General features: G+C 73.5%; 34 protein-coding genes (1 of these 34 only partly in view). 6 read left to right on the top strand and 28 right to left on the bottom strand.

Annotated features, from left to right (window positions below; translation table 11 throughout):
* Positions 1-118: 118 nt before the first annotated feature.
* The gene (locus ACWDBE_RS30090) at positions 119-2,230 is read right to left on the bottom strand and encodes a DNA gyrase/topoisomerase IV subunit B (RefSeq protein ID WP_449809580.1); all 2,112 of its coding nucleotides are present in this window, start codon (positions 2,228-2,230) and stop codon (positions 119-121) included.
* 539 nt (positions 2,231-2,769) lie between these two features.
* Between ACWDBE_RS30090 and ACWDBE_RS30085 the strand changes: the two genes are divergently transcribed.
* Positions 2,770-3,000, top strand: a complete 231-nt coding sequence (locus tag ACWDBE_RS30085; protein WP_449791112.1) for a DUF7455 domain-containing protein — start codon at positions 2,770-2,772, stop codon at positions 2,998-3,000.
* Between the two features lie 262 nt (positions 3,001-3,262).
* Here the strand turns inward: ACWDBE_RS30085 and ACWDBE_RS30080 are convergent, their stop codons facing one another.
* The 8 genes from ACWDBE_RS30080 to ACWDBE_RS30045 all read right to left on the bottom strand — a co-directional run bounded on the left by ACWDBE_RS30080 (position 3,263) and on the right by ACWDBE_RS30045 (position 14,079).
* A complete protein-coding gene (locus ACWDBE_RS30080; RefSeq protein WP_449791118.1) occupies positions 3,263-4,063 on the bottom strand; it encodes a S1 family peptidase in 801 nt (266 codons plus the stop codon).
* Between the two features lie 318 nt (positions 4,064-4,381).
* Complete coding sequence (locus tag ACWDBE_RS30075; protein ID WP_449791111.1) at positions 4,382-6,031, bottom strand: RNA polymerase sigma factor; 1,650 nt, start codon at positions 6,029-6,031, stop codon at positions 4,382-4,384.
* A gap of 581 nt (positions 6,032-6,612) precedes the next feature.
* Positions 6,613-7,545, bottom strand: a complete 933-nt coding sequence (locus tag ACWDBE_RS30070) for a FadR/GntR family transcriptional regulator (protein ID WP_449791110.1) — start codon at positions 7,543-7,545, stop codon at positions 6,613-6,615.
* A gap of 165 nt (positions 7,546-7,710) precedes the next feature.
* On the bottom strand, positions 7,711-8,616 hold the full coding sequence (locus ACWDBE_RS30065) for a hypothetical protein (RefSeq protein WP_449791109.1): 906 nt from the start codon (positions 8,614-8,616) through the stop codon (positions 7,711-7,713).
* 3 nt (positions 8,617-8,619) lie between these two features.
* Positions 8,620-10,260, bottom strand: coding sequence for an ATP-binding cassette domain-containing protein (locus ACWDBE_RS30060; protein ID WP_449791108.1), 1,641 nt, complete (start codon positions 10,258-10,260; stop codon positions 8,620-8,622).
* A 315-nt stretch (positions 10,261-10,575) separates the two neighbouring features.
* The gene (locus ACWDBE_RS30055; protein WP_449791107.1) at positions 10,576-10,857 is read right to left on the bottom strand and encodes a hypothetical protein; all 282 of its coding nucleotides are present in this window, start codon (positions 10,855-10,857) and stop codon (positions 10,576-10,578) included.
* A gap of 145 nt (positions 10,858-11,002) precedes the next feature.
* Entirely contained in the window at positions 11,003-11,761 is a 759-nt protein-coding gene (locus ACWDBE_RS30050; protein WP_359912725.1) for an NUDIX hydrolase, read from the bottom strand.
* A 191-nt stretch (positions 11,762-11,952) separates the two neighbouring features.
* On the bottom strand, positions 11,953-14,079 hold the full coding sequence (locus ACWDBE_RS30045) for an amylo-alpha-1,6-glucosidase (RefSeq protein WP_449791117.1): 2,127 nt from the start codon (positions 14,077-14,079) through the stop codon (positions 11,953-11,955).
* Positions 14,080-14,824: 745 nt separating this feature from the next.
* Here ACWDBE_RS30045 and ACWDBE_RS30040 point away from each other — a divergent pair.
* Complete coding sequence (locus ACWDBE_RS30040) at positions 14,825-16,138, top strand: alpha/beta fold hydrolase (protein WP_449791106.1); 1,314 nt, start codon at positions 14,825-14,827, stop codon at positions 16,136-16,138.
* A gap of 34 nt (positions 16,139-16,172) precedes the next feature.
* On the opposite strand, the gene ACWDBE_RS30035 is transcribed toward ACWDBE_RS30040, so the two are convergent.
* The gene (locus ACWDBE_RS30035) at positions 16,173-17,726 is read right to left on the bottom strand and encodes a DUF4192 family protein (protein ID WP_449791105.1); all 1,554 of its coding nucleotides are present in this window, start codon (positions 17,724-17,726) and stop codon (positions 16,173-16,175) included.
* A 228-nt stretch (positions 17,727-17,954) separates the two neighbouring features.
* Between ACWDBE_RS30035 and ACWDBE_RS30030 the strand changes: the two genes are divergently transcribed.
* Together ACWDBE_RS30030 and ACWDBE_RS30025 are read left to right on the top strand one after the other, a co-directional pair.
* On the top strand, positions 17,955-20,150 hold the full coding sequence (locus tag ACWDBE_RS30030) for a RecQ family ATP-dependent DNA helicase (RefSeq protein ID WP_449791104.1): 2,196 nt from the start codon (positions 17,955-17,957) through the stop codon (positions 20,148-20,150).
* A 379-nt stretch (positions 20,151-20,529) separates the two neighbouring features.
* Positions 20,530-21,246, top strand: coding sequence for a hypothetical protein (locus ACWDBE_RS30025; RefSeq protein ID WP_449809579.1), 717 nt, complete (start codon positions 20,530-20,532; stop codon positions 21,244-21,246).
* A gap of 177 nt (positions 21,247-21,423) precedes the next feature.
* Here the strand turns inward: ACWDBE_RS30025 and ACWDBE_RS30020 are convergent, their stop codons facing one another.
* The 3 genes from ACWDBE_RS30020 to ACWDBE_RS30010 form a co-directional block, all read right to left on the bottom strand.
* Positions 21,424-22,077 carry a hypothetical protein gene (locus ACWDBE_RS30020; RefSeq protein ID WP_449791102.1) on the bottom strand — a complete coding sequence of 218 codons (654 nt, stop codon included), beginning with the start codon at positions 22,075-22,077 and terminating at the stop codon, positions 21,424-21,426.
* A 100-nt stretch (positions 22,078-22,177) separates the two neighbouring features.
* Positions 22,178-22,876 (bottom strand): ribonuclease HII, encoded by a 699-nt coding sequence (locus ACWDBE_RS30015; RefSeq protein ID WP_449791101.1) that lies wholly within the window; start codon positions 22,874-22,876, stop codon positions 22,178-22,180.
* 159 nt (positions 22,877-23,035) lie between these two features.
* Positions 23,036-23,587 carry a TetR/AcrR family transcriptional regulator gene (locus ACWDBE_RS30010; RefSeq protein ID WP_449791100.1) on the bottom strand — a complete coding sequence of 184 codons (552 nt, stop codon included), beginning with the start codon at positions 23,585-23,587 and terminating at the stop codon, positions 23,036-23,038.
* 461 nt (positions 23,588-24,048) lie between these two features.
* Here ACWDBE_RS30010 and ACWDBE_RS30005 point away from each other — a divergent pair, with 461 nt between their 5' ends.
* Positions 24,049-25,596, top strand: coding sequence for an MFS transporter (locus ACWDBE_RS30005; RefSeq protein WP_449809578.1), 1,548 nt, complete (start codon positions 24,049-24,051; stop codon positions 25,594-25,596).
* 150 nt (positions 25,597-25,746) lie between these two features.
* Here ACWDBE_RS30005 and ACWDBE_RS30000 read toward each other — a convergent pair whose 3' ends face one another.
* The 13 genes from ACWDBE_RS30000 to nrdR all read right to left on the bottom strand — a co-directional run bounded on the left by ACWDBE_RS30000 (position 25,747) and on the right by nrdR (position 42,232).
* A complete protein-coding gene (locus tag ACWDBE_RS30000; protein ID WP_449809577.1) occupies positions 25,747-27,435 on the bottom strand; it encodes a DUF4153 domain-containing protein in 1,689 nt (562 codons plus the stop codon).
* A gap of 333 nt (positions 27,436-27,768) precedes the next feature.
* A complete protein-coding gene (locus ACWDBE_RS29995; protein ID WP_449809576.1) occupies positions 27,769-28,761 on the bottom strand; it encodes a carbohydrate ABC transporter permease in 993 nt (330 codons plus the stop codon).
* A complete protein-coding gene (locus tag ACWDBE_RS29990) occupies positions 28,758-29,855 on the bottom strand; it encodes a carbohydrate ABC transporter permease (RefSeq protein WP_449809575.1) in 1,098 nt (365 codons plus the stop codon). The genes ACWDBE_RS29995 and ACWDBE_RS29990 overlap by 4 nt, the downstream gene beginning before the upstream one ends.
* 112 nt (positions 29,856-29,967) lie before the next feature.
* Entirely contained in the window at positions 29,968-31,356 is a 1,389-nt protein-coding gene (locus ACWDBE_RS29985; RefSeq protein WP_449809574.1) for an ABC transporter substrate-binding protein, read from the bottom strand.
* Positions 31,357-31,552: 196 nt separating this feature from the next.
* Positions 31,553-32,767, bottom strand: coding sequence for a cytochrome P450 family protein (locus ACWDBE_RS29980; RefSeq protein ID WP_449791094.1), 1,215 nt, complete (start codon positions 32,765-32,767; stop codon positions 31,553-31,555).
* Between the two features lie 35 nt (positions 32,768-32,802).
* Complete coding sequence (locus tag ACWDBE_RS29975) at positions 32,803-34,047, bottom strand: cytochrome P450 (RefSeq protein ID WP_449791093.1); 1,245 nt, start codon at positions 34,045-34,047, stop codon at positions 32,803-32,805.
* Positions 34,044-34,847, bottom strand: a complete 804-nt coding sequence (locus tag ACWDBE_RS29970) for a GTP-binding protein (protein WP_449809573.1) — start codon at positions 34,845-34,847, stop codon at positions 34,044-34,046. Before ACWDBE_RS29970 ends, ACWDBE_RS29975 begins: the two co-directional genes overlap by 4 nt.
* Positions 34,828-35,196, bottom strand: a complete 369-nt coding sequence (locus ACWDBE_RS29965) for a DUF742 domain-containing protein (protein WP_392883665.1) — start codon at positions 35,194-35,196, stop codon at positions 34,828-34,830. Before ACWDBE_RS29965 ends, ACWDBE_RS29970 begins: the two co-directional genes overlap by 20 nt.
* Positions 35,193-35,627 carry a roadblock/LC7 domain-containing protein gene (locus tag ACWDBE_RS29960; protein ID WP_449791090.1) on the bottom strand — a complete coding sequence of 145 codons (435 nt, stop codon included), beginning with the start codon at positions 35,625-35,627 and terminating at the stop codon, positions 35,193-35,195. The genes ACWDBE_RS29965 and ACWDBE_RS29960 overlap by 4 nt, the downstream gene beginning before the upstream one ends.
* Complete coding sequence (locus ACWDBE_RS29955) at positions 35,627-37,387, bottom strand: ATP-binding protein (protein WP_449809572.1); 1,761 nt, start codon at positions 37,385-37,387, stop codon at positions 35,627-35,629. The genes ACWDBE_RS29960 and ACWDBE_RS29955 overlap by 1 nt, the downstream gene beginning before the upstream one ends.
* Before the next feature lie 269 nt (positions 37,388-37,656).
* Positions 37,657-38,451: an SDR family oxidoreductase gene (locus ACWDBE_RS29950; protein ID WP_449809571.1), complete on the bottom strand. Its 795-nt coding sequence runs from the start codon at positions 38,449-38,451 to the stop codon at positions 37,657-37,659.
* A 189-nt stretch (positions 38,452-38,640) separates the two neighbouring features.
* Positions 38,641-41,532: a vitamin B12-dependent ribonucleotide reductase gene (locus ACWDBE_RS29945; protein ID WP_449791087.1), complete on the bottom strand. Its 2,892-nt coding sequence runs from the start codon at positions 41,530-41,532 to the stop codon at positions 38,641-38,643.
* A 199-nt stretch (positions 41,533-41,731) separates the two neighbouring features.
* Positions 41,732-42,232, bottom strand: a complete 501-nt coding sequence (nrdR, locus tag ACWDBE_RS29940) for a transcriptional regulator NrdR (RefSeq protein ID WP_380695744.1) — start codon at positions 42,230-42,232, stop codon at positions 41,732-41,734.
* Between the two features lie 528 nt (positions 42,233-42,760).
* Here nrdR and lexA point away from each other — a divergent pair.
* Positions 42,761-43,456 carry a transcriptional repressor LexA gene (gene lexA / locus ACWDBE_RS29935; RefSeq protein WP_449791116.1) on the top strand — a complete coding sequence of 232 codons (696 nt, stop codon included), beginning with the start codon at positions 42,761-42,763 and terminating at the stop codon, positions 43,454-43,456.
* Positions 43,457-43,582: 126 nt separating this feature from the next.
* On the opposite strand, the gene ACWDBE_RS29930 is transcribed toward lexA, so the two are convergent.
* The gene (locus ACWDBE_RS29930) at positions 43,583-45,706 is read right to left on the bottom strand and encodes an ATP-dependent DNA helicase (RefSeq protein ID WP_392883655.1); all 2,124 of its coding nucleotides are present in this window, start codon (positions 45,704-45,706) and stop codon (positions 43,583-43,585) included.
* Between the two features lie 12 nt (positions 45,707-45,718).
* Positions 45,719-46,079, bottom strand: partial view of an IucA/IucC family protein gene (locus ACWDBE_RS29925; protein ID WP_449791086.1) — the end only. The gene runs 1,463 nt beyond the window's last position; 361 of the gene's 1,824 nt are visible here — the last part of the coding sequence; its start codon lies off the right edge, out of view — the gene reads right to left on this strand; the stop codon is at positions 45,719-45,721.

Below are 46,079 nucleotides of genomic sequence, written 5' to 3'. Positions count from 1 at the left end.
TGCGGGGGGGGGGGGGCCCCCCGGGGGCCCCCGCCCCGGGGCGGCCCCCCCCCGGGGGGGGGCGCCCCGGCCGTTCGGGGCGCGGGGGCGTGCGGGGCGCGGGGGACGCCCGCCCGTGTCAGGCGTCGATGCGCGAGCGGTCCAGGGTGGCCGCCGAGTCCACGATGAACTCCTTGCGCGGGGCGACGTCGTTGCCCATCAGCAGGTCGAAGATCCTCTCGGCCTGCTCCAGGTCGCCCAGGTTGATCCGGCGCAGCGTGCGGTGGCGCGGGTCCATGGTGGTCTCGGCCAGCTGGTCGGCGTCCATCTCGCCCAGACCCTTGTAGCGCTGCACCGGCTCCTTCCAGCGCTGCCCCTTGCGCTGGAACTCCAGCAGCGTGGAGCGCAGTTCGGAGTCGGAGTAGGTGTAGTGGTACTTCTCCTGGCCGCGCTTGGGGTTGGTGAGCTCGATCCGGTGCAGCGGCGGCACGGCGGCGAAGACCCGGCCCTGCTCGACCATCGGCCGCATGTAGCGGTGGAAGAGGGTGAGCAGCAGAGTGCGGATGTGCGAGCCGTCGACGTCGGCGTCGGCCATGAAGATGACCCGGCCGTAGCGGGCCTGGTCGATGTCGAAGGTGCGGCCCGAACCGGCCCCTATCACCTGGATGATCGCGGCGCACTCGGCGTTCTTGAGCATGTCGCTCACCGAGGCCTTCTGGACGTTGAGGATCTTGCCGCGGATCGGCAGCAGCGCCTGGAACTCGGAGTTGCGGGCGAGCTTGGCGGTGCCGAGCGCGGAGTCCCCCTCGACGATGAACAGTTCGCTGCGGTCGACGTCGTCGCTGCGGCAGTCGGCCAGCTTGGCGGGCAGCGAGCTGGTCTCCAGCGCGGTCTTCCGGCGCTGGGCTTCCTTGTGCTGCCGGGCGGCGACCCGGGTGCGGGCGGCCGCGACGACCTTGTCCAGCACGGCCCTGGCCTGGAGCTTCTGGTCCTTCTTGGCCGAGGTGAGGAAGGCCTTGAGCTCCTTGGCGACGACGGCGGCGACGATCCGGTTGGCCGCCGAGGTGCCGAGCACCTCCTTGGTCTGGCCCTCGAACTGCGGCTCGGCGAGCCGGACGGTGACCACCGCGGTGAGGCCCTCGGTGGCGTCGTCCTTGGTGATGTCGTCCTCGGCCACGCGCAGCAGCTTGCTCGCGCGCAGCGCCTCGTTGACCGTCTTGGCCAGCGAGCGCTCGAAACCCGTGACGTGGGTGCCGCCCTTGGGGGTGGCGATGATGTTGACGAAGGAGCGCAGGGTGGTGTCGTAACCGGCGCCCCAGCGCAGCGCGATGTCCACGCCGAGGGTGCGGGTGACCTCGGTGGGGGTCATGTGGCCGAGGTCGTCCAGGACCGGCACGGTCTCCTTGAAGGTGCCCTCGCCGCGCAGCCGCAGCACGTCGCAGACCGGCTTGTCGGGGGCCAGGAACTCGCAGAACTCGGCGATGCCGCCGTCGTAGCGGAAGACCGACTCCTCGATCTGGTCGCTCTCGGTGAGGCGCTCGTCACGCACCACGATGGTCAGCCCGGGGACCAGGAAGGCGGTCTGCCGGGCGCGGCTGTGCAGCGTCTCCAGGGAGAGCTTGGCGTCCTTGAGGAAGATCTGCCGGTCGGCCCAGTAGCGGATCCTGGTGCCGGTGCGGGTCTTGGGCACCTTGCGGGCCTTGGTCAGGCCGTTGCCCGGCTCGAAGGGCGCGTCCGGGCTGGTCTCGGTGAAGATGCCGGGAGTGCCGCGGCGGAAGCTGATCGCGTGGGTGTGCCCGCCGCGGTCGACCTCGACGTCGAGGCGGGCGGAGAGCGCGTTGACGACCGAGGCGCCGACACCGTGCAGACCGCCGGAGGCCGCGTAGGAGCCGCCGCCGAACTTGCCGCCGGCGTGCAGCTTGGTCATCACGACCTCGACGCCGGACAGCCCGGTCTTGGGCTCGACGTCGACCGGAATGCCGCGCCCGTTGTCCCGGACCTCGACCGAGGAGTCGGGGTGCAGCACGACGTCGATGCGGTCGCAGTAGCCGCCGAGCGCCTCGTCGACGGAGTTGTCGATGATCTCCCAGAGGCAGTGCATCAGGCCGCGGCTGTCGGTCGAGCCGATGTACATGCCCGGGCGCTTGCGGACCGCCTCCAGGCCCTCCAGGACGAGCAGGTGCCGCGCGGTGTAGTTGGAACCGTCGTCGCCGGCCAGCAGCGCGGACGGCACGGTCGTTTCGGCACTCACGCGGCACTCTCCTCGGTGAAGTTCTGTCTCATCGGTCACATCCGGACGCATCCGGACCAAACGCCAGTGCAGCACGCCGCACCGACACCCGTCGCCCTGCGTGCCCGATCCCCTGCACCGGGTGCGCAGCACGACGGGCCGGCCCCGCGCAGCTTGTACGCGCTGCGCGAACAAGCACCGCACCCGGGCGCGGGCCCCGGGGGCGCCATCTCCTCCCGGTACCACCGGTCCTGGCGGATCGTGGGGCCCGGTGCAGGCTCCGGAACTGCCGTTATGCAGGCTACCGGGGCCCGGGGCGGGGCTTATGCTCCAACCCGGCAGAGGATTATGCTACGCGGACGCCGCACCCGATCCCGATCGGGCGTTCGAGCGGCGGGCGGATCCCGGGATTTCGGCACGCATGAACCACCGACGCCCGGGGCACGTCCTCATCAACGCAGCAGAATCCTCAGAGAAGAAAAGCCACGAGCGGGAACGTTTTCGGCCTGGTTGGATGTTGACCCTGGTACGACAGCTCGTCGAGCTAGAGAAGAGGCGACGTGACTACTGTTCTGACCCCTGCGAGCCCGCTCACCGCGGCTGACCGCTGCGACCGCTGCGGCGCCCAGGCCTACCTGCGCGTCGTACTCGCCAGCGGCGGAGAGCTGCTCTTCTGCGCCCACCACGGCCGGAAGTTCGAGCCCGAGCTCAAGAAGATCGCCGTGGAGATACAGGACGAGAGTGGCCGTCTGACCACGACCGCTGCCACGGCCGCAGACGAAGAGCGCTGATCCCGGGCGCCAAAACCAGCAGCCGGCGTCGTGCTGTGTCCGGTCGCGCACCGCGCGCGACCGGTGAGCCGGGCGGCCGACCCCTTCGGGGGCCGACCGCCCGGCTCTGCTGTACCCGGCACGCCTTCCCGGGCCCACCGACGGCCCGGCTCGCACGGGCGGTGAAGCCGACGCGGTGTCAGATTCCGGCGCCGGCAGGTGATCGGCCGCTCACCCACGGCGAGGGTCATGGCGCCGGACACGACACCGCGTCCGCGGGCGGTCACAGGACCGCGCGCACCGCGTCCGCGACCGAGGACACCCTGGTGTAGACGCCGGGGTGGGCTGCCTCGGCGCACCCCGTCCCCCAGGACACCAGGCCGACCAGCCGACCGTCGACGATCATCGGGCCGCCGCTGTCGCCCTGGCAGGCGTCCTTTCCGCCCCGCTCCTCGCTCGCGCAGACCATGCCCCGGGCGTCGAACCTTCCGTCCGGCCCTCCCGGGTAGGCCTGCGCGCAGGTGCGGTCCGGCACGATCGGCACGGACACCACACGCAGCGTGGGCGAGTAGTCACCCCGCCCGGTGGTGTCGCCCCAGCCGTACACGTGCGTCGTGGTCCCGGCCGCGTACGGTGCCGTCTCGCCCTGGCCGACCAGTCCGACCACCGGCCGGGCTCCCTGGGACTCGGCGAGGGTGAGCACCGCGACGTCGTTCATGTTGGCGGCGAAGGAGTAGTCGGGATGGATCCAGACCGACCGCACCGCCACCTCGCGGCCGGCCGTGCTCCGCATGTCGTCCCGGCCGACGATCACCTTGAGGCCCGGCCGCTCCACCCGGCCCCTGGACTCGTCGTAGAAGCAGTGCGCGGCCGTCACCACCTTGGTCGGGGTGACCAGCGCGCCCCCGCAGAACTGGCCGGAACGGCCGCCGCCGAACTGCTGGCGACTGGACAGCGCCACGATCCACGGGTGGTCCGCGGTGCTCGCCGCGGTCCCGCCGACCACCCGGCGCTGCGCCTCGGCCGGCGCCGCGGTGCCGACGGCGACCAGCGGGACGGGCACCGCGGCGATCAGCGCCAGCACGGCGGCCCTGCGGCGGCGGCCCGCCCGGACTGCGGCCGGATCGGCCCGGTCGGAGAGGTCCGCCGGGTACGGGGTGGGCGTCGGCAGGTCAGTGCGGTCCGGCTCGGTCGGCACCGTGACTCCAGGGGGCTCGGAAGCAGGCAACCGGCACAGCGTAGGTGACCGGCTACACGGTGCGACCGCTTCCCGCCGCCCCGCCACCCGGACGAGGGACAACCACCACCCGGACGCTGACGCACCCGGCCCGGGCAGCCACGAAGGCCCGGAGCCGTGCGGCTCGGGCCTTCGTGCGGAACGGTGTGGAACGACTGCCGTCGATCAGTCCAGGTAGTCGCGCAGCACCTGGGAGCGCGACGGGTGGCGCAGCTTCGACATGGTCTTCGACTCGATCTGGCGGATGCGCTCACGGGTGACCCCGTACACCTTGCCGATCTCGTCCAGTGTCTTCGGCTGGCCGTCGGTCAGGCCGAAGCGCATCGAGACCACGCCCGCCTCGCGCTCGGACAGGGTGTCCAGCACCGAGTGCAGCTGCTCCTGGAGCAGGGTGAACGAGACCGCGTCGGCCGGGACGACCGCCTCGGAGTCCTCGATCAGGTCACCGAACTCGCTGTCGCCGTCCTCGCCCAGCGGGGTGTGCAGGGAGATCGGCTCGCGACCGTACTTCTGGACCTCGATGACCTTCTCGGGGGTCATGTCGAGTTCCTTGGCCAGCTCCTCCGGAGTGGGCTCGCGGCCCAGGTCCTGGAGCATCTGGCGCTGGACGCGGGCCAGCTTGTTGATGACCTCGACCATGTGCACCGGGATGCGGATGGTGCGGGCCTGGTCGGCCATGGCGCGGGTGATCGCCTGGCGGATCCACCAGGTGGCGTAGGTCGAGAACTTGTAGCCCTTGGTGTAGTCGAACTTCTCGACCGCACGGATCAGACCGAGGTTGCCCTCCTGGATCAGGTCCAGGAAGAGCATGCCGCGACCGGTGTAGCGCTTGGCCAGCGAGACCACCAGGCGGAGGTTGGCCTCCAGCAGGTGGTTCTTGGCCCGGCGGCCGTCCTCGGCGATGATCTCCAGCTCGCGCTTGAGCTTCGGGGCGAGCTTGTCGGCGGCCGAGAGCTTGTCCTCGGCGAACAGGCCGGCCTCGATGCGCTTGGCGAGCTCGACCTCCTGCTCGGCGTTGAGCAGCGGGACCTTGCCGATCTGCTTCAGGTAGTCCTTGACCGGGTCGGCGGTGGCGCCGGCGACGGCGACCTGCTGGGCCGGCGCGTCGTCCTCGTCGTCATCGGAGAGGACGAAGCCCTCCGACTCCTCCTCCGGACCGGTGCCCTCGGCCTCGGCCTTGTCGCCGGGCAGAGCGACGTCCTCGAGCAGCTCCTCCTCGCCGAGCAGCTCCTCGTCGCCCTTGGCACCCTTGCCGGCGGCCGTCTTCTTGGCGGCGGTCTTCTTGGCGGGCGCGGCGGTCTTCTTGGCCGCGGCCTTCTTGGCCGGGGCGGCCTTCTTCGCGGCCGACTTCACCTCGGCGACGACGCCGGTCGTCGCCTCGGCGGTGATCTCGGCGGAGACGGTGGGAGCCGGGGCCGCGGCGGCGGCGACGGCCGGAGCCGCGACGGGGGCGCCGGGGGCGATCCGCACCGGCGGCTTGGTCGGGGCCGACGGGGCGGCCGGGGTCCGGGTGGTGACAGCCTTGGTGGCGGTGCGCTTGGTGGGGCTCTTGGCGGCAACGCTCTTGCGCTTGGCGCCGGCCGGTTCGGCCGCGCTGACCATGAGGTCCACGCCCTCCTCAATCAGCACCTGATTGAGGCTGCGCATGACGTTCTTCCACTTGGTGACCGGGATCTGGTCCGCCTCGAACGCCTGGCGCACGTCGTCACCGGCGATCTGCCCCTGGGCCTTGCCCCGCTCGATGAGCGCCAGCAGAGCCGCGGACTCGGCGATCTCGGGGGGAAGCGAACGGGATGTGCTGGCCGACACGAACAACCTCTCGGACGATGAGTGGACTCGAACCCGTACCGGCCGCCCGAGCGGGCGGGGAAGGAGATCGCGCGCCGGACGCGCGGTGTCGATTCCGACCGACTCGGGTTTGAGGACTGGGTTTGCAGGACGGCAGCAGCGCCGCGGACCAACACAGCATTCTGACATGTTGGAGTATTCCGGAGCTGCTTCCGCTCAGGACACATCGCTGCTACTCGTCAAGTGTTACGCATGGCCTTCGTGTCGCGGGTCACACCATCCGGCGCCCGCGACCGGGGGCCGCTTCCATCATCGCGCACTCGCGGAGCGAACTATTGTCATGAGCAGGACCGAAAATGGGCCCGCCTCTCACCGGCGGCTTTCCCGGGCCCGCCTTTCGACGGGACGCCCCGAAGGGCCCCTCGGCCTCGACCCCGGCCTCGATCCCGGCCCGATCCCGGCTCCGGCACCGGCACCGGCACCGGGCGGCGGACGGGCGGGTGACGGCATGCGGAGGCCCCCCGGCTGCGCCGCGCGGTGCGGTCGGAGGGCCCTGGCGGGAGCGGGCCGCCGCCATCCGGCGCCTCCGCTCGTGGAGAACAGCCCGTTCAGTGCTCCCTGGGCGCGGGGACGGACGGCTCGATCTCGGGATGCACGGTGAGCAGCGCCCTCATCGCGGCCTCGCCCGCGGTGCCGTCGCCGGCGCCCAGCGCGTCCACCAGCCGGGCGTGCAGGCCGACCGAGGACTCGGAGGGCCGCTCGCAGGAGATCGCCGGGCCGCCGGAGACCTGCAGCGCGCAGGCGACGATCCCGGACAGGTGCTCGAGCATCCGGTTTCCGGCCAGCTGGAGGATCAGGCCGTGCAGCTCGGCGTCGGCCCGGGTGTAGGTGGAGAGGTCGGCCTGGGAGGCGGCGTGACCCATGATCTCGACCAGCTCGACCAGGCGCTGCTGGACGTCCTCACGGCCGTGGCCGGCGGCGAGCCGGGCGGCCAGCGGCTCGATCGCCCAGCGGAGCTCGAACAGTTCCCGGCGCTGCTCGTCCCGCTGCGGTCCGAAGGCGCGCCACTCGATGATGTCCGGGTCCAACAGGTTCCAGTCGCCGACCGGGCGGACCCGGGTGCCGACGTTCGGCCGGGCGCTGACCAGGCCCTTGGCCTCCAGCACGCGCAGCGACTCGCGGACGACGGTCCTGGAGACCTCGAAGCGCTGACCGATCTCCTCGGGCACCAGCGGGCGGTCGGCGCCGAGGTCGCCGGAGACGATCATCTGGCCGAGCTGCTGGACCAGCTGGCCGTGCAGACCGCGACCGCGGCTGCTGGTGGTCTTGCGACCGACCCGGGCGATGTCGGACTCGGCGCCCTCCCAGCGGGGCGCCGGCGGAGTCGGCCGGTCGGCGTACGAGAAGCGGTCCAGGTCGCCGGGGCCGTGGATCGGCCCTTCGGCGGAACGGGCGGGGGTCATGGTGGGGTGCGCAAGGGTACTCACGCCTCCTTTGTCGGCGATCGGCAGGCGTGGCTTGAGAATTCTCGTGAAAAGCACACGAAAGGGTGATCGACCGTGACTGGATAATTGACTTCTTATCAGGAAGAAACGCGCATTGCGGTCACTGCTGGTCGATCTTGGAAGACCCGGGCAGGACGGCTTCCGCCGGGCAGCCGCAGGGCCCGGCCGGGTCCTGCACGGGCGGCGCCACGCGGTGGGGCGCTACAGGGCGCGGCGGCGGGCCTGGACCAGCAGGGCGGCGAGCAGCAGGAGCGCCGCGGGGGCCACGACCGCGGCGAGCAGCGCCGGATCGGTCAGCGCCACGCTCCCGGCCACCGCCCCGTGCGCACCGCCGTACACCCAGGCGTAGGCCGACTCGATCCCGGACTGGAACGGCAGCAGCTCGGCCGCCCGGATCGGCCAAGGCCTTCCGGTGTGACGCAGCAGCAGCGCGACGCCGGACTCCAGCAGCGGTGGCAGAGCGCACAGCAGCAGTACCCCGGCCGCGGCGCCGCGGGTCAGCGAGGCGGTCAACAGCCCGGTCCAGCCCGCCGCCACGGTGAGCAGGACGAAGGCCAGCAGCGCGGCGGGCACCCCCTGACCGGCCACCAGTCCGAGCGGGGCGAACACGCCCGGCAGGTCGGACAGCCCGGACAGCCCGGCGCCGTTCAGCGCCTCGGCCACCCGGCCCGACAGCGCGGCCGGGTCCGCCCAGGCCGTCACGGCGACGCCGTCCGGCAGCGCGACGTGCACGACCACCGTGTCGAGCAACAGGGTGGCCAGCGCCAGCAGCGCCGCCACCGGACCGATCACCAGCAGCTTGGCCAGCAGCAGCCGGACCCGACGCGGGTACGACACGTGGGAGGCCGGCAGCCCCGGGTGGCGCACCTCGTGCCCGTACGAGAGCGCGCCCAGCACGCCTGCGCCGAGCGCCGCGAAGGGCAGTGGGACCAGCGGGAGGGCGGCGGTCAGCAGCCGCACCCCGGCCGCGGCCCCCAACGGGCCGTCCGGGGTCCGGCTCGCCAGTACGGCGGCCAGGACGGCGTCGCCGAGCAGCACGGCGGCGAGCAGCACCCAGGTGGAAGGCAGGCCGCGCAGGCGGCGCAGCTCGTAGGCCAGGACATGCACGGTTCACTCGCTCCGGTGGTCGTCGGGGGTGGCGGGGGCCGCGGGGGTGGCGGGCGTCTTGCGGGGCTGGGCGGTGGAGGCCCGGACGGCGGGGGCCGTGGAGTGGGCGGGGGTGACAGGAACGGCGGAAGCCGTGGAGCGGGCGGTGGAGGCCCGGACGGCGGGGGTGCCCGAGGCGGGGCGGCGGAGACGGACGGTGTCGTCGGCGAGCAGGTCCTCGGTGCTCTCCCGACAGCCCAGGGGCCGGACCCGGATGGGCGCCTGGGGCGGGGCCGGGACCGGGTCGTCGCGGAAGAGCCGGTCGACAGCCACGGTGGGGGCGGGTTCGGCAGCGGCGTCGGGCCCGGTCTTCGCGGTCGACTCCGGGCGAGGCCCTGCGGGCTCCGGGCGACGGGCGGCCGAGCCGAGGGCAGGGAACGCGGCGGCAGGGAGGGCGGCGGCGGCCGCGGCGGGCAGGGCGCGAGTGGGCAGCGAGCCGTCCTGCAGGAGGCGGTGCGGGGCGCTGCGCCTCGGGTCGGTGGCGCCTTCGGCCGCGGGGGCGGGGGCGGCAGAGGTGGCAGGGGCGGTGGCCGGCGCGGCTTGGGTGGCGACGGCCGGTGCGACCGGGACCGGGGTCGCCGTGGGCTCGGCCGGGGGCGGCACCGCTTCGGTCGGGGCTGACGCGGCGGCCGGTCCGGCGGTGCGCTCCGCGCCGCTCGGCCCGGCCTCGGGTTCCGGATCGAGGCGGGGACGGCCGGAGCCGCCCGAGCCGGTCGGCAGGACGATCCGCGGCGCCGGCTGCTCGACCACCCGGTCGGCCAGCTCGTGCAGCAGGATCCCGTGACGGTAGGCGAGTTCGCCGATCTCGGTGCGGTCGATGCCGGCCACCGCGAGCCCCACGTTGCCGTCCCGCCGGACCTCCGCGCCCTGGCTGACCAACAGATCGGCCAGCCGCGCCATCTGCGGCCCCCGGACGGCCACTTCGGGGCTGATCCTGGTCCGCCGGAACTCCGCGACCGGCTGGTCGGCGACCAGTCGGCCGCGGTCCAGGGTGACCACCCGGTCGGCGATCTGCGAGGCCTCCTGCGGGGTGCGGGTGGTCACCAGGACGGTGCCGCCGGCGTCGCCGAAGGAGCGCAGGAAGGAGTGGAACCACTCGACGTTGCGCGGCGACAGGCCCTCGGCGGGCTCGTCCAACAGCAGCGCGCCGGGGTCGCCGAGCAGGGCGGCGGCCAGGGCCAGACGGCGGTGCATGCCGGGCGAGAAGGTGCGCAGTCGCTGCCCGGCGACGGTGGCCAGCCGGGTCTGTTCCAGCAGTTCGTCGGCCCGCCGAACCGGGACGCCGACGGCCGCGGCGAGCATCCGCAGGTGGCTGCGCGCCCTGCGGCCCGGGTGCCCGGCCACCGCGGCGTCCCCGGTGCCGGGCAGCAGCACCCCGACCTCGCGCTCCGGGTGGCGCAGCCGCCGGTAGGGACGGCCGTCGAAGAGCGTGACGCCCTGGCCGCGTTCGAGTTCGAGCATCAGCCGCAGCGCGGTGGACTTGCCCGCTCCCTCGGCACCGAGCAGCGCCGTCACCGTGCCGGGCCGGGCGTCGAAGGTCAGATCGAGCACCGCGGGCGGAGCACCCTTGCAATAGACCTTGGTCAGTCCGGTGATCTGGATCATCGCTGGCTGCTCCCATGCCGTCGGCCGACCTGCTCGACGCGGAGCGCCCCTGACGGGCATGCACCCGCTCGGCTCCGCGCCAGCACATTAGGGGGCGGCGGCGGCTATTCCGGGCATTACGGGAACGGCACGGGCCCACCGACTGCCCACCTCACCCGATCAGGGGACAATCCGATCCTGCGATTCACGGGCGGCGGCCGGTTCGTTCCGGAGGACTCCGACACGGAGCTGTCCGCAGTGCTTCGCCGGCTGTGGTGCTTCGACGGCTGTGGCGCCTGAGGCCGGGCGGAACGCCGTACCCGGCGAGGGACGTCCCTATAGCGTGTCGGGCCAGGGCAGGGGCGGGAGCTGCTCGCCGCCGCACACCGCGTGGAACTCGTCGACGGCGGCCTGGCCCTCGACCGTGATCTCACCCAGCCGTTCGCGCTCGGCGGCCAGCCGCTCCTGCACGGCGGCGATCGCCTCGGGCGCCGCGCGCCCGGCCTGCAGCGCGGCCAGTTCCCGTTCCGTGGCGGTGGTGGTCGTGTCGAGGCTCCGGTAGTCCGCCGCCAGCCGCTCGATGAGGATCCGCTGGTTGGCGCAGTCCTCGATGGCCATCGCGGGGCTCCCTGGGCCGGAAGGCCTCCGGCCCGGCGGCCGGAGCGTCCACCGACACTCTGCGCCGTCGTCCCCGGGTTCGCAGCCAGGCCGGGCCATTCGGCTGCCGGGGCCGCGGTGGGCCGGGTTCGGGGCCCGCGGGGGTTCAGGACTCCGGGCGGAGCATGGGCGGGTTGAGGACGGTGGCACCACCGGCGGTGAACAACTGGGCCGGGCGGCCGCCCTGACGGGTCGTCGTACCGCCGGAGGGCAGCAGGAAGCCGGGGGTGCCGGTGACCTTGCGGTGGAAGTTCCGCGGGTCCAGCACCACGCCCCAGACGGCCTCGTAGACCCGGCGCAGCTCGCCGACGGTGAACTCGGTCGGACAGAAGGCGGTGGCGAGGGAGGAGTACTCGATCTTGGAGCGGGCGCGCTCCACGCCGTCGGCGAGGATCAGGCCGTGGTCGAAGGCGAGCGGGACGCCGTCGGCCGGGTTCTCGCCGAGGAGCTCACCGACCGGGGCCCAGCGGGCGCTGCTGGCGTCGCCGCCGGCCCGGGGCGTCGGGAGGTCGGGAGCGAGCACCAGGTAGGCGACGCTGACCACGCGCATCCGGGGGTCGCGCTGCGGGTGGCCGTAGGTGGCGAGCTGCTCCAGGTGGGCGCCGGCCGCGCCGGGGCCGACCGCGTCATGGCCGGGGGCGGTGTGGGCGCGCAGGCCGGTCTCTTCGGCCAGCTCGCGGGAGGCGGCCTCGGCCAGGCCCTCGTCCGGACGAACGAAGCCGCCGGGCAGCGCCCAGTACCCCTGGAACGGCGGCTCGCCTCGTCTGACCAGCAGGGCGCAGAGCGAGTGGTCGCGCACCGTCAGCACCACCAGGTCAACCGTGACAGCGAACGGAGGGAAGGCCGACGGATCGTAACGCGACATGGCGACGATCATAGTCGTCTCTCTGACGATAAGCACAGGCCCGTGCGTGGAACGCGGGGGCCGGTGCCCCACGCCCTGGCCTGCGCGGCCCTGCGCGAGCCGCTCACCGCCACGCGGTGCCGAGAGCGGGCGGGCGCGGCGTCGGTGACCGAGCGTCACCGACGCCGGGGCGTGGTCGGGCGGCGACGGGCTCAGCGGGCGACGAGTTGCAGGTCCGCGGACGCCTCCTCCACCATCGCCACGCCGATCCGGCTCACCCGGACGGAGAAGGGCTCGCCCGCCACCCGCAGACCGGTCAGCTCCAGCTCGCCGAGCGGTGCGGTGCTCGCCGGGCGGACCAGCACCCGGCCACCCGGGACGTCGGGCCGCACCCCGGCGAGGGCGAACACCGCGTGCACGGCACCGGCCGCGGAGACCGCTGCCGGGCGGCAGGCGGCCGGGTGGGGCACCGGCGGGCAGCCGAGGACGCGCTGCTCCCCCGCGTACATCTCCGGCAGCCGCCCCTCGAAGTGGGCGCTCGCGGCGAGCAGGCCCTCCAGGAGGGTGCCGGCCTCGTTCTCGTGACCGGCCTCGGCCAGTCCGGCGACCGCCAGCGCCGTCTCGTGGACCCGCACGGCGCCGCCGCGGTGACCCAGTGGGTTGAAGCGGGGCGACTTGGCGCTCAGGGTGCGCAGGCCCCAGCCGCTGTCCAGCTCCGGCGCGGCCAGGCGCTGGGCAAGCAGCCGGGTCTGCTCGCGGTCCAGCAGGCCGTCGTGCCGACCACCGTCGACGGCGAGCCCGGTGTCCAGCAGGTGCACGAGGGAGGAGGCGACGGCGGGCAGCGGCTGACCGCCCGGGGCCAGGCCGGCCGCGGGGCGGCCGCCGGACAGGTCGTCGATCCAGAACCGCTCGCGGAAGCGCCCGCGCAGCGCGGCGGCCCAGCCGCGCCAGTCCTCGGCGCCCGGCCGGCCGAAGGCCTCCAGCAGCTCGGCCCCGTGCAGGGCGGCGCGGTGGGCCTGCGCCTGGACCTCGGCGCGGGCGGCGACCGGTTGGGCGGATCGCTCCTCCGCCGGGCGGCTCAGGTCGGCGACGAAGCCGTCGACCAGGCCCTCGCGCAGGGCGGCCAGGGCCCGTTCGGCGGCCGGGAGCAGCTCGGCGACCTCCGCCGGGGGCAGGCCCCAACGCCACGCCTCGGCCAGCACGGTGACGAACAGCAGGGTGGCCTCGGTGGCGGTGCAGGTGGGCGGCAGCTCGGGACCACCGTGGCGCAGGGCGCCGGGCAGCAGGCCCTCGGGGCGGCCCGGGGCGGGGGCGAGCTGCTGGCGGCGGGCCAGCGCCCGGAGGGTGCCGGCCGCCAGCCGCGTGCCGAGCGGCAGGGTCAGCCGCGCGGCCCAGAGCGCGTCGGCCGGAGCGAGGCCGAAGCGCCAGGGCGCGCCGGAGGCCGGGTAGAGGTCGGTCGGGCGGTCCGGGTCGGCGAACAGCAGCCCGCCGAGGGCGTCCAGCGAGCGCGAGACCAGTGGGGCGGCCCGGGTGTCGTCGCTGCGGACCTCGGGCTCGGACCAGGGCAGCGGGACGCCGGTGCCGCGGCCGCCCGGCGGGCGCGGGCCGCCGCTGGCGCTCTCCAGCTGGGTGTGCAGCTCGACCGACCAGCGGGCGCCGGGCTGGACCTCCAGGTCCCAGCGGAGCACGCCGGCGCCGGCCAGGACGGCGTGCGGGGAGGGCTTGGCACTGACCACGGCACTGTGGACGGGGCCCGTCCAGCGCAGTCCGGCGGACTGCACCTGCCCCGGCAGGTCGGGCTGGCGGTGCCCGGCGGCGATCTCGGCGACCGGGCCGAGGTCGGTGCCGAGGGCTATCTCCAGCGGCAGCCGGGCGGGCCGCGGACCGGTGTTGCGCACGACGACGGTCTCCACGCCGTCCGCGTGCCGCAGCCGCTCGACGGTGAGCGCAGGGTCCGGGTCGAGGTCGCCGGGGAGGCGGACGGCACCGAGGAAGCGGGCCTGGGCGGTGCTGGTCAGGGCGCCCTGGAGCGGCAGCGGCTCCATGCCGCCCAGCCGCAGCTCCATCCGGGCGAGCGCCCGGACGCCGTTGCGGTAGAAGCCGTGCAGGCCGTGGCCGCGCAGCTGACCGTCGGGGCCGGAGGCAGCCATCGCCGGGGCGTTGACACAGATCACCGCGTGGTGGACGGCGGGCGGCTGCGGGCGCGGCGGGGCCGCGGGGCGGGCCGGACCGGCCGGTGCGCCCGCGGGCCCGGCCGCCGGGGCCTGGTCGGGGCGGCCCACCGGCCTGGGCGGCGCGCCGACCACGCTCTCGGCCGGCATGGCCTGTGGTGGCCTCATGGCGGTCACCGGACTCTCCTCCCCTCGGCGGTCCGGTGGCCGGGTCAGGCCGGTGGGCCGCTAGCGTGCTCGATCACGTGCTGTTGGTGCCGGGCCGACGGGGCCGTCCCGCCGGCGGTGTGCCATGTCTGGCCGTACCCGGTGTCGGGTCGTGCCATGCGGTGCGCGGTACCGGACCGGTACCGGCGCGCCGCTCCTTCGTTCCGGGGCGCGTCACCGGGCCCGGCACGCCGTCAGGTCCATCGTTCCGGACCGCCGGTGACGCCATTCCCCACGGCCCGGACCCGCCGGACCGCCCGGCCCCGCGGCGGCGACCCGTCGTACTGTCGTACGCGGCGGCCGAGGCTGCCGGTGCCCGGGCGGCCGGGCCCGCACCGCCCGGCGATCGGCCCGCTCGGACCGGGTGCAGGCCCCCGGAGTCAACGCCGCGCACGGCCACCAGGTCACGCCCCGCTGCTGCGCCGCTGGTCGGGGCTGCCCTGCCGGGCGGTGTACCGCCTCCGTCGGAACGCCACCGGGCCCTCGCCGCGAGCACGTCACCGTCCGCGGGCCCGGGGCCGGCACCCGTCGTACAGGCCGCCGTCGGGCCTGCTCGGGCCGGGGTCGGCCGTCCGGTCGGACGGACGGGGCGGTCGAACCGTGCTCGACCGCCGCCAGGATACGGTGCGGGGGTCGCGGCCCCCGCACCCGGTGGCCCCGTGAACCGCGACGCCACCGCTGTGACCAGCAGAGACCGAGGAGTTGCATGTCCACCATCAGCCGGCTGCCCGGGATTGTCACGACCGACCACATATTCCAGCTGCCGCTCGACCACGCCGCCCCTCAGGGCGAGCAGATCGAGGTGTACGCCCGTGAGGTGGTGGCGGCGGGCCGCGAGCGGGACGACCTTCCCTGGCTGGTCTTCCTCCAGGGCGGGCCGGGCGGCAAGGCCACGCGCCCGAACGGCCGGGACGCCTGGTTGGACCGCGCCCTGGACGACTACCGGGTGCTCCTGCTGGACCAACGCGGCACCGGGCGGTCCACCCCCGCGACCCGGCAGACCCTCGCCCGGCGCGGCGGCCCGCAGGAGCAGGCTGACTACCTGGCCCACTTCCGCGCGGACTCGATCGTCCGGGACGCCGAGCTGATCCGTGAGCGGCTGCTCGGTGCCGACCGGCGCTGGAGCGTGCTCGGCCAGAGCTTCGGCGGCTTCTGCACCCTCACCTACCTCTCCTTCGCCCCCGAGGGGCTGACCGAGGCCTTCATCACCGGTGGCCTCGCCGGCCTCGGCAGCTCCGCCGACGACGTCTACCGCGCCGCCTACCCGCGGGTGGCTGGCAAGAACGAGGACCACTACGCCCGGTTCCCCCAGGACGTCCAGGCGGTGCGCCGGATCGCGGCCCACCTCGCCGACTCCCCCGCGACCCTGCCGGACGGCGGGCTGCTCACCGTCGAGGCGTTCCAGGCGCTCGGCATGCTGCTCGGCGGCGGCAGCGGCTCCGGCACGCTCCACTACCTGCTGGAGGAGGCCTGGGTGGAGGGCGCCGCCGGGCCCGAGCTCTCCGACACCTTCCTGGCCGGCGCCCAGGCCCAGCTCTCCTTCGCGGGCGGCCCGCTGTACGCGGTGCTGCACGAGTCGATCTACGGCCAGCGGTCGGTGGACCAGGGCGGCACCGCCTGGGCGGCCGAGCGGGTCCGCAAGGAGTTCCCGCGGTTCGACGCCCGGTCCGCGCTGGGGTCCGACGCGCCGGTGCTGTTCACCGGGGAGATGATCTACCCCTGGATGTTCGACACCGACCCGGCGCTGCGCCCGCTGAAGGAGACCGCGGACCTGCTCGCCGCCCGCACGGACTGGCCCGACCTGTACGACCGGGCGCGGCTGGCCGCCAACACCGTGCCGGTCGTGGCGGCGGTGTACCACGACGACATGTACGTGGACACCGCCGACTCTTTGGAGACCGCCCGCGCGGTGCGCGGCCTGCGGACCTGGATCACCAACGAGTGGGAGCACGACGGCCTTCGGGTGAGCGGCGGAAAGGTGCTGGACCGCCTGATCAGGATGGCGCACGGCGAGGCGTAGCGGCCCTCGGGCCGGCGCCGCGGCGCGGAGCGGCTCAGTGCGCACGGTGGCCTCCTCTCGCCGCCCGTCGGACACCCCGGCAGCGGTGGAGGCCGGTGCGGGCCGCGGCCGGCGCGCAGGCCGCGGCCCGGCCGAGTCGCAGGCCCCGGGTGGACCGCTCCCCGCCCGCCCGGGCGTGCCGGGGCGCCGCTGCCCGCCCGGGCGCCGACAGCAGGCCCACCGCCGCCCCGGCTCCGCCGCCCGCCGACTCCGGGCCTTCGGGGCCGGACGGGGCGCCCGGGCCCGGATCGGCCGCCGGCGCCGGCACCGTGGACGAGCCCTTCCGCCGACCGCCCCGCCGGTGCCGCCGACCGCCGGCGGACCGCCCGGTCCGCTCCTCGGGGACACCACCCGACCCCGGGGCAGCGGGCCCGGAGCCCGCTTCGTCACGGCACGGCGCACCCTCGGCGCCGGGAACTCCGCCCGCCGGAGGCCTCGGTCCGTCGGCCGGGGCCTGCGGACCTGGCTCCTCGCGCCGGCGCCGCTGCGCCTCGACGGCGGCCAGCAGGCCCTGGGGCGTCATGCCGTCGTTGAGCGACTCGTACAGCAGATCGGCCAGCAGGTAGCCCGGGGCGAGCCCCAGGACGTGGCCGAGCACGACCCTGGCCGTCGCCGTGTCCCCGGCGACCCAGGACGTCCAGGCCAGCAACGTCAGCGGGGCCACCGCACAGCCCTCGTACGGCGCCACGGCCCGCCGGGCGAGGAAGCGCCAGAGCCGCTCCGCCGGGGCCAGCTCGGCGGGCCGGGCGTACTCGACGCCGCGGTCCCGCACCAGGCGGTCGCGCAGGGCGAGCAGCAGCTGGGCCGTCCGCTCCGCGTCCAGCTCCCGGGCTCCGGCCCGGAACTCGGCGACGGCCTGGTCGAGCAGGGCGATGCGCTGCTCCCTGGCGAGGGCGTCCACGGCCTCGACCCGGGCGAACGCCTCCCGCTGGACATCGCCCTCCGGCGGACCGACCGGGGCCAGCCCGCCGATGATCGCCTTCCGGCTGCCGCGCGGCACCAGCCCGGCGACCGTCGCGGCGGCGGCCGCCGGACCGGGCTCGGGGCTGCGCCGCACCGGATTGCCCGCCGCGTCGCAGCACCCGTCACCGCGGCAGAGGAAGGACCACCAGCGACCGTCCGAGACGCACAGCGACTCCTTGACGGCCACGCCCCGGCGTCCGAAGGCCGCCCGGAGCGCATCCGCCAACGGCCGCAGTCCGTCCACCACCGGCGGAGCGTGCGCGGCGCCGCGATCCTGGCAGAGGTAGAGCAGCACCTGGAGCGGCCGGGCCCCGTGCCGCTCGGAGAGGGCGATCAGCAGGGCGGCCGTCTCCTCCGCCGCGGCCGGCCACTGCTCGGGCGAGCGCGGCAGGTCCGCCCGGATCACCCCGCCCTGGTGCAGGCCGGGGCCGTGGAGCCCCACCGCGACGATGCTGTCGTCGGGGTAGAAGCCCAGGAAGTAGGGAAGCAGCTCGGCCATGTCGGCCGGACCGCGCATGACGACCGGCCGGTGGTCGGAGGCCGGGCCGAGGGACAGAATGACGTGTTCGTTGTTCATCGCGTTCATGGCCGCAAGAGTGGACGCAATGCGCGAAAGATGCCTGACCCGACTTTTTTCTGTGGATAACCCCGCCCCCGAATTTCCCTTCACTCATTCGGAGCAGGCGACACGCCCTCCCGAGAGTGGATTTTGACTTCCGTTCAGCCGACCAGCGGATGAAACACACCCCGCCTTCCCCGGCCTCTCCTCCCCCGCATTCGTCGCTTGTCGGCGGTACGGGGTTACATGGACGCCATGCAGCAGCCCGACATCCACACCACCGCCACCGCCGACCGCGCCGAGGTCCGGGCGCGGGCCGAGGCCGTCCTGCGCGAGCTCGCCGGCCCCGGAGCCACCCTGCGCGAGGACCAGTGGACGGCCATCGAGGCCCTCGTGGTCGACCGCCGCCGTGCCCTGGTCGTCCAGCGCACCGGTTGGGGGAAGTCCGCGGTCTACTTCATCGCCACCGCCCTGCTCCGGGCCCGCGGCGCCGGGCCGACGGTGATCGTCTCGCCGCTGCTCGCCCTGATGCGCAACCAGGTCGAGTCCGCCGGCCGGGCCGGCATCCACGCCCGCACCATCAACTCGGCCAACACCGACGAGTGGGCCGCGGTCCAGGAGGAGGTCGCCACCGGGAAGGTCGACATCCTGCTGGTCAGCCCCGAACGGCTGAACAACCCGGACTTCCGTGACCAGGTGCTGCCCGAGCTCGCCGCCTCCACCGGCCTGCTGGTGGTCGACGAGGCCCACTGCATCTCGGACTGGGGGCACGACTTCCGCCCCGACTACCGACGGCTGCGCACCATGCTCGCGGACCTGCCGCCCGGTGTCCCGGTGCTGGCCACCACCGCCACCGCCAACGCCCGGGTCACCGCCGACGTCGCCGAGCAGCTCGGCACCGGCGCCACCGACGAGCACGCCCTGGTGCTCCGCGGGCCGCTCGACCGGGAGAGCCTCACCCTCGGCGTGCTCTCCCTTCCCGACCCGGCGCACCGCCTCGCCTGGCTGGCCGACCACCTCGACCGGCTCCCCGGCTCGGGCATCGTCTACACCCTGACGGTGGCCGCCGCCGAGGAGGTGACGGCCTTCCTGCGCGAGCGCGGCTTCCCGGTGGCCTCCTACTCCGGCCGCACGGAGGACGCCGAGCGCCGCACCGCCGAGGCCGACCTGCTGGCCAACCGGGTCAAGGCGCTGGTCGCCACCTCCGCGCTCGGCATGGGCTTCGACAAGCCCGACCTCGGCTTCGTGGTGCACCTCGGCTCGCCCAGCTCACCGATCGCCTACTACCAGCAGGTCGGCCGGGCCGGGCGCGGGGTGGACCGGGCCGAGGTGCTGCTGCTGCCCGGGCGCGAGGACGAGGCGATCTGGCGCTACTTCGCCTCGCTGGCCTTCCCGCCCGAGGAGCAGGTTCGCCGCACCATCGACGCGCTCGCCGAGGCCGGCCGGCCGCTCTCCACCGCCGCCCTGGAGCCCCGGGTGGACCTGCGCCGGGCCCGGCTGGAGACCATGCTCAAGGTGCTCGACGTGGACGGCGCCGTCCGCCGGGTCAAGGGCGGCTGGACGGCCACCGGCCAGAGCTGGGAGTACGACACCGCCCGTTACGCCAAGGTCGCCGCCTCCCGGGAGGCGGAACAGCGGGCGATGCGCGACTATGCGGCCGGCACCGACTGCCGGATGGAGTTCCTGCGCCGCCAGCTGGACGACGAGCAGGCCGCGCCCTGCGGCCGGTGCGACAACTGCGCGGGGCCGCTGCACACCCCGGACGTCTCCGCCGAGACGCTGGGGGCCGCCCGGGCCGCGCTCGGCCGGCCGGGCGTGAGCTTCGAGCCGCGCCGGCTCTGGCCCACCGGGATGGACGCGCTCGGGGTGCCGCTCAAGGGCCGGATCCCGGTGGGCGAGCAGGCGGAGACGGGCCGGGCGCTCGGCCGGCTGTCCGACATCGGCTGGGGCAACCGGCTGCGCACCCTGCTCGCCGACCAGGCGCCGGACGTGCCGGTGCCCGGCGAGGCGGTGGACGCCCTGGTGGCGGTGCTCGCCGACTGGGCCCGCAGTCCGGGCGGCTGGGCCGGGCCCGCGACGACGGAGGGCACCCGGTTGGAGCGGCCGGTCGGCGTGGTGACGATGGCCTCCTCGGCCAGGCCCCGACTGGTCGGCAGCCTGGGCGCGCGGATCGCCGAGATCGGGCGGCTGCCGCTGCTCGGCCGGATCGAGTACGCCGGCGGGCTGCCCCCGCACGGCGCCCGCAGCAACAGCGCCCAGCGGCTGCACTCGCTGGCCGGCGCGCTGGTCCTGCCGCCGGAGGTGGAGCAGGCGGTGGCGGCCGCCGGCGGGCCGGTGCTGCTGGTGGACGACCTCGTCGACTCGGGCTGGACGGTGACCGTGGCCGCCCGGCTGCTGCGCCGAGCGGGGGCGAGCGCGGTGCTGCCGCTGGTGCTGGCCGTGCAGGGGTGACGGGGCGGCGGAAAGCCGCCGCGGGGGCCCTCCGGCCCGGGAACCCTTCCTCACTCGAATGGCCTAACAGAAAGGATCAGGCGAAGCGATTTCGATCACAGCGGTCGAACGGCCCGAGAAAGGAGCGATCACATGCCCATGACGGTTCACGCTGCCCTTCAGGCGTTGTGGATCAAGGCCTGGCGGCAGCTCCGGGGCGCTCGGTCGACTGTGGAACATATCCGACAGACCATGGGCTATTGGGTGGCGTTCATCATTTCATCGTTGCCGCTCTGCCCCCGATGCCCCGAGAATTGGGAGGTACCCGAAACCCGGTCCGCTGGACCCGCCGTTCGGCGTACCCAGGCACCCGCCTGCCCCCGGGCCAGGAAGGAGGATCGTGATCAACGGTATCGACCGAGGTCAGAATCCCTTCTCCGGGAGCCCGGCACCCAGACGGGTACTGGACCTGGAGGCGTGGACCGCCTCGGGGATCCCGTTGCTGCGCGACCCCCGCGAGTTCGTCCTGGAACTGCACCAGCGCCACCTGCCACAGCCCGGTACCGTCGTGATCGCCGTCCTGGACGCGCTCCACCGCCTCGTCGCCTCGGCCTCGTTCACCCCCTGGGCGCACGACACCGACGGCTGGCAGCACCGGAACGCGCTGCTGACGCACCTGCGCCGGATCATCCCGCACGACCTGCGGCTGCCCGAGCCGACCCGGACTGCCGTGCTGCTGCGCTGCCGCGACGGCGCGCCCGGCTGGACGGAACAGGACGGCGCCTGGATGTGGGCGCTGCGGGACTCGTCCGTGCTCCACGGGCTGCGCTGCGGCGCGTACATCGGCCTCACCCCGGCGGGCTGGCAGGTCCTCGGGGACGGGCGGGGCGGACGCAAGCCGCATGCGGGCTCGTGGGCCGACGGGCCGGCGCACACCGTGACGGAGCTGCCCCCGCGTTCGGCGCTGGACGCCCCACGCGGCCAGCGCACCCTCCAGTCGGCGACCGACCAGGCCAAGCGCGGCGAGGACGCGGCACGCTCCCCGCAGTCCGAGCCCCCGTGGGCCACGGGGCGGGTCGCGGCGGCCGAACCGACCCGTCGCACCGGTACGCGCTGACTCCGCAGGGGCTGCCGAACTCGCCGGGCCTCAAACCGTCGGCCATGGAGCACCAGTTGCCGACTACCGGTCCGCCGACCGGCCGCCGACCGCCGGCGACCGACCACCGAGCGCCGTGGGACGGACTTCGGGCCCGGCACCGTACGGCGGCACCGGGCCCGAAGTGGAGGACTGCGGTCAGGCCTTGACCGGGCGGCCGGGCGCGGCTCCGGCCGTACCCACGGCTGCCGGGCCGGCGTCGCCGCAGACCACCAGCAGCGCGGCCGCGTGGCCGAGCGCCTTGGTGTACGCCTCGGCGGCACGGGCGGACGGTCCGCCGTTGGCCACCAGGACGACCACCTCGCGGCGGACCGGGCGGGTCAGCGCGGCGTCCGCGTAGAACACGTCCCCGCCCTCCGTGAGCTGCGCCCAGTAGCACTCCTCGCCGAAGGAGAGTTCGTGCTGCTGCCAGGGGTGTGCCTCGCCGGTCGTCAGCACCAGGATGTCGCCCGGGTTGCGCCCGGACTCCAGCAGCAGGTCGACCGCGTCATCGGCGCGCTCCACCGCCTGCGCCGGGGTGGCGGCGATCCGCTGGACCTCCACCTGCGGTGCGGCGGGGGCGGGGCGGCGCGGTGCCGGCCCGGGCTTGGGGATCAGTTGCGGCGGGCCCGGACGGGCGGCACGCGGCGGAACCGGGCGCGGGGGCGCCGAACGGGGGCCGGGCACCGGAGCCGGGGCGGCGACGGTGGTGGGTGCGGTGGCGGGGGCTTGTGCGTCCGACTCGCGTGGGAAGGGAACGCCGGGGTTCGGGAGGCTCTCGTGAATCTCCGACTCCTCGGGGAAGACAGGCATACCCGGATATCTATCAAATGCCGGTCGGACGCGCACGGGCGCCCCACCCATTGGGCACCGCCCTCCCGCCGCCCTCCCCCAGGCAATTCCAGACGGAACGTCAGAAACCGAGCGTCAACTGTTCGTCGGCGGACCCCTGAGCGTCGCCCGCACCTTCCCGAACGCGCTTGAGGTGACGCCACTTCGGCAGTGCGTCCAAGTAGGCCCAGGAGAGTCGGTGGTGCTCGGTGGGGCCGAACTCCTCCAGTGCGGCACGGTGCACCGGGGACGGGTAGCCGGCGTTGTCCGCGAAGCCGTAGTCCGGGCACCCCTCGCCCAGTTCGGCCATCAGGCCGTCGCGGTGGACCTTGGCGAGCACCGAGGCCGCGGAGACGCAGATGCAGGACTGGTCGCCCTTGATCACCGTGCGCACCCGCCAGGGGCCGCCGAGGTAGTCGTGCTTGCCGTCCAGGATCACCGCGTCGGGTTCGACCGGCAACGCCTCCAGCGCGCGGACGGCGGCCAGCCGCAGCGCCGCCGTCATCCCGAGTTCGTCGCACTCCTGCGGGGAGGCCTGCCCGAGCGCGTACGCGGTGACCCAGTCGGCGAGGACCGGGGCGAGGGCGCGCCGGCGCAGTTCGGTGAGCAACTTGGAGTCGGTCAGTCCCTCCGGCGCCTTGCGCAGGCCGGTGACGGCCGCGCCCACCGTGACCGGCCCGGCCCAGGCCCCGCGCCCGACTTCGTCAAGACCGACGACGATCTTGGCGCCGGCCCGGCGCAGCGAGCGTTCGACGGAGTGCGTCGGGGGGACGATGGGCATGGCGTAATCCGTTCAGCGGGGGCAGCCTCCAGCCTAAGCCCGGCCCGCGCCGCCGAATCCGCCTCCCCGAGCCCAACCGAGGTCGACTCGGATCCCGTGGTCGACTCGGACCCCGTGATCGACTCGGACCCCGCGGCCGACTCGGACCCCGCGGCCGACTCAGACCCGGATCATCGGCTCCAGCACCTCGTCCACCAGCCGGTCGGCGATTCCCGGCCCCACGCTCTCCAGCCCGCGGATCTTGACCTGGTAGAGCAGCATCGCCGGGATGACGTCCGCCACCAGCGGGGTGGCCGCGCCGGGCCGGACGTCGCCGCGCTCGGCCCCGCGGCGCAGGATCTCCAGGATGGTCCGCGCTGTCGGCTCGATGACCCGGTCGTTGACGAAGGCCTTGAAGACCTCGGCCCGCTCGTGGTCGATCTCGCCCATCAGCGCATTGAGCGCGGCGCCCACCCGGGAGGTCATCGCCTGCGTGAACCCCGCGACGAGCTCGCGGAGTTCGTCACGGGCGGACCCGAGGTCGGGGGTGTCGTAGGGCCGTGGGAGAGTGGCGTCCAGGGCGTCGATGACGAGTTCGTCCTTGGACGCCCAGCGCCGGTAGAGCGCGGCCTTCCCGGTCCGCGCCGCGCCGGCGACGCCTTCCATGGTCAGCCGCGCATATCCGCCGGAGGTGAGCTGGTCGAGCGCGGCCTCGAAGATAGCGTTCTCCAACTCCTTCCCCCGGCGTCGGGCCGGTCGCGTCAGTGCCTGGTGGGCGACCCGCACCGGACAGAAGGCCGGTGCGGCACCCGACCCCGAGCCCGTCCCGGCATCGGATCCAGCGCCCGCCCCGGCCGCCGTCTCCCCGGACGACGCCCGCCCCGCCGCGACACCCACCGCAGCACCCGCCACGCCACCCGCCGCACCAACCACCGCACCGCCCGGCGCCCCGTCGAGCAGTCCACCGAGCGGCCGACCGGACCGGTCCGCCACCAGGCGCCGCACCAACCGCTCCATCGCCACCGCCACCATCCTTAAGGAACGCTTGCGTTCACAATCACGACCGGGATATCGTCCCGATTAGTGAACGATCCCGTTCCTTCCCGGCCTGCGCAAGGGCGCAGCGCCACACCCGGACCGGCGACTCCGCCGAACCCGCACCACCGAGCACATAGCCAGCAGGGGGCACATTCGTGGCTATCTCCGACACGCTCAGCAAGAACGCACCACCGCGGACGACCCAGGGGCGGGGCAAGGGCATCACCCTGACCGTCATCGCGGCCACCCAGCTCATGGTGGTCCTCGACGCGACCATCGTGAACATCGCACTGCCGCACATCAGGGACGCCCTGGGCTTCTCGACCACCGACCTGTCGTGGGTCATCAACGCCTACACCCTGACCTTCGGCGGGCTGCTGCTGCTCGGCGGTCGCGCGGGTGACATCCTCGGCCGCCGCCGGGTGTTCATCTTCGGCACCCTGCTGTTCGGCCTGGCCTCGCTGCTCGGCGGCTTCGCCCAGGACAGCGGCCTGCTGCTGGCCGCCCGCGCGCTCCAGGGCATCGGTGGCGCGATATGCTCCCCGACCGCCTTCGCCCTGATCGCCACCAACTTCGACGAGGGGCCGGAGCGCAACAAGGCGTTCGGCGTGTTCTCGGCGGTGGCCGGTTCGGGCGCCGCGATCGGCCTGCTGGCCGGCGGCCTGCTCACCGAGTACCTGAACTGGCGCTGGGTGTTCTTCGTCAACGTGCCGATCGCGATCCTGATCGCGATCGCCGCGCCGCGCTACATCGCGGAGTCCGAGCGCCACCCGGGCCGCTTCGACCTGCCCGGCGCACTCACCTCGACGCTCGGCCTGGCCGGCCTGGTCTACGGGTTCATCCGGGCCGCCTCCGACGGCTGGTCGGACGGCATCACGCTCGGCTCCTTCGCGGCCGGCGCGGTCCTGGTCGCCGCCTTCCTCGTGGTCGAGAGCCGCACCGACCAGCCGATCACCCCGATGCACCTGTTCGCCGACCGCAACCGCACCGGCAGCCTGGTGATGATGCTCTGCCTGGCCGCGGCCATGTTCGGCATCTTCTTCTACGTCGTGCTGTTCGTGCAGGGTCCGCTCGGCTACAGCCCGCTGAAGGCCGGTGTCTCCTTCCTCCCGATCAGCGTCGCGATCATCATCGCCGCGCAGATCGCCTCCAACCTCCAGGCCAAGTACGGCCCGAAGCCCTTCATGGCCGGCGGCGCGCTGCTGGTCACCGTCGGCCTCACCTGGCTGACCCAGATGAGCAAGGACAGCGGCTACCTGGACGGGGTGCTCGGCCCCACGGTGGTGTTCGGCTTCGGCATGGGCCTGATCTTCGTCCCGGTGATGCTGATCTCCGTCGCGGGCGTCCCGGGCGAGGAGACCGGCGCCGCCTCCGGCCTGCTCAACTCGATGCAGCAGATCGGCGGTTCACTCGGCCTGTCGATCCTGACCACGGTCTTCGCGCACTACGCCACGGCCGAGGCCGCCGTACAGCTGCCGAAGTTCATGGAGAGCGCCAAGCCGGAACAGCTGGCCTACCTCCAGCAGCACCACGAGTTCCCGCAGGGCACCGACGCCGCCAACACCGTGCTCACCGAGGGCATCTCGCACGGCTTCATCGTGGGTGCCGCGCTCGCCGCCGTCGCCCTGCTGGTCGCGCTCTTCGCGATCAAGGCCAAGGCCGGCGACCTGCCGAGCGACTCCTCCGCCGTCGCGATGCACTGACGCTGTCGCGCCGCACTGGCACCGTCGCGATGCACTGACACCGTCGCGACGCGGCGACACCGCCACAAACCACAACGCCCAGGGCCGGCCGGGAGCAGCACGCTCCCGGCCGGCCCTGCCGCTGTCCGCGGGCCCCAGCCCCGGGTCGGCCTACAGGTCCTCGTACGCCAGCCCCGCCCCGTCGCAGGCCGTGCGGCCGACCACCGTGGAGTCCGCCAGCGGCCGCTGCGCCAGGATCCCCCGGGCCCGGGCGGCGGCGAGGTTGGTCGCGTACCAGGGCCTCGACTCCCCTTCCAGCTCGTGTCCGATCAGCTGCAGCGCACAGCTCCGCTGCGGCTCGGGGAGGCGCTCCAGGGCGGGCACCGCGTCCGCCGAGAGCCGGCGGACGTTGCGCAGGTCGATGGCCGCGCCGTGCGGGTCGGTCCGCAGGGCCTGCTCGTACCGGGTGACGTTCTGCTCGGCGACGATCGCGTCCGGACCCATCAGGCCGTAGACCGCGACGGTGAGCATCCCGCTGAGGACGACGACGCGCGGCAGCCAGCCGGCGCGGCGGGTCAGCCCGGCGGCGATCAGCAGCAGGAAGACCACGCCCAGCCAGACCTCGACCACCAGCACCCAGAGCCGCAGCCGGGTGAGCCCGGAGGCGTCCACGTAGAACCACATCCGGCCGAGCGCCGAGGCGACCACGGCCAGCGCCAGCAGGCAGAGCAGCCCGAGGAGGATCCGCGCCAGCCGGTGGTCGGCGGCGGTGGTGCGCGGCGCCCAGCGCTTGGCGACCGCCACCACGACCAGCGTCAGCACGGTGATCACGCTCAGCTGCCAGAACCCCTGCCGGGCGTACTCGGAGCGGCTCATCCCGGTGTTGCTCAGCACGGCGTCCGCGCCGCCGAGCACCACCACGGCCTGGATCACCGCGAAGACGCCGAACATCAGGTTGAGCGCGACCAGCGGCAGCGCCCACTCCAGCCGGCGCCGCTCGCGGCCCGGCCGGATCACCGTGCGGTCCCAGCGGCGCGGGCCGGCGGCCATGTGCGCGAAACCCAGCGCGGTCGCCGTCCCGAGCACGAACAGCACGGCGCGCCCCGGGAGCCGGCCGAGGTCGAGGTCCGGGCTGAGGTTGCCCAGCAGGTCCGCCATGGCGGCGTCGGCGCTGGCGAACAGCAGGCCGAAGACGGTCAGCAGGACGGCGGCGACCGCGAGCGCCTTGAGCACCGGGACGATCCGGCCCCGGCCCGGCAGCAGGCGCCCCTGCACGCTGGTCAAGGCCCACCCCACGGCGGGCACCGGCTGCCAGAGGAGACCGGGCAGGGCGAACAGGACACCGGCCCAGCGACGGCCGCCGTGCAGGGCCAGTGAGGCCAGCGCGAGCGCGCCCCCGGCGGCCAGCAGCGCGGGCCAGTCGGCGTCCCACCGCGCGGGGACGACGAGCAGGGCGAGGGCGAGCAGGCTCCAGACGGCCGTCCAGGGCCGGATCCGACGGCCCGCCACCCGGGCGGCGAACCCGGCCCCGACGGCGGTGGCGGCACCGCAGACCAGCAGGTTCACACCCAGACCGTCGAACAGCAGCCAGGCCGTCAGCAGACCGGTGAGCAGGGCGGCCAGGACGACCCGGGGCGTGGCCCCTGCCCGGCGCTCGGGGTCACTGGCGCGCAGCCACGTGCCGACCGAGTGCGCCGACGTTCCGGGCACCGGCCCCCGCCCCGGCCTGCCCTGCGGGCCGGGGCCGACCGCGCGGTAGGGACCGTACGGGTCGTACGGGTCGTACGCACCGTACGGGTTGCGCGACGCGGTCGACCCCAGCACGTCGCTCGACCCCAGCACGTCGCTCGCACCCAGCACATCGGCCGCACCCGGCGCCCCGGTCGGCCCCGGCACGTCGCTCGCACCCGGCGCCCCGGAGGGGCCGGGAGAGTCGGGCGACCCGGCCGAACCGAGCGGCCCGGAGGAGTCGGGAACGCCGGAAGGGCCGGACGAATCGGGTGGCACAGGCGCGGAAGGGCCGGACATGAGTCCCCCTCAGTGATCGGCGGGCATGCGGAGGCCACCCCACGGGCGGTCCGCCGGCGGGCGCGTTCGGCGCCCCGGCCGCTGCCGACTGTAGACCATTCTGAACAAGTTCAAAAGTTGAGTCTGAACGCGTTCAGGACTGCCTCGCTCCCCTGGACTCCCCCGCTACCCCTTCACCGACCCGGCCAGCAGTCCCCGGACGAAGTACCGCTGGAGGCTGAAGAAGACGATCAGCGGCACGGTGATCGACAGGAACGCCCCGGCCGTGAGCAGCTCCCAGCGCCCGCCGAGCGAACCGGACAGCTGTGCCAGCCGCACCGTCATCGGCGCCACCTCCGGGGTGCCGCCCGCGAAGGTCAGCGCCACCAGAAGGTCGTTCCAGACCCACAGGAACTGGAAGATCGCGAACGAGGCCAGCGCCGGGGTGCACAGCGGCAGCACGATCGAACGGAAGATCTTGAAGTGCGAGGCGCCGTCCACCACCGCGGCCTCCATCAGGTCGCGCGGCAGCTGGGCGATGAAGTTGTGCAGCAGGAACACCGCCAGCGGCAGCGCGAACATGGTGTGCGCCAGCCAGACCGGCGCGTAGCTGCCCTTCAGGTCCACCGCCGGGATCAGCGTCAGCGGCCCCAGGTGCGCGCCGCCGGAGAACAGCCGCAGCAGCGGGATCAGCGCCATCTGGAGCGGCACCACCTGGAGCGCGAACACCGTGAAGAAGACCACGTCGCTCCCCCGGAACCGCACCCAGGCCAGCGCGTACGCCGCCATCGCCGCCAGCATCAGCGGGAAGACCGTCGCCGGGACGGCGATCGCCAGCGAGTTGGCCAGGAAGGGCATCAGGCCGGTGGAGACGCCGGGCCCGCCCTCGAACAGCACCGAGTGGTAGTTGTCGAGGCCGAGGTCCGGGTGGACGAGGGCGGTCCACCAGCCGCTGTCCGTCACGTCCTGCTTGGGCCGCAGCGAGGTCACCAGCAGGCCCAGCGTCGGGATCGTCCAGAGCACCGTCATCGCGATCACGAACACCGAGGCCAGCGGACTGCTGAAGGCCTTCCGCACCGACTGCGCCGGCCTCACCTCCCGCGGCGACTCCACCTCCCGCAACGGCTCCGCCGGCCGCGCCGGATCCGCCGCCCCCTCCCGGCCGTCCGTCCCGGTCACCGGACCTCACGCTCCTTCCGCAGCTGCACGATGTTGTAGGCCACCAGCGGCAGCACCGCGACGAAGAGCAGCACCGCGAGGGCACTGCCGCGACCGGAGTTGAACTGCACGAAGGACTGCGAGTACATCTCGTTCGCCAGCACCTGGGTGCCGAAGTTGCCGCCGGTCATGGTGCGGACGATGTCGAAGGCCTTCAGGGTGATGAGCAGGACGGTGGTCAGCACGACCAGCACCGTGCTGCGGATCATCGGCACGGTGACGTACCAGAACAGCCGTGCCCCGCTCGCGCCGTCCAGCCGGGCCGCCTCCACCACCTCCGCCGGGATCGCCTTGATCGCCGCCGACAGCACCACCATCGCGAAGCCGGTCTGCACCCAGACCATCACCGCCATCAGCAGGAAGGTGTTCAGCGGCTGCGAGAGCAACCAGTTCGGCGGATCGTTCCAGCCCACCGCGACGGCGAGCCGGCTGAGCAGGCCGATCTGCGGCTGGCCCGGCCCGCGCGACTCGTAGACGAACTTGAAGATGATCGACGCGCCGACCAACGAGATCGCCATCGGCATGAAGATCAGCGACTTGTAGACCGACTGGCCTCGCATCCGGTCCACCAGCAGCGCCAGCACCAGTCCCAGCCCGGTCGCCACCAGCGGTACGGCCACCAGCCAGAGCAGCGTGTTGACCAGCACCTTCTGCACCGAGTCGGAGGTGAAGGCCCAGCCGAAGTTCTCACCGCCGACGAACCGGGTGCCGTCGTCGTTCTGGAGGCTGAGGTAGACCGTGCGGACCAGCGGCACCACCAGGCCGACGGCCAGCAGCAGCACCGCCGGACCGAGGAACACCGCGACCGCCAGCGGACGGGCCAGCCGGCCCCGGGCCCGTCCGGCGACCAGGAAGACCACCAGCAGGATGCCGAGGAAGCCCGCGACGGCGCCGAAGGTGTTGCCGAACTTGATCGCCGCGTCGTTCCAGGAGCCGGCCGCCAGCCTGTCGACGAGCAGCCCCTCGGCGGCCGACCCGCCGACGGGCGAAGGGAACCCGGGCGAAGGGAGTCCGAGCGAATGGAAGCCGGGAGAAGGGAATCCGGGTACGGACATGGCTGCGCGTCCCTTCGGGCGTGGTGGGAAGGGCGGGCGGTGCGGGTGGGTGGTCCCGCACCGCCCTCGACAGGTGGTCCCGGGTGCGCCGGGAGCGGCCCCGGCACGTCGGCTACTGCGGCCAGGCGGCGTCGATGTCGGCGGCGGTCTTCTGGATCGACTGCCCCTCCGCGAACCAGGCGGTGAGCGACTTCCACTCCTGCCCGGCGCCCACGGCGGCCGGCATCAGGTCGGAGCCGTCGAAGCGGAAGGTCGCCGACGGGTCGGTCAGCGCCTCGGCCGACAGCTTGTCGATCGGGTCCGTGTAGAGGCTCTTGTCCACGCCCTGGTTGGCCGAGACCCAGCCGCTCGCGGTCTTCACCCGGCTGCTCGCCCAGTCCGAACTGGACAGGTAGTTCTGCACCGCCTGCACCTCGGGCCGGCCGGAGAAGGCCGCCAGGAACTCTCCGCCGCCCTCGACCGGGTTGGCGACCGACGGGTTCACCGCGGGCAGGCGGAAGGCGAAGACGTCCCCGTCCGGCCCGACCTTGGTGCCCTTGGGCCACTGCGCCTCGTAGAACGAGGCCTGCTGGAGCATCAGGCACTTGCCGCTCAGGATCGGCGTGCCCGCGTCCTGGAAGGTGGTGGTGGCGATCGACTTCACGTCGCCGAAGCCCGCGTTGACCCAGGCCGGGTTCTGCATCCAGTCGGCGACGGTCTTCATCGCGGTGGTGATCTTCTGGTCGGAGAACTTCACCTGGTGGCCGACCCACTGGTCGTACACCTCGCCGCCGTACGAGCCGAGCACCACCTCCTCCAGCCAGTCGGTGGCCGGCCAGCCGGTGGCCGTCCCGGAGGCGATGCCGCCGCACCACGGCCTGGCGCCACCCGCCTTGGCGATCCGGTCGCTGAGCGCCATCAGGTCGGCCCAGGTCTTGGGCACCTCGTAGCCGGCCGTCTTGAAGGCCTTCGGCGAGTACCAGACCAGGGACTTCATGTTGGCGCTCATCGGGGCCGCGTAGAAGGTGCCGTTGACCGAGCCGTAGGTCTTCCAGATCGGGCTCCACTTGTCCTGGTTGGCGACGGTCTGGGCGGGCGGCTTCACCACCTTGCCGCTCTTCACCATCTGCGCCAGCAGGCCCGGCTGCGGGATGATCGCGAAGTCCGGGGCGTTGCCGCCGGAGACCCGGACCGGCAGCTGGGACTCGAAGTCGTTCGAGCCCTCGTAGCTGATCTTGATCCCGGTGCACTTGCCGAACTCGGCCCAGGACTTCTCCAGGTTGTCCGACTCCGGACTGAGGATCGAGGCGAACACGGTCACGGTGGTGCCCGAGTGTCCGGCGTACGGCTGGTACTTGGCGCAGTCACCGGACAGCGACGCGGCCGACCCGCCTCCGCCGCCACCCGAACCGCCGGAGCTGTTGGAGCAGGCCGCGGTCAGCACCAGTGCCGCCACCAGAGCTGGTACGGCAGCCAGGCGACGGCGGTGACTCACATGCAGTGCGGTCGGATTGAGGGTCAATGCGGTTCTCCTCGCCAGGGCATGCTGCCGACGGTGGACTGAACGACATTGCGCTGTACCGGAGATGGGCCTGCGGGGAGCAGCGGGACGGGCGGCCGAACTGATCGAAGACGTTAACGCAGCCGTCGGCCCGCGCCAAGGTGCACGACCGCCCCCGACCGGAAACCCGAGCGGGGGCAGTCAGTATGACGCAACGTCAGAACAGCCGGATCGGCAGCTCCAGCAGACTGTTCACCACCAGCGAGGGGCTCGGACGCAGCTCGGCGTCCGGCACCGCGAGCGACAGCCCCGGGAAGCGCTCGAACAGCGCGGGCAGCGCGATCCCCGCCTCCAGCCGGGCCAGCGGGGAGCCGGGGCAGACGTGCGGGCCGTGGCCGAAGGACAGGTGGCGGATCGGGTCCCGGGTGATGTCGAAGACCTCGGCCGTCACCCCGTGCTGGAGCGGGTCGCGGCCGATCGCGTTGTACGAGACCAGCACCGGCTCGCCCGCCGGGATCACCACGTCACCGACCGGGATGGGCTCGGCGGCGAAGCGGAACAGGAAGTTGCTGGTCGGCGGCGTCCAGCGGAGCGACTCCTCCACCACCGCGTCCCAGGAGACCCGGCCCGAGCGGACCAGCTCCAGCTGGTCCGGGTGGGTCAGCAGGGCCCGCACCGCGTTGCCGATCAGGTTCACCGTGGTCTCGTGGCCGGCCGCGATGATCACCCGCAGGGTGGCCGCCGCCTCCGCGTCGGTCAGCGCCCCGCCCTCGGTGTCGGCCGCCAGCAGCACGCTCGCCAGGTCCTCGCCGGGAGCCGAACGACGCTGCGCCACCAGGTCGTTGACGAAGGCGTTCAGTCCGGCGACGGTCGCCTGGATGCCCTCCGGGTTCGGCTTGGTGCCGAAGAACCGCTCGTACAGGTCGCGCAGCAGGCCGTGGTCCGACTCCGGCACGCCCAGCAGCGAGCAGATCACCGTCATCGGCAGCGGGAAGGCGAAGGCCGTCTTGAGGTCCACCACGGGCTCACCCGCCGCCAGGGCGTCCAGCAGCGCGTGGGTGACCTCCTCGACGCGCGGGCGCATCAGCTCCACCCGGCGCGGGGTGAAGGCCTGGGCGACCAGCGCCCGCAGCCGGCGGTGCTCGGCGCCGTCGGTGGTCACCATGCTCGGGCCGGGCACCGCCAGGCCGATCAGCGGCCAGGTCTTCGGCACCTCCCCGCGCCGGTAGGCCGCCCAGTGCGCGGCGTCCTTCACCAGCCGGGCGTCCGTCAGCAGGTCGCGCGCGGCGGCATGCTGCGTCACCGCCCAGGCCCGGACCCCGCCGGGCAGCTCGACCGGCACCGCCGGGCCGGCGGCCCTCAGCAGCGCACCCTCGGCCGCGTTGTCGCGGGCCAGCGGGTCGAGGACGATTCGGGCCGGGGCAGCGGTCATCGACAACTCTCTTTCGAACGGCGGGTGTTGAATGATCAGGCCGGGTGGCCCGGGGTGAACGAGACCGGCAGCGCCACCAGCCCGCGCACCCAGGCCGACGGCCGCCACACCAGCGCGTGCTCGGCCACCGCCAGCCTCAGGTCCGGCAGCCGGTCGAGCAGCACCTCGATCGCGGTGGTGGCGATCACCTCGGCCGCCTCCTGGGCCGGGAAGGGACAGCCGTGCTCGCCGTACGAGTAGCTCATGTGCGCCCGGTTCCCCTCCGCCGGGCGGCCGTCCGCCTGCCGGACCGCCGGGTCGGCGTTGGCCCCGGCGATTCCGAGCAGGACCAGGTCCCCCTCGCCGATCCGCTGACCGCCCAGCTGGGTGTCCCTGACCGCCCAGCGGCCGGCGAAGATCTGGGTCGGGGTGTCCTCCCAGAGCGCCTCGTTCAGCGCCTGGCTGATGCTGCGCCGGCCGCCGGCCAGCGAGGCCGCGAACCGCTCGTCGGTGAGCATCAGCCGCAGCGCGTTGGAGATCCAGTACGAGCTCGGCTGGTGGCCGGCGATCAAGAGCACCCGCAGGTCGCGCATCACCTCGTCGTGGGTCAGCCCGGCCTCGTGCGCCAGCATCCGCGAGGCGATGTCGGCGCCCGGGTGCTCGGCCTTCTCCTCCACCAGCGCGAGCATCAGCTCCAGCAGCCGCTGGGCGCCGGCCGGCGCGTCCGGGCCGCCGTCCAGCATGGCCAGCAGCGCCGCGGTCAGCTGCGGTGCCTGCTCCTCGTCCAGGCCGAGCACCCGGCACAGCACCAGCAGCGGCATCCGGTGCGCGTACTCGGCGACCAGGTCGGCCTCGCCGCGCCCGGCGAACTCGTCGATCAGCCGGTCGGCGATCTCCTCGGCATGCTTGCGCAGCTCGTACGGGTCGGTCCCGGCCAGCGCGTCGGTGACCGCGCGCGAGCGCCGGACGTGCTCCTCGCCTTCGGCGTAGAGGATCGAGGGGACGGGCGCCATCATCGGCTTCAGCGGCCAGTCGGCGGGCAGCGTCGCCCAGGCGTGCCAACGGCTGGAGTCGCGGCCGAACAGCTGCGGCTGGCCGGTCACCTGCTGGAGCTCGCGGTAGCCGATCACCAGCCAGGCGGGCACCCCGCCGGCCAGCTCGACCGGGGCGACCGGGCCGTGCGCGGCACGCAGCTCGCGGTAGAGCTGGGACGGGTCGGTCTGGAAGCGCGGCCCGTACAGCGGCGTGGCGCCGGCGTGCGCCGGGCAGCCCGGGGGCGGGGTGGCGGCGGGCTCGGTCACGGGGTGCTCTCCTCGTAGATCGCGGTTCGGGACCCTGCCGGGGCGGGCTCTTCCCCTCCGGCGGCGACCGGGGCGGGCCCGTCGGCGGTGACCGGGGCGGCCCCGTCGGCCAGGCTCGCCGCGTCGGCCCCGGCCAGGGCGGCCAGGTGGTGGACCAGGGCGATCAGCACCCGCTTGCCGGACTCGCGGTCGCGCGCGTCGCAGTCCACCAGCGGCACCTCGGCCGGCAGGTCCAGCGCCTCGCGGACCTGCTCCAGGGTGTGACTCGGCTCGCCGAAGTTGTTGCGGGCCACGATGAACGGCGTGCCGTGGTGCTCCAGCCGGTCGATCGCGTACCAGGACTCCTCCAGCCGCCGGGTGTCCACCAGGACGACCGCGCCCAGGGCGCCGCTGAACAGCCGGTCCCAGAGGAACCAGAAGCGCTCCTGCCCGGGCGCGCCGAACAGGTAGAGCACCTGGCGCTCGGAGAGGGTGATCCGGCCGAAGTCGAAGGCGACCGTGGTGGAGCGCTTGCCCCAGGTGCCGGCCGGGTCGATGCCCTCGCCCGCCCTGGTCATCACCTCTTCGGTGTTCAGCGGACGGATCTCGCTGACCGACCCGACCAGGGTGGTCTTGCCCACCCCGAAGCCGCCGACCACGACGATCTTCAGCGCGTTGTCGGCGGTCGCCCGCAGCGGGGTGCGCGAGCCGGCGGGCCGCACGCCGTCCCCGGCGGTGGACCGGACGTCGGCATCGGACCGGCCGTCGGCATCGATCCGGACGTCATCAGCGGCCCGGACGTCAGAGCTGTTGGAGGCCATGCAGCACCTGCTTCAGCGTGTCGAGGTCGGGCAGCCGGGCCTTGTTCGGCGCGAACCGGGGGTGGCGGGCGGTGACGGCCCCGGACTCCAGCAGGTCGCCGAGCAGGATCTTCACCACCGAGACGGGCAGCGCCAGCTCCGCCGCCACCTCCACCACCGCGGTCGGGGCCTCGCACATCCGCAGGATCCGGGCGTGCTCCGACTGCATCCCAGGCGCCGGCTGCCGCTCGGCGACGATCAGGGTCACCAGGTCGAAGGCGTTCTCCGGAGCCCGGCTGCGTCCCCGGGTGATGGTGTAGAGGCGGTCGGGGTCGTCGTCGCGCCCCGGCAGCACCGGCCCCGCGGTCATATCGTCGCGCTCTCTCGCACGGCCTCGCCTTCCGTACTCCGGGCGGGCGCGCTGAGGTGGACCCCGATCTGCTCGATCAGGCCGTGCATGTTGTGGCCGACCACGCCGACGTCCGCCTCGTCGTCCGTGACCACCGCCAGGTGGGCGCCCTCGCCGGCCGCCACGATGCACAGGATGCCGCCGTGGAACTCGGTCATCGACTGCCGCACGCCGCCGCTGCCGTCACCGAACTCGATCGAGGCGCCGTGCGCCAGGCTCTGCAGGCCGGAGGCGATGGCGGCCAGCTGGTCGGCCTGGTCGGTGCTCAGTCCGGCGGTGTGGCAGAGCTTGAGGCCGTCGGCGGAGAGAACCAGGGCGTGCCGGGTGCCGGGGGTCGCCGCCAGCAGGTTCTCCAACAGCCAGTCGAGGTCGCGGTCGTCGGCACTGCTCATCAGGTGTCCTTCTCGGTGACGGGGGAAGCGTCGGGCATGGTGTCGGGGTCCGTGGTCGGAACCCCGGCAGGGGGCTGCTCGGCCCCCACGGGACGGGCGGCGGCCCGTCGGAACGCGCCGAACCGGGCGGCCGCAACCGCCGCGTCGGCTCCTGCGGGCTTCGCGGCCCGGTCCGCCGCGGGGGCGGCGGTGGCCAGCGTCTGCCCGCGACGGCGCTGCGGCAGGCCGCTGTCGGTCATCCGGGCGGGCGCGGCCGGCAGCGCGGGCGCGGTGGCGGTCTGCGCCTTGGGCAGCGGTTGTGCCCCGGTTCCAGCCCCGACGGGGGTCCGCTGCGCGGAGGGCACCGGAGGCAGGGAGGCGGGGGCGGTGCGCGCCGAGGTGAGCGCCGGGCGCGCGTTCTCCACGGACGGCGCCTGCGCCGGGACCGACGCCGGGGCGGCAGCCGGCGCCGGGTGGGTGACCAGCTGCTGCGGGATCAGCACCACCACCCCGGTGCCGCCACGCGCCGACGGCCGGAAGGAGATCTGCAGCCCGTGCTTGCGCGCCAGCACGCCGACCACCGCCAGCCCCAGCCGGGTCCCGGCGGAGAGCGTGGTGAGGTCCAGCGGCTCGGCGGAGACGGCCCGCTCGGCCCGGCGCAGCCAGCTGTCGCTCAGGCCCAGCCCGCTGTCCTCGACGGTGACCACCAGCCCGGCCGGCACCTCCTCGACGTAGACGTGCACCTCGGCCGGCGGGGCGGAGAAGTTGGTGGCGTTGTCCAGCAGTTCGGCCAACGCGTGCATCACGCCCTCGGCCGCGTACCCGGCGACCGCGGCGGTGCTGGCGTTGTGCAGCCGCACCCGCTGGTAGGCGCCGATCCGGCCGAGCGCACCGCGCAGCACCGACTCCACCGAGATCGGCTTGGCCCAGCGGCGCCCCGACCGGGCACCGGTGAGCACCGCGATGCTGTCGGCCATCCGGCCCGCCTGGGCGGTCGAGTGGTCCAGGCTCAGCAGGTCGCCGAGGACCTCCTCGTCATGCCGGTGCTGCATCTCGCGCAACTCGGCGTGCATGCTCGTGGCCAGCGCCTGGACCCGCCCGGCGGCGGTCGCGCAGACCGCGAGCGCGGCGGCCCGCAGCCGCTCGCCGCGGCCGATCTCCTCGCCGACGGCACGCAGCAGCACGTACTGGGGGTGCTTGCGGTGGACGGCCAGCGCACTGTCCACGGCCACGCCGGCCCGCAGCTTCGTCACCACCTCGGGCAGTACGCCGTCGACGATCCGGGCCAGCTCGGCACGCTCGGCCTCGGCCCTGGTCCGCTCCGCCTCCGCCCCGGCGCGCTCGGCGTCGAGTTCGGCCCGCAGCCGGGCCAGCTCGGCGTGCGCGGCGGTGACGTCCGCCTCCGCCCTGGCCTGCTCGGCACGGGCGGCGTCCCGCTCGGCGAGCGCGGCGGCGGCGTGGTCGGCGGCGGCCGTCTCGGCCTGCCGGGCCCTGCCCGCGGCGACCAGCGCGGCCCGGGTCTCCTCGTGCTGCGCGGCCAGTTCCTCGGTCAGCCCGTGGTTGCGCTCGACGCCGGTCGCCGCGAGCCCGACGGCGATCAGCCAGAGCACCGTGACGGCGACCACCGCGAGGGCGGTGAGCGGCTGGTGCGCGCCGAACGCCCGGGTGACGCCGACCGGCGCGGCGACCAGCGCCAGCAGCACGGCCACCGCGGTCAGGGCGACGGTGCGCGGCGCGGGCCGTCGGCGCGATCGGCCGTCGGGGCTGGTGGCTTCTCTCATCGGTGCGGTCCTCGGCAACGTCGGCGGGCGGCGGCGCGGGCAGCGGGTCGGCGACGGTCGCGGCCGCCGACAGCTGGTCGGGCGCGATACCGGACCGCCCGGCGACGCAGCGAATCGTCTTCGGGCATCTGATCGGTTCACGCTTTCGGCCGATCATATCGATTCAGACATAGGCCTCAAGCGGCCAGTTGACGGCCAGTCTCCCGCCATCACCCACCGGGCCCCTGCTGCTCGCCGCAGCCGCGAATTCTCCGCTCTCGCCCCTGCCGTCAACTCCGGTCGACGTGTGAACGGCCTCGGCGACCGCCGAACCGCCGCTCCAGCGCCTCCTCGAAGGTCCCCCGGCCCACCGCCCGGTCCGGCGTCAGGTTGCCGCCCTCCCGCAGCCCGCGGCCGACCGCTCCCGGCAGGCGCAGCGGCAGCAGCACCCGGCGCTTGCCCGCCGCCCGCAGGTAATCCCCGGCAAGCTCCCGGTACGAACGCACCTGCGGACCGCCCACCTCCGGCGCGAAGCCGACGGGCTCCCGCCCCGCCAGGTCCACGACCGCCTCGGCCACCTGGCGGACGTCCACCGGCTGGAACGCCGCCCCGCTCACCACCGGGAAGACCGGCAGCCGCGCGGAGGCGTCGAAGACCTTCAGCACCAGGTCGTGGAACTGCGTCGCCCGCAGCACCGTCCAGCCCAAACCCGACTCCCGCACCACCCGCTCGCAGGCGAGCTTCGTCCGGTAGTACGCGATCGGCACCCGGTCGATCCCGACGATCGACACGTACACCAGGTGCCGCACCCCGGCCTCGCCGGCCCGCGCCACCAGCGTCCGGACCCCGGCCACGTCCTCCTTCTTCTGGGTGGTCGCGCAGTCCACCACCACCTCGACCCCGGCCAGCGCCCGCGCCATCCCGGCCCCGCTCACCAGGTCCCCGACCACCCACTCGACCCCGTCGCCCCCCTCCCGCACCCGCCGGCTCAACCCCCGCACCGCCACCCCGCGCGCCACCAGCAGCCGCACCACCTCCCGCCCCAACGTCCCCGTCGCCCCGGTCACCAGCACCGTCCCGGCCATCGCCCCGCTCCTCTCGTCACATGCCTTCACCCCCTACGGACCGGACACCACCCCAGGACGTGACATCGGCACGCCCGGGCACACGAAAGACACGCCCAGGCACACGAAAAAGCGGGGCGAGGACCGGGAAAGGTCCTCGCCCCGCTTCAGGGGGTCACCTCAGGAGGCGACCACCGGGGTCGGGCGCGGTCAGCTGCAGCCGCTGGTGGAGCCGCAGCCCTCGCAGAGGTAGCAGCTGCCGGCGCGGCGCATCTTGGTGCCGCAGGAGAAGCAGAGCGGGGCGTCGGCGTTGAGGCCGAGCTGGATCTCCATCAGCTCCGTGGAGTTGTGGGCCTGCTTCGGGGCCGCCTTGGGCGCCTCGACGGCCGGGGCCGGGACCACGGCCGGCCTGGCGGCGACCGGGGCGGACTGGGCGAGCGACTCGGTGTCGATCTCCTCGGCCTCCAGCGGCTCGTACGAGCCCGTCTCCAGGTGGCGCTGGCGCTCCTCGACGGAGTGGATGCCGAGCGCCGAGCGGGTCTCGAATGGCAGGAAGTCGAGCGCCAGGCGGCGGAAGATGTAGTCGACGATCGACTGCGCCATCCGCACGTCCGGGTCGTCGGTCAGACCGGCCGGCTCGAAGCGCATGTTGGTGAACTTCGAGACGTAGGTCTCCAGCGGCACGCCGTACTGGAGGCCGACCGAGACGGCGATGGAGAAGGCGTCCATCATGCCCGCGAGGGTCGAGCCCTGCTTGGACATCTTCAGGAAGACCTCGCCCAGACCGTCGTCCGGGTAGGAGTTGGCGGTCATGTAGCCCTCGGCGCCACCGACCGTGAAGGAGGTGGTGATGCCCGGACGGCCCTTGGGCAGGCGCTTGCGGACCGGGCGGTACTCGACCACCTTCTCGACCGCGGCGGCCGGGGCCTCCTCGACCTTGGCCTCGGCGGCCTCGGAGGACTTGGTCTTCGCCGAGAGCGGCTGGCCGACCTTGCAGTTGTCGCGATAGATGGCCAGGGCCTTCACCCCGAGCTTCCAGGCCTGGAAGTAGATCTCCTCGACCTCTTCCACGGTGGCGCTCTCGGGCATGTTCACGGTCTTGGAGATGGCGCCCGAGATCCACGGCTGGATCGCCGCCATCATGCGCACGTGGCCCATGGCCGAGATGACGCGCTCGCCCATCGCGCAGTCGAACACCTCGTAGTGCTCGGGCTTCAGGCCCGGCGCGTCCACCACGTTGCCGTGCTCGGCGATGTGGGCGACGACCGCCTCGATCTGCTCGTCCTGGTAGCCGAGGCGCTTGAGGGCGCGCGGGACGGTGCCGTTGACGATCTGCATCGAGCCGCCGCCGACCAGCTTCTTGAACTTGACCAGGGCCAGGTCGGGCTCGACGCCGGTGGTGTCGCAGTCCATCATCAGGCCGATGGTGCCGGTCGGGGCGAGCACCGAGGCCTGGGCGTTGCGGAAGCCGTTCTGCGCGCCGATGCGCAGCACGTCCTGCCAGGTCTTGTTGGCGGCCAGCCAGACCGGGGAGTCCAGGTCGTCCACCGAGACGGCGTCCAGCGAGGCGTCCGCGTGCTGCTTCATGACCTGCCGGTGGGCGGTCGCGTTGCGGGCGTAGCCGTCGTACGGGCCGACCACGCCGGCGAGTTCGGCGCCGCGGCGGTACGCGGTGCCGGTCATCAGCGAGGTGATGGCGCCGGCCAGGGCGCGGCCGCCCTCGCTGTCGTAGGCGTGGCCGGTGGCCATCAGCAGGGCGCCGAGGTTGGCGTAGCCGATGCCGAGCTGGCGGAAGGCGCGGGTGGTCTCGCCGATCTTCTCGGTGGGGAAGTCGGCGAAGCAGATGGAGATGTCCATCGCGGTGATGACCAGCTCGACGACCTTGGCGAAGGCCTCCGCGTCGAAGGAGTCGTCCTCGCGCAGGAACTTCATCAGGTTGAGCGAGGCGAGGTTGCAGCTGGAGTTGTCCAGGTGCATGTACTCGGAGCAGGGGTTGGACGCGTTGATGCGGCCGGACTCCGGGCAGGTGTGCCAGTGGTTGATCGTGGTGTCGTACTGGATGCCGGGGTCGGCGCAGGCCCAGGCGGCCTCGGCCATCTTGCGGAACAGCTTCTTCGCGTCGACGGTCTCGATGACCTCGCCGGTCATCCGGGCGCGCAGGCCGAATTCGGTGCCGTTCTCGACGGCGGTCATGAATTCGTCGTTGACGCGGACGGAGTTGTTGGCGTTCTGGTACTGGACGGAGGTGATGTCGTCCCCGCCGAGGTCCATGTCGAAGCCCGCGTCGCGCAGGGCGCGGATCTTCTCCTCCTCCTTCACCTTGGTCTCGATGAAGGCCTCGATGTCCGGGTGGTCGACGTCGAGGACGACCATCTTGGCCGCGCGGCGGGTGGCGCCACCGGACTTGATGGTGCCGGCCGAGGCGTCGGCGCCGCGCATGAAGGAGACCGGGCCGGAGGCGTTGCCGCCGGAGGAGAGCAGTTCCTTGGAGGAGCGGATCCGGGAGAGGTTGAGGCCTGCGCCGGAGCCGCCCTTGAAGATCATGCCCTCTTCCTTGTACCAGTCGAGGATCGACTCCATGGAGTCGTCGACGGACAGGATGAAGCAGGCGCTGACCTGCTGGGGCTGCTTGGTGCCGACGTTGAACCAGACCGGCGAGTTGAAGCTGAACACCTGGTGGAGGAGGGCGTGGGTCAGCTCGTGCTCGAAGATCTCGGCGTCGTCCTTGGAGGCGAAGTAGCCGTGCTTCTCGCCGGCGGCGCGGTAGGTGAGCACCACGCGGTCGATGATCTGCTTCAGGCTCCACTCGCGCTGCGGGGTGCCGACGGCGCCGCGGAAGTACTTGGACGTGACGATGTTGACGGCGTTGACCGACCAGAAGTCGGGGAACTCGACGCCGCGCTGCTCGAAGTTGATCGAGCCGTCGCGCCAGTTGGTCATGACGACGTCGCGCCGCTCCCAGCGGACCTCGTCGTACGGGTGCACGCCAGGAGTGGTGTAGATGCGCTCCATCCGGAGACCGCCCTTCGGGGCCTTGGCGCCCTTGGCCGCGGCCTTCTCGGACTTCGACCCGCGCGCGGAACCGCTCGTGGTGTCTGTCACTTTTCCTCCTCCTGGGCAAACGCCCGAAGTGCCCCTAAAAGTCCGGGCACTGCTGGTTCGTTCTTCCGGTGTGCGGGCAGACGGAGACCCAGCCTGCTTGCGCACGGTTTGTAGTGTTTCGTGCCCCGGTTTCGGGCACGCGTGGGCCCCGCGGGGCCGTGGTGGTGCGGAACAGGGCGGGCCAGGGGCCCGGCGCCGGCTAGGGCGCGGCGGCGGAGACGGACACGCAGGTGTCGTCCGTCTCCGGGGTGTGGGGCCGCTCGGCGCGGAGTTCCGCGATGGCGGCCTCGAAGTCTTCCAGTCCGTCGTACGCCTGGTACACGGAGGCGAAGCGCAGGTAGGCGACCACGTCGAGTTCCTTGAGCGGGCCGAGTATGGCCAGCCCCACGTCGTGGGTGGTCAGCTCGGCGTTGCCGCTGGCTCTCACGCACTCCTCGACGCGCTGGCCGAGCTGGGCCAGCGCGTCCTCGGTGACGGGACGGCCCTGGCAGGCCTTGCGGACGCCGGTGATGACCTTCTGCCGGGAGAACGGCTCGGTGACGCCGCTGCGCTTGATGACCATCAGTGCGGCCGTCTCCACCGTGGTGAAGCGGCGACCGCAGTCCGGGCACTGCCGACGGCGGCGAATGCAGCTGCCGTCCTCGGTGGTCCGGCTGTCGACAACACGGCTGTCGGAGTGCCGGCAGAAGGGGCAGTGCACCTCGGGATCCCTCCCTGGCAGAACGTTCGGACCAGTCGAGTCTATGCGATGTGCCCCCGGCCTCGGCAAGCTGATCATGCGGGGTGACCACTAGTACTGGGCACGGAGAGGACTGTAGCCACTACATCTAGGTCTCAGGGGGAGGTGGACGCCCTGGCGTGTCGGTGCCGATTAGACTGCCGAGGTCGAGTTCTGCTCGAACATTTACTCGATGTACAACAAAGCCTTGATCGAGTCAGTCAACTCCCGAATAATTCACTCGAACGTGTGTTTGGCGCAACCTTTCGATAGGAGGCGCGTTGGGCTGGAAAAGGGAGAGGACAGCCGTCGAGAGGGGCCGCCGTGAACACGATCGAAAGCAACACCATCCCGGTGCAGGAACACTCCCAGTTCAAGGTGGGGCAGCGCACCATGAATCAGCAGGGTGTGGACATCAACATGGACCGTAGCGAAGACCACCGTCTCTCCGGCGCGGCCCTTTCCGGGGCGCCCCGCGTCCCCGACCAGCCGATCGAACACTCCGCCGCCATGGACGACAGCCACTCCTCCCCCGCCCGCGCCATGCCCGGCCGCCCGCCCGGCATCCGCACCGACGAGGCCGGGCTCACCGAGCGCCAGCGCCGGGTGATCGAGGTCATCCGGGATTCCGTGCAGCGCCGCGGCTACCCGCCGTCCATGCGCGAGATCGGCCAGGCCGTCGGCCTGTCCAGCACCTCCTCGGTCGCCCACCAGCTGATGGCCCTGGAGCGCAAGGGCTTCCTCCGCCGGGACCCGCACCGTCCGCGCGCCTACGAGGTCCGTGGCGTCGAGGTGGCCCGCCCGAACACCGCCGAGACGGCCGGCCGCCCGTCCACCTCCTACGTCCCGCTGGTCGGCCGGATCGCCGCCGGCGGGCCGATCCTGGCCGAGCAGACGGTCGAGGACGTCTTCCCGCTGCCCCGCCAGCTGGTCGGCGAGGGGGAGCTGTTCGCGCTCACCGTGCGTGGCGACTCGATGATCGAGGCGGCCATCTGCGACGGCGACTGGGTCACCGTGCGCCGCCAGCCGGTCGCCGAGAACGGCGACATCGTCGCCGCGATGATCGACGGCGAGGCCACCGTCAAGCGGCTCAAGCGCGAGGACGGCCGGATCTGGCTCATGCCGCACAACTCCGCGTACGAGCCGATCAACGGCGACAACGCGACCATCCTGGGCAAGGTCGTCGCGGTCCTGCGCCGCCTCTGACGTACGGCGCGCACCGCCACAGACCGCCGCACCCGGGCCGCCGTCCCCGGGGTCGCCGCACACGGGAGAGGGGCTCCACCGCGACCACGGGGAGCCCCTCCGGCGTCGTGTGCCGCGGCGGGGCCCTCAGCCCCGCTTCACCACCGGCCGCACCGGCGCCGCCGAGGCGTCGATCGCCGCCAGCGAGCGGCGCACCTGGTTGCGGTCCGTGGTGTACCAGAACTCCGGCATCGAGGACCGGAAGAAGCCCCCGTACCGCTTGGTCTCCACCCGCGGGTCCAGCACCGCGACCACGCCCCGGTCGTCGGCCGCGCGCACCAACCGGCCCGCTCCCTGCGCCATCAGCAGCGCCGCGTGCGTCGCCGCGACGGCCATGAAGCCGTTCCCGCCGCGCTGTTCGACGTCCTTCTGGCGGGCGCTCATCAGCGGGTCGTCCGGCCGGGGGAACGGGATCCGGTCCATCACCACCAGTTGGCAGGCCGAGCCGGGCACGTCCACGCCCTGCCAGAGCGAGAGCGTGCCGAACAGGCAGGTGGTCGCGTCCGAGGCGAACTCCCGGATCAACTCGCCCAGGGTGTCCTCGCCCTGGAGCAGGACGCGGTTGTCCAGTCGCTCGCGCATCGCCTCGGCGGCCGTCTGGGCGCCGCGCATCGAGGAGAACAGGCCCAGCGTCCGCCCGCCGGCCGCGCCGATCAGCTCGGCCAACTCGTCCAGCATGTCCGGCCGTTCCGGGTCCCGCCCGGGGTCGGCCAGGTGCTTGGCGACGTACAGGATGCCCTGCTTGGGGTACTTGAACGGCGAGCCGACGTCGATCCCGCGCCAGTGCGGGACGGCGTCCTCCCCGAAGCCCGGCTCGGGGTTGTCCCCGTCGGTGCGGACGTCCGGCAGCCGCGTCTCGGACGGCAGGCCGACCGAGGCGGCGACACCGTTGAAGTCCCCGCCGAGCTTGAGCGTGGCCGAGGTGAGGACGACCGAGCGCTCCTTGTACAGGCCCTCGCGCAGCAGCCCGGAGACGCTCAGCGGGGCGACCCGCAGCGAGGCGGTGCCCAGCCCGTAGCGGTCGCTGCGCTCGATCCAGACCACGTCGTACTCGGAGTCCTCCAACAGCCGCTCGGCCGTCTCGTGCAGCGCCTCGGCCGAGGCCATCGCCTGCTTGCGGACGGCGTCCTCGTCGCTGAGCCCCTTGTCCCTGGTCTCGCCGAGCGAGGTGATCACCTGCCGGGAGGCGTCCCGGATCGCGGTGACCGCGTACGCCAGGTACTCGGGCAGTTCCTCGACCCGCCCGGGCTGGGCGGTCTCCATCAGGCCGTGGTAGTTCTCGGCGGCGGCCTGGAGCGCGTCGACGGCCTTCTCGTTGGCCAGCCGCGCGGCCCGCTTCACCGCCCGGTTGACCGCGCCGACGGTCAGCTCGGCGGTGGCCGCGCCGGTGACCCGGTTGACCAGCTCGTGCGCCTCGTCCACGATCAGCAGCCCGTGCTCGGGCAGCACCGGCGCGCCCTCGATCGCGTCGATCGCGAGCATCGCGTGGTTGGTGACCACGACGTCCGCCAGCTTGGCCCGCTCCCGCGCCTTCTCCGCGAAGCACTCCTGCCCGTACGGGCAGCGGGTGGCGCCCAGGCACTCCTTGGAGGTGACCGACAGCTGGGCCCAGGCCTTGTCGGAGACGCCGGGGCTGAGGTCGTCGCGGTCCCCGGTGTCGGTCTCGTCGGCCCAGTCGCGCAGCCGCAGCACGTCCTGCCCGAGCTTCCCGGTGGGCCCGCCGAGCGCGTCCACCGGGTCGAACAGGCCCTCGCCCTCGTCACTCGGCGTGCCCTCGTTGGCCCGGTGCAGGCACAGGTAGTTGGAGCGGCCCTTGAGCATCGCGAACAGCGGGCGGCGGCGCAGCACCGGGTGCAGCGCGTCGACGGTGCGCGGCAAGTCCCGCTCCACCAGCTGGCGTTGCAGTGCCAGGGTGGCGGTGGCGACCACCACGCGGTCGCCGTGGGCGAGCGCGGGCACCAGGTAGGCCAGGGACTTCCCGGTGCCGGTGCCGGCCTGGACGAGCAGGTGCTCGCCGTGGTCGACGGCGTCGGCGACGGCCTCGGCCATCCGGACCTGACCGGGGCGCTCCACACCGCCGACGGCCGCCACCGCGGCGTGCAGCAGTTCGGGGATCCGCGAGCGCGGGACGGCTACGGCTTCCTCGGCCTCGTCGCCGAGGTCCGCCGCCCGCTGGGATTCGGAGTCGTGGGATTCGGAGTCGTTCGTCATGACCCTCCCACCCTACGGGGCGGGGGTGACAATCCGGTTCCGTTGCCCGGGCAGTCGCACGTCCACGGCGACCAGCGCGTTGGGCACGGTCCCGTACCGGGCGGCGTGCGGGCGGTGCGGGCGGTCCTGGTAGCCGTCCAGCAGCAGCCGGTTGCGGTTGAGGCAGAGCCGGTCGATCCGGGGGCGGAACAGGTCGAACAGCTCGAAGCGCTCGCTCAGCTCGGGGAAGCGGTCCTGGTAGCGCAGCACCTCGGCGCGCAGCAGCGCCCAGAACTCGGTCTCGGGCAGTCCGGTCTGCGCCTCCAGGAGCGGGGCCAGGTAGCGGAAGACGCCGATGAACAGCCCGGAGTGGATGAACTGGCAGAGCCCCTGC

The sequence above is a fragment of the Kitasatospora sp. NPDC001132 genome (genome assembly GCF_053598415.1).
The sequence above is the reverse complement of the archived record's forward strand: the minus strand, read 5'-3'. Positions and strand labels throughout refer to the sequence as shown.

Coding starts and splice junctions, on each gene's coding strand:
- ACWDBE_RS30060 (WP_449791108.1), bottom strand. CDS start 10,260: ATGATCCAGATCACCGGACTGACCAAGGTCTATTGCAAGGGTGCTCCG.
- ACWDBE_RS30055 (WP_449791107.1), bottom strand. CDS start 10,857: ATGGCCATCGAGGACTGCGCCAACCAGCGGATCCTCATCGAGCGGCTG.
- ACWDBE_RS30050 (WP_359912725.1), bottom strand. CDS start 11,761: ATGTCGCGTTACGATCCGTCGGCCTTCCCTCCGTTCGCTGTCACGGTT.
- ACWDBE_RS30045 (WP_449791117.1), bottom strand. CDS start 14,079: ATGAGGCCACCACAGGCCATGCCGGCCGAGAGCGTGGTCGGCGCGCCG.
- ACWDBE_RS30040 (WP_449791106.1), top strand. CDS start 14,825: ATGTCCACCATCAGCCGGCTGCCCGGGATTGTCACGACCGACCACATA.
- ACWDBE_RS30035 (WP_449791105.1), bottom strand. CDS start 17,726: ATGAACGCGATGAACAACGAACACGTCATTCTGTCCCTCGGCCCGGCC.
- ACWDBE_RS30030 (WP_449791104.1), top strand. CDS start 17,955: ATGCAGCAGCCCGACATCCACACCACCGCCACCGCCGACCGCGCCGAG.
- ACWDBE_RS30020 (WP_449791102.1), bottom strand. CDS start 22,077: ATGCCTGTCTTCCCCGAGGAGTCGGAGATTCACGAGAGCCTCCCGAAC.
- ACWDBE_RS30015 (WP_449791101.1), bottom strand. CDS start 22,876: ATGCCCATCGTCCCCCCGACGCACTCCGTCGAACGCTCGCTGCGCCGG.
- ACWDBE_RS29990 (WP_449809575.1), bottom strand. CDS start 29,855: ATGTCCGTACCCGGATTCCCTTCTCCCGGCTTCCATTCGCTCGGACTC.
- ACWDBE_RS29980 (WP_449791094.1), bottom strand. CDS start 32,767: ATGACCGCTGCCCCGGCCCGAATCGTCCTCGACCCGCTGGCCCGCGAC.
- ACWDBE_RS29970 (WP_449809573.1), bottom strand. CDS start 34,847: ATGGCCTCCAACAGCTCTGACGTCCGGGCCGCTGATGACGTCCGGATC.
- ACWDBE_RS29965 (WP_392883665.1), bottom strand. CDS start 35,196: ATGACCGCGGGGCCGGTGCTGCCGGGGCGCGACGACGACCCCGACCGC.
- ACWDBE_RS29960 (WP_449791090.1), bottom strand. CDS start 35,627: ATGAGCAGTGCCGACGACCGCGACCTCGACTGGCTGTTGGAGAACCTG.
- ACWDBE_RS29955 (WP_449809572.1), bottom strand. CDS start 37,387: ATGAGAGAAGCCACCAGCCCCGACGGCCGATCGCGCCGACGGCCCGCG.
- ACWDBE_RS29950 (WP_449809571.1), bottom strand. CDS start 38,451: ATGGCCGGGACGGTGCTGGTGACCGGGGCGACGGGGACGTTGGGGCGG.
- lexA (WP_449791116.1), top strand. CDS start 42,761: ATGGACGACAGCCACTCCTCCCCCGCCCGCGCCATGCCCGGCCGCCCG.
- ACWDBE_RS29930 (WP_392883655.1), bottom strand. CDS start 45,706: ATGACGAACGACTCCGAATCCCACGACTCCGAATCCCAGCGGGCGGCG.